We start from the raw sequence: 51821 nt of genomic DNA, 5'->3' as shown, positions 1-51821 counted from the left end.
GTAGAAATGGTAATGCCAGGCGACAACGTACAGATGACTGTAGAGCTAATCGCACCAATCGCAATGGACGAAGGTCTGCGTTTCGCGATCCGTGAAGGTGGCCGTACAGTAGGTGCTGGTGTTGTAGCTAAGATCTTCGACTAATTCATAACGAATTAAACGAAATCTTGCACTGTTCTTCTTTTTGAAGAAAGCGCATCGAAAAGGGAAGCTTAGGCTTCCCTTTTTCATTTCTAGATTACATTTAGTTATAAGTGTTGAAATAAAAGACGTCACTTTTTCGATTTAAAAACAGAGTTTTACCGGCTTTGTTTCTTAACGCTTTTACTCACCCCTCTTAACCCTTTGATCTTTTCCTGCAGCGGTAAAATCGTTATAACCAAATATTCTGAGCGGACACCATAATGCGACTGGTAACAAGAACTATTCTTGTTTATATTGTTTGTCACAGATTAGTTTTATAGGTTTTTTGAGTATGTACGTTTGTCTTTGCCATGGTGTCTCCGACAAAAAAATTAGGAAGTTGGCGATAGATGAAGGCGTAACAGATATTAAAGGAATCAAAAAGTGCACGGCATTGGGCAGCCAATGTGGTAAGTGCATCAGACAGGCCAAGGAAATTTTAGCGGAAACTAGTTACACGGAATTTAAACAAGCCAGCTAATTGCTGTAAGTATGCAGTAATTATTTGCCTTACATTTTGACACCTTCTCATTTGCTTCTACATTTAAATGAAGCCAAAGAGGAGGGTTTTGTCATGAAAGGCGATCCAATCATCATTCAACATCTCAATAAAGTGCTCGGTAACGAGCTCGTCGCTATTAATCAGTATTTTCTTCACGCCAGAATGTATAAAGACTGGGGCTTAAAGCACCTAGCAGACAAGGAATATCACGAATCTATTGATGAGATGAAGCATGCCGATCATCTAATTGAGCGTATTTTGTTCCTTGAAGGCCTACCGAACCTACAAGATTTAGGTAAGTTGATGATTGGTGAAGATACCAAGGAAATGCTCGAGTGTGACTTAAAGCTTGAAATGGCGGCTATTCCAGATTTAAAAGATGCGATTGCCTACGCTGAAGACATTCGAGATTATGTGTCTCGAGATCTCTTCCAAGATATTCTTGAAGATGAAGAAGAACATGTTGATTGGCTAGAGACGCAACTTGGCTTGATTGAAATGTCTGGTATTGAGAATTATCTCCAAGCGCAATACGTGGACGAAGAGTAACGATACTTTCTAAGTTTGCATACTCCAATAATAGTAAGAAGAAAGAGCACCTGACTCGAAAATCGGGTGCTTAACCCCGTTATCTGGTCTAATCTCTTTTATTATCGGCTTTTTAAGGATATTGCTCGCAATCTTGCCTATGAAGTTTGATTTCTATCCGATAGAATTTATGCCCCCTTACCTAAAAATAAAAAAGAGAAACGTCCATGTCTGAAGACAACCACCAAGCAGCCACTCCAGAAGAAGAACATCGCCAAAAAGCATTGGATTACCATGCTTATCCAACTCCAGGAAAGATTGCTGTCGAACTGACAAAGCCTGCGGAAACGGCGGGTGATCTTGCCCTTGCATATAGCCCTGGTGTTGCAGAGCCAGTGCGTGAAATCGCACAAAACCCGGATAACGTGTACAAGTACACTGCAAAAGGGAACATGGTTGCTGTTATTTCTAACGGTACCGCTATTCTAGGTCTAGGTAACCTAGGTCCACTTGCATCTAAGCCAGTGATGGAAGGTAAAGCGTTACTGTTTAAGCGTTTTGCAGGTCTTGACTCTATTGATATTGAAGTTAAGCACCGCACGATCGATGAATTTGTTGATACTGTTGCGAGCATTGCAGACACTTTTGGCGGTATCAACCTTGAAGATATTAAAGCACCAGACTGTTTTGAGATTGAAAAGCGTCTGATTGAACGTTGTGATGTACCAGTATTCCACGATGATCAACATGGTACTGCTATTGTAACGGCAGCGGGTATGCTGAATGCAATCGAACTTCAAGGTAAGAAACTTGAAGATTCAACAATTGTTTGCCTTGGCGCTGGCGCTGCCGCTGTAGCGTGTATGGAGCTTCTGATCAAATGCGGCGCAATGCGCGAAAAAATCTACATGCTAGATCGCAAAGGTGTGATTCACACTCGTCGTGATGATCTTAATGAATATAAGCAGCTATTTGCGAACAATACAGATAAGCGCACACTAGAAGACGTGATTGAAGGTGCAGATCTGTTCCTAGGTGTATCTGGTCCAAACCTATTGCCTGCGGAAGCGTTGAAGTTGATGGCAGATAAGCCAATCGTATTCGCATGTTCTAACCCGGATCCTGAAATCAAGCCGGAACTTGCTCACGCAGTTCGTGATGACTTGATCATGGGTACTGGCCGTAGTGATTATCCTAACCAAGTTAACAACGTATTGTGTTTCCCATTCATTTTCCGCGGTGCTCTTGATGTGCGTGCAAGTGAAATCAATGATGAAATGAAACTTGCAGCCGTTGAGGCGATTCGTGAGCTAGCAAAAGAGCCTGTACCTGAAGCCGTATTGAAGGCTGCAGGTGTTGATAAGCTAGAGTTTGGTGCGGACTATATTATTCCAAAACCAATGGATTCACGTTTGCTACCACGTGTTGCAAAAGCGGTTGCTCAGGCGGCGGTTAATTCAGGTGTAGCTCGTATCGAGATGCCTGAAAACTACATGGCAGAGTAATATATCTTTCAGATGTGATACACAAAAATGGGGCGCTATTGCGTCCCATTTTTTATGTCGTTCATTTGGCTCGAGGCAAGAGTTATTACCTGAAACCTCTTATCAGGCTTTTTTATTCTTCGTCGAATGACTCAAATTCGATGCCCATTTCCGTCATCAGCGCTTTTACTTCTGTTGGAATATCATCAGGACGGTCTTTACGAAGGTCTTCATCTGTCGGAAGTGGCTGACCTGTGTACGCGTGCAAAAATGCCTCGCATAGCAATTCACTATTGGTTGCATGGCGTAAGTTATTGATCTGACGGCGAGTACGCTCATCAGTTAGCACCTTTAAAACTTTTAGCGGGATAGAGACGGTAATTTTTTTTACTTGTTCGCTTTTTTTGCCGTGCTCTGCATATGGGCTAATGTATTCGCCATTCCAGTCAGCCATTGCACACCTTCATTTATGTAATCGGTTAAAAATAATTTAGGTGCTGATTTTAGCTGCATTTACCGCCATAAGCAAAGACATATAGACGTCTAGAAGTGTTGACGTCTCATTTTTTGACGAGTAAAGTGAACATAACAGCAAAGGAAGCGTGTTGATCACTTTATGTTACTCATTAGATATAGCGCATTCCTATTTAGAAGTCATTACCCGTGAAAGGATACACCCATGAGCACTCGCAAACCTGCGACCATTGCAGTACGCACTGGTATTGAATCAGACAGCCAATATCATGCTGTCGTTCCACCTATTTATCTTTCCACTAACTATGGTTTTCCTGCTTTTGGTGAAGTGCCCAAGTATGATTACACACGATCTGGTAATCCAAACCGCGGACTGTTGGAAAGTGCGCTATCTGAACTCGAGTCTGGAAAAGGAGCGGTTGTTACTAACTGCGGTACGTCGGCATTAAATTTATGGGTTTCCGCTTTTCTCGGCCCAGATGATCTCATTATTGCTCCTCACGATTGTTATGGTGGTACCTATCGTCTTTTTAATACCCGAGCTAACAAAGGCGATTTTAAGGTTCAGTTTGTCGATCAATCAGACGAACAGGCTTTAGATGCTGCATTGGCACAAAAACCAAAACTCATTTTGCTAGAAACTCCGTCAAACCCTCTGGTTCGCGTAATGGATATTGCAGCTACTTGTGAAAAAGCGAAACAAGTCGGCGCGTTAGTTGCGGTGGACAATACCTTTTTGACACCCGTGTACCAAAAACCTTTAGAGCTAGGTGCGGATTTTGTTATCCACTCCACAACAAAGTACATCAACGGTCATTCGGACGTAATTGGTGGGGTAATCATCACCAACACAGAAGCGCATGCAGAAGAGCTTGCATGGTGGGGCAATTGTATTGGTGCAACGGGCACACCTTTCGATAGTTACATGACACTGCGAGGTATTCGTACGCTTGGTGCTCGTATGAGAGTACATGAAGAGAGCTCACAGCAGGTACTAGCTTACCTACAGAAACAAGCGTTAGTTAAAACTATCTATCATCCAAGCCTGCCGGAACATCCAGGTCACGACATTGCTAAAAAGCAGCAAACGGGCTTTGGCTCTATGTTGAGTTTTGAGTTTGCTGGTTCGTTTGAGCAGTTAAAGGTGTTTGTGAAAGAGCTCCAACTGTTTTCATTAGCAGAGTCATTAGGTGGTGTAGAAAGTTTGATTTGCCACCCAGCATCCATGACGCACCGTGCAATGGGTGAGGAGGCGCTGGCGGAGGCTGGGGTCTCTCATCAACTATTGCGTTTGTCTGTCGGTTTGGAAGATGCACAAGACCTCATCACAGATTTAGAACAAGCGTTCGCTAAAGCTACCCAGTAATAGGAGACGATAACAATGACTGTACAACGTCAGCTGCATAAGTTTGGTGGCAGTAGCTTAGCAAACCCAGAATGCTACTTACGCGTTGTGGGTATTCTCAAGGAGTATTCGACAGAAAATGATCTGGTGGTCGTCTCTGCTGCAGGAAAAACCACTAACCGCTTGATTGAGTTTTTGGAAGGGTTAAATAAAGATGGCCGAATTGCGCATGAGGCGCTTCAAAGCTTAAGACAGTTTCAAACTGAGCTAATAGAAAGCTTGTTGGAGAGTGAAGCAAAAGAAGAGCTGTTAGCTTTATTACATGATGAGTTCAGTACTCTCTCGGAGCTGACTGCACCACTCACTAATGCGCAAAAAGCCACGGTACTGGGGCACGGAGAAGTATGGTCTGCTCGCCTATTGGCCGCGTTATTATCTCAACGTTCTATCCCTGCGGTTGCACAAGATGCACGAGCGTTTTTACGTGCAGAAGCGGGAACTCAACCAGAGGTTGATCGCGCTCGTTCATACCCTTTAATTAAAGAGATCCTCGCGCAGCATAACCATAAACGTGTGGTAATTACTGGCTTTATGGCTCAGAACGAGGCAGGAGAAACCATTCTACTTGGTCGTAACGGCTCTGACTATTCTGCAACGGTCATAGGCGCGCTTGCTGAAGTCAGTACTGTCACGATTTGGAGTGATGTTGCTGGTGTCTATAGTGCCGATCCACGTTTGGTGTCTGACGCTTGTTTATTACCGTTACTTCGATTGGATGAAGCCAGTGAACTTGCTCGCTTAGCTGCCCCAGTGCTACACAGTCGTACGCTTCAGCCTGTGGCGCAAAGTACCATGGACCTTAATCTCAAGTGTAGCTATCTGCCAGAGTCGGGTTCTACTCGTATTGAGCGTGTATTGGCATCTGGTCGTGGCGCTAAAATTATTACTTCACTGGATGATGTTTTATTGGTGCAGTTGTCTTTCATGCATGGGCACGACTTCGAAAAAACACAGAGTGATGTATTACAAGCGTTACAGCGCGCGCAATTAGAGCCATTGGCATTTGAAGCTCAATCCGATCAGCATACGCTACGCTTGGCTTACACCGCAGAAATCGCCGGTGGTGCATTGAAACACTTGCAAGAGCTTGCGGTAGAGGCAGAAATTAAGCTAAAAGAAGGTTACTCGCTCTTAGCTGCGGTAGGTGCAGGCGTTACGAAAAACGCCAATCATTGCTTTGGCTTTTATCAGAAGCTAAAGCACTCTCCGGTAGAATTTATCTCTGAAACAGACTCAGGGCTGAGCCTAGTCGCTGTTTTGCGCCGTACTGATACCGAGGCGTTGGTTCAAACGATTCATAGCCAGTTGTTCCAAGCGCAAAAACGCGTGGCAGTGGCTTTATGTGGCAAGGGTAATATTGGTTCTAGTTGGTTAAATTTATTTGCGACGCAAAAAAGTGAGCTCGAAAAACGTCATGGTATGAGCTTTGATCTTGTCGCGGTTGTGGATAGCCAAACCTATTGGTTCGATGAGCAAGGTATTGAGGCGGCGAGTGTTGCTGAACGATTTGATGATGAAAGCATAGCCAACAATGGGGATTGGCTGGCACGTTTGGGAGCGCTTAAAAGCTATGATGAAGCCGTCGTGCTTGATGTTACCGCGAGTAAAGAGTTAGCTCAGCGCTACGTAGAAATCGCACAGCAAGGCATTCATTTGATTTCCGCTAACAAAGTGGCCGGTTCCGCAGATAGCCAGTACTATCATCAGGTTCAAGATGCATTCGCTAAAATTGGTCGTCATTGGCTATACAACGCAACGGTTGGTGCTGGGTTACCGATAAACCATACCGTACGAGATCTTCGTGAAAGTGGGGATGAAATCGTCGCTCTATCGGGTATTTTCTCGGGGACGTTATCATGGCTGTTCCAACAGTTTGATGGTTCTGTGCCATTTAATGATTTAGTCGATCTTGCTTGGCAGCAAGGGTTAACCGAACCTGACCCTCGTTCTGATTTAGATGGCTCCGATGTAATGCGTAAGTTAGTCATCTTGGCTCGAGAGTCGGGCCTAGATATAGAACCAGACAGCGTTAAAGTTGAGTCTTTGGTGCCAGAAGAATTAAGAGAACTGAGCTTAGATGATTTCTTCGATAATGGAGCGTTGTTGAGTGAAATACTTCAAGAGCGTCTGACAAAAGCACAGAGAAACGATCAAGTGCTTCGCTATGTGGCGCGTTTAGAAAAAAATGGTAAAGCAACGGTGGGAGTCGAAGCGTTATCTCGTGAGCACGCGCTCGCCAACTTATTGCCATGCGATAACATTTTTGCCATAGAGAGCAAGTGGTACAAAGATAACCCTCTGGTCATTCGAGGACCAGGCGCAGGCAGAGAAGTGACAGCCGGCGCTATTCAATCCGACCTCAACCGATTGGCTGGTTTATTTTAAAGTTGCGATTGACCTAAAAACCCTGGAATTAATCCAGGGTTTTTTATTCCCCTATCAGTGCCATACTGAAGTCATAACCCGTGCAAAATGGCGAGATGATGCTCAAGTAGAAACTTGAACTATCTTCATTATTAACTTGAGAAAAATTCATAATTACAAGGTTGACATTAAATCGTATTCAATACATTCTGTAGACATATAGACGTCTAAACGTCGATTTTAAGGATTTGTTTTCGTGGCGGAGTGCCGCAGGGAGAGTAAGATGGGATATACGCACGCAGGCCATATCGACGCCTTGAACCAGAATATTGCTGAGTTATCAGATAACATCAATGTATCGTTTGAGTTTTTTCCGCCAAGCAGCGCTAAGATGGAAGAAACACTTTGGAATTCAGTGCACCGTCTTAAAACGCTTCAACCTAAATTTGTTTCTGTGACTTACGGTGCGAACTCCGGCGAGCGTGACAGAACACACTCCATCATTAAAGAAATTAAAGCAACAACCGGATTGGTTGCCGCTCCCCATCTCACTTGTATTGATGCGACTCGTGAAGAGTTGATTAATATTGCCGATGATTATTGGAACAATGGTATTGAAAATATCGTCGCTCTGCGTGGTGATATTCCTCCAGGTGGCGGTGCGCCTGATATGTATGCCTCGGATTTGGTTGAGCTGCTGAAATCACGCCACGATTTCGATATCTCCGTTGCTGCATTCCCTGAGGTTCACCCTGAAGCTAAAAGCGCTCAGTCTGACTTATTGAACCTAAAACGTAAGGTAGATGCAGGTGCAAACCGTGCTATTACTCAGTTCTTTTTTGACGTTGAGTCTTACCTGCGATTCCGTGACCGTTGTGTCGCAGCAGGAATTGACGTAGAAATTGTGCCAGGAATTTTGCCTGTATCGAACTTTAAGCAAGCGTCTCGCTTTGCGGCACAGAACAATGTGAAAGTACCAGGATGGATGAGCAAACAATTCGATGGCTTGGATGATGATCCGGTGACTCGCCAGCTTGTAGGAGCTAGCCAAGCTATTGATATGGTGCGTGTACTGAGTCGTGAAGGGGTTAAGGACTTTCACTTCTACACACTAAACCGTGCAGAGATGACTTACGCGTTATGTCATACGTTGGGTGTTCGTCCTCGCGCAGTAGTCGGTGCGTAAATCTGGTTTCAAAAGGATAAAAGGCTTGCCAAGTGGCAAGCCTTTTTCGTTTTATCAAAGCAAAAGGAGTTTAACCAATCACTTCAAGTTCAGTTAGAACTTCTTCTGCCCAAGTGATCCAAGTTTCACGTAACAGAAGGTTACGGCGAAGCGTTAGACGTTCTAGGCGAGCTTGTTTATCTAAAGTTGACGGCGTTGCGTAGTAAGCAGCTTCAATTTCTTTGTAGTGAGAAACCAGTTTGCGAGACTCTTCAACTAGCTCGGCGAGTTGGTCACGGAATGGAGCTGCAGGTTGAACGGCACATGCCATCAATTTCGCTGAAAACTCATCACGAACTGTTGGGTGTGCAGTTGGTTGATCAAACCACTCTCCTAAAGCGCTGCGACCAGCGTCTGTAATGGAGTAAACCTTGCGGTCTGGTTTGCCTTCTTGGGGTTCTAATACGCAAGTAACCAGTTCTTTCTCAGCCATTTTGTTGAGTTCACGGTACACCTGTTGGTGGCTTGCTTTCCAGAAGTAACCGATGCTAGCAGAGAATTCTTTAGTGATGTCGTAACCGGTTGCGTCGCGAGTGCTAAGAACAGTTAAGATTACGTGTGGTAATGACATGTCTTCAATCCAAATGGTCAATAAACTTGTAAACAAGCTACTTATACTTTCAGCTGCGCTCTTACTGGCACTTGAGTTTTTTAATGTATAAGTAGCACCAACAATGTTGGTCCTGTCACCTTAAAGCCGTTTATCACCTAGAGAGATGGGGAGTCCCATCAAGGCTGGAGCAGGTATGATTGGATTTATGAGCTCTCAGCAGGCAAGTAGTATATAAATAATAAGCATGAAGTGGAATAGTAGGACAAAATTACCCTAAAAAACTAACATAATAATCAATAGTGTTAACTTGTGGTTTTTTGTTCTTTTATTTTGGTATTTTTTGGGTCTCTAGTAGTTTATTAAACTGCTTTTGTTTTGGTGCGATTATCCTGTGATAAAAAAAGCTGAGCATTTGCCCAGCTTTTTATTAAAAATGAAACGATTAGCCTGTGTTGCGCATACCAGCAGCAATACCAGCAATCGTCACCATCAACGCTTCTTCCAAGTTTGCAGAGGCTTCTTCGGTTTGACGCGTGCGGTATAGCAGCTCTGCTTGTAGCATATTCAATGGCTCAACGTAGATATTGCGTAAGCGAATCGACTCGAGTCCCCAAGGGTCATGCTGCATCAAGTTTTCATTGTTCTCTACATTCAGTACCGCTTTGATGTCTTCTTGAAGCTGAGCACGAAGTTTTTCACCGAGTGGACGGAGCGACTCATCCACCAATCGCTCATCGTAGTAGCGAGAGATATCAATATTACACTTCGAGTACACCATCTCTAGCATGCCGAGACGAGTAGAGAAAAACGGCCATTCGCGGCACATCTCTTCGAGCAATGCTTGGTGGCCTTTATCGATCGAGTATTGAATCGCTTCACCTGCGCCTAGCCATGCAGGAAGTACCAAACGGTTTTGACTCCATGAGAAGATCCACGGGATTGCACGTAAGCTTTCTACTCCGCCCTTAGGGTTGCGTTTTGCAGGACGAGAACCAAGTGGCAACTTGCCGAGTTCGAGTTCTGGTGTTGCTTGGCGGAAGTAAGGCACGAAATCTGGCTCGCCACGAACCACATTTCGGTAAGACTCACAGCTTACTTCTGATAGCACTTCCATCAAGTCGCGCCATTCTTGTTTTGGCTCTGGTGGCGGTAACAAGTTGGCTTCCAGAATCGCACTTGCGTATAGGTTAAAGCTGTTTACTGCGACATCTGGGAGTCCCAGTTTAAAGCGGATCATCTCGCCTTGCTCTGTTACACGTAAACCGCCTTTCAAGCTTTTTGGTGGTTGCGACAAAAGCGCAGCATGCGCAGGTGCGCCACCGCGACCGACTGTGCCCCCACGACCATGGAATAAAGTTAGCTCAACGCCTTCTTCTTCAGCTACTTTAACTAACGATTCCATCGCATGATACTGAGCCCAACCTGCAGACATAACACCTGCATCTTTCGCTGAGTCAGAGTAACCAATCATGACCATCTGGTGGTTTTGGATAAAACCACGGTAAAGGTCAATCCCCATAAGCTGCTTGATGACCGATTCTGCGTTGTTCAAATCGTCTAGCGTTTCGAACAGAGGACACACATCCATGCGGTAAGGGCAACCAGCTTCTTGTAGCAGTAGATGAACGGCTAGTACGTCAGAGGCGGTACGTGCCATTGAAATAACGTAAGCGCCAAACGCTTCACGCGGTTGTGCTGCAACAATCTTACAGGTATCCAAAACCTCTTTGACGGGTTCAGACGGTTCCCAATCACGAGGGAGAAGCGGACGTTTAGATGCCAGCTCGTTAGTTAGAAAAGCAATCTTATCTTGCTCACTCCATTGTTCGTAATCTCCAATACCTAAGTAGCGAGTTAGTTCAGACAAGACGTCTGAGTGACGCGTGCTCTCTTGGCGGATATCAAGACGTACAAGATGGATACCAAATGCTTTTACGCGGCGTAGTGTATCCAGTAGTGAGCCGTTGGCTATTACACCCATGCCACATTCGTTTAGTGACTGGTAGCAGGCATACAGCGGTTCCCAAAGTTGCTCGACTTTTTGCAGTGGTGCTTTAACGGCCAGTTTTTGACCGTGGATCTTAGCATCGAGAATATCTTTGGTTTCATTGAGCAGAGTGCGTAATTGCTTCAGGATCGCACGGTATGGTTCGTGCTGATCTTCGCCAGCAAGTTCACGGACTTGATCGTTTGAAACTGTCATAGACAGCTCGCTGATCAACTCGTTGATGTCATTGAGATAAAGATCGGCGGCTTTCCAACGAGACAATAGTAAGACTTCACGCGTAACGTTGTGAGTAACAAACGGGTTACCGTCACGGTCACCGCCCATCCAAGAGGAGAAGTGCACTGGGCGAGCATCAATGGGTAAACCTTCTCCAAGGTAAGATTTTAGACGGTCATTCATCTCACGTAGGAAGTCCGGTACTGCTTCCCATAGCGAGTTTTCAACGACCGCAAAGCCCCACTTTGCTTCATCCAACGGAGTAGGGCGTTGTTGTCGAATCACGTCTGAATGCCAGCCTTGGGCAATCAGTTGCTCTAGGCGGCGTTCGGTTTTTCTGCGCTCTTTAGAAGAAAGATCGCTTAGCTCCAACTTTGATAAGCACTCGTTTATCTTGACCAGTTTGTTGATCATCGTACGGCGCGTAATTTCTGTTGGGTGAGCCGTCAATACCAATTCAATATTTAGATCACGAACCGCTTGGGCAGTGTCCAGTTTGCTCACATCGTTTTGTACCAGTTTAGAAAACAGCGAGTTAATCGCGTCTGGTTCACAAATGTGCTCTTCACAATGGCGTGAAATCGTGTGGTATTGCTCAGCGATATTGGTGAGGTTTAGAAATTGGTTAAACGCGCGAGTAACGGGCGTTAGCTGCTCATCAGGTAGATGTTTGATTTCTTCGATCAAGCTGTCCCTGTCTGCTTGATTCCCTGCTTGAGCTGATTTGGATAATTTACGAATGGTTTCCACTTTCTCGAAGATTTCTTCGCCATGGGCATCGCGAATGGTGTTACCCAATAAGTGGCCTAACATGCGCACATTACTTTTGAGTGCGGCGTATTTCTCGTTCATTGTCGTCCTGCCTCGTAAAAAAACTACTCCATTGTCCTTGTTAAGACTCCAATCTAGCGAAAAGCACCAGTTATAGTCAAATAAAGCAGACTAAGTTTGCAATTATTCCGCTGTCTCCTGATTTAGAGCAAATTTACGGCAGCCATAGAGTAAGAAGTGAAAATTAATTACAAAATAACAAGTTAAATAAGTGTTAAGACTAGCGCTAAATTGTGAAGATAAAAAGATGCAGCTCAATCGAGCTGCACAGACTTTCGAGCTTAAACGCGTATTAACAGCAGTACTTGACCATCGCCTTTGAAAGCACATCAATTGTGGGGTCGATAAAGTCGAAGGATAGAAACTCATCCGGTTGATGGGCTTGGTCGATTGACCCAGGGCCGAGCACCAAGGTTGGACACAACTGCTGTAGAAATGGTGCTTCAGTACAGTAGTTCACGGTTTCTGAACTGGTTTGGCAGATCTCTTCAACACCACCAATAAATGGGTGGTCATGTTGGCATTCGTAACCCGGAATAGGCTCATGCAATGGAATAATCTCCAGTCTCCCAGGCCATTTCGCTTCGACTTCTTTTAATGCTCCGCGCAACATGTTCTCTAAACCATCAAGGCTAATGCCGGGAAGAGGACGCACGTCGTAATGCAGTTCGCAGCAACCACAAATACGGTTAGCGCTGTCACCACCGTGAATGTGTCCAAGATTTAGGGTTGGGCTTGGAATGGCAAAACCCGGATGGTGATATTCTTTAATCAATTTGTCACGCAGTTGCATCATGGCGAACATGACTTCATGCATGATCTCAATAGCGTTAACGCCAAGCGCTGGGTCCGATGAGTGACCGGACTTGCCTGTTACGCGAATGGCATTTGCCACATGCCCTTTATGACCTCGAATTGGTACAAGGCTGGTGGGTTCACCAATGATGCAGTAATCCGGCTTAAATGGGGCGTTTGCTGTGAAATGTCGCGCGCCCAACATGGTGGTCTCTTCGTCACAAGTGGCTAATACGTAAAGTGGTTTGCTCTGCTTGCTCCAATCGACTTTCTTCACTGCTTCATAAATAAAGGCGAAAAAGCCTTTCATGTCTGCTGTGCCTAAACCGTAGAAGCGGTTGTCTTTTTCCGTCAGTTTATGCGGATCAAAATTCCATCGCCCTTGATCGAATGGCACGGTATCACTATGGCCAGCAAGTAAAAGGCCACCTTCTCCCTCTCCCATACGTGCGATCATATTGTGCTTGCCTGGCTCGACTTCGATCACTTCAACGCTAAAACCCAGATCTTTAAACCAAGATGCGAGTTTTTCGATGACTTTTGCATTGCCCTGATCCCAGCTCGGATCCGTGGAGCTGATAGAAGAGGTGCTGATGAGTCCTTCATAGACCTCTAGAAAAGTTGGTAATTGCATGGATTCTTCAAATCTCCTGTTGACAGACAGACCACAAAAATGTAAAACACATATTAAATCATATTTAATGAATAAAAAATCAAAATAAAGCAGAAATTAAATATGAATAGTCATTTGAGCCTTTAAGTATATGGATGTCACACAATGCTAAAAACCACGATTATTGGAGCCAGCGGTTACACCGGCGCAGAGTTAGCGTTAATGGTTAATAAACACCCACAACTCACGCTATCAGGTTTATACGTTTCCGCCAACAGTGTTGATGCGGGAAAGAGCATCGCGCAGCTGCACGGTAAGCTAGCGGGCATCATTGATATGCCAGTTTTACCACTAACGGATCCACTGCAAATCGCTCAAGAATCGGACGTGGTGTTTTTGGCAACGGCTCACGAAGTCAGCCATGATTTAGCCCCAACTTTCTTGGAGGCAGGCTGTCAGGTATTCGATTTATCGGGCGCATTCCGTGTGAAAAGTGAAGGCTTTTACGACACTTTTTATGGCTTCGCACATCAACATAACAACTGGCTAGATAAAGCAGCGTACGGCTTAGCAGAGTGGAACCAAGAATCAATAAAAACCACTCCTTTGATTGCAGTAGCAGGTTGCTACCCAACCGCTTCACAGCTTGCAATCAAACCTTTATTAGAACATGCGTTGCTCGATACCAACCAATGGCCAGTGATCAACGCAACCAGTGGTGTATCAGGTGCAGGGCGTAAAGCCTCCATGGTTAACAGCTTCTGTGAAGTGAGCTTGCAACCTTATGGTGTATTTAACCATCGTCACCAGCCAGAGATTGCTCAGCACTTGGGTTGCGATGTGATTTTTACTCCGCACCTCGGCAACTTTAAACGCGGCATTCTTGCCACTATCACCATGAAGCTTGCGCAAGGTGTGACAGAAGCACAAGTGGCACAGGCGTTTGAACAAGCTTATCAAGGCAAGCCTGCGGTGCGTCTTAAAGGCGACGGTATTCCACGTATTCAGGATGTCGAAAATACCCCTTTCTGCGATATCGGCTGGAAGGTACAAGGCGAACACATCATTGTGATTTCAGCTATCGACAACCTACTTAAAGGTGCATCGAGTCAAGCGATGCAATGTCTCAATATTCATTACGGTTACCCAGAACTGACAGCGTTGCTGTAGTCGTTGAAAGAGGGAAATGCGATGACGCAAACCAATCAAGCTCCTTTAGTCATTAAGCTAGGTGGTGCAGCTCTATCATGCACTCAAACCTTAAGCCAACTTTTTGGTGCCATTGCGGCTTACCAAAAATCGGCACAGCGACAAATCGCCATCGTTCATGGCGGTGGCTACCTAGTTGATGAGTTGATGGCAAAGCTTCAGCTTGAAACCGTAAAGAAAAACGGTTTACGCGTAACGCCATACGAGCAAATTCCTGTGATTGCAGGCGCGCTTGCGGGCACTGCGAATAAGTTACTTCAAGGTCAAGCGATTGCGGACGGTCTTAACGCTGTGGGCCTTAGCCTTGCGGATGGTGGTTTGTGTCTTGTTGAAGAACTTGACCCAGAACTCGGCGCGGTAGGCAAAGCATCACCGGGTGACTCAGCACTATTACAAGCGGTGCTAAACACAGGTGCACTGCCGATCATCAGTTCAATTGGTTTAACCAAAGATGGCCAGATGATGAATGTGAATGCTGATCAAGCAGCAGTCGCGGTTGCGGGCGCATTAGATGCGGAGTTAGTCCTGTTATCAGACGTGAGTGGTGTACTAGATGGAAAAGGCCATTTGATCAAAACCCTGTCAGAGCAGCAAGCTAACTCGTTGATCGATGGACATGTGATCACCGATGGCATGATCGTCAAAGTTAAAGCCGCTTTGGAGGCCGCCAATGATCTTGGCCGTCCAATTGAAGTCGCGACCTGGCGTTACCCAGAAAAATTAGCACAGTTATTCGCTGGTGAAAGTATTGGTACTCAATTCTTGCCTCAATAAGCATCAGCAAAAGAATTCAATATTAGGAAGTCGTAGTTGGCACTGACCGCCGAGCGCAGCGCCAGTTAAGTTTGGAGAAAAAACATGAGCAAAGTGAACGTAAATAAAGTGGTAGTCGCATACTCAGGCGGTCTAGATACTTCAGTAATCATCCCGTGGCTAAAAGAGAACTACGACTGTGAAGTAGTGGCTTTCGTTGCCGATGTTGGTCAAGGTGCCGAAGAGCTAGAAGGCATTGAAGCGAAAGCAAAAGCCTCTGGTGCTTCTGAGTGCTACATCGCTGACTTGAAAGAAGAAATGGTCGCAGACTACATTTACCCAACGCTAAAAACTGGCGCGTACTACGAAGGTAAGTACCTGCTAGGTACATCAATGGCGCGTCCAATCATTGCCAAAGCGCAGGTTGAAGTGGCACGTAAAGTGGGCGCGGACGCTCTGTGTCATGGCTGTACAGGTAAAGGTAACGACCAAGTACGTTTCGAAGGCGCATTCGCAGCACTAGCACCGGACTTACAAGTGATTGCACCTTGGCGTGAGTGGGACCTAGTGAGTCGTGAAGAGTGTTTGGATTACCTAGCTGAGCGTAATATTCCTTGCTCTGCGTCTCTTACTAAGATCTATTCACGTGATGCAAACGCATGGCACATTTCGACGGAAGGCGGCGTTTTAGAAGATACGTGGAACGCACCAAACGAAGACTGCTGGGTGTGGACTGTCGACCCAGAGCAAGCGCCAAATGAAGCGGAATACGTCACGCTGAAAGTAGAAAAAGGTGAAGTGGTCGAAGTTGATGGTGAAGCGATGACACCATACAACGCACTGGTTTACCTAAACGAGAAGGGCGCTAAGCACGGTGTTGGCCGTATCGATATCGTGGAAAACCGTCTTGTTGGGATGAAGTCTCGTGGTTGTTATGAAACACCGGGAGGCACCATCATGATGGAAGCGCTGCGTGCTGTAGAGCAGCTTGTGCTAGACAAATCATCATTCGAATTCCGTGAGGAGCTAGGTCTAAAAGCGTCTCACCTTGTATACGATGGCCGTTGGTTTACGCCACTATGTAAATCGATCCTTGCTGCTTCAGAAGAGCTAGCGCAAGACGTTAACGGTGAAGTGGTTGTTAAGCTTTACAAAGGTCAAGCGACAGTCACGCAAAAACGTTCTGACAACAGCTTGTATTCAGAAGAGTTCGCGACTTTTGGTGAAGATGAAGTTTACGACCAAAGCCATGCAGGTGGGTTCATCCGTCTTTACTCGCTATCAAGCCGTATTCGTGCATTGAACAGCCAGAAGAAATAATCCCTTAACATCCATCTTGGATTGAATAAAGACCCGCCATTTATAGGTGGGTCTTTTGGTTTCTAAAAGCGGGTACCTAAATTTGTCTTGAATATATATGTAAAAATATTGAATTTATACTTTATTTTTTATCGAAATTGCCGTAACGTTGACCCATAAGAAAAAGTGAGCAAATGACCATCAAATTGGTTACTACTCATTCGAGAACGTTAGAGTAAGCAATAGTCATCAGGAGAGACGCAATGGCATTATGGGGCGGAAGATTTACCCAAGCGGCAGACACCAGATTTAAAGAGTTCAATGATTCGTTGCGTTTTGACTACCGATTGGCTGAGCAAGACATCGTAGGTTCAATCGCATGGTCTAAAGCTCTGCTTTCTGTTGATGTGCTATCGGCAGAAGAACAGCAAAAACTGGAACTTGCTTTAAATGAGCTGAAGTTAGAAGTGATGGAAGACCCTCAGCAAATTCTTCGCTCTGATGCAGAAGATATCCACTCTTGGGTTGAGCAGCAGCTAATCAGTAAAGTGGGAGATTTAGGTAAAAAACTCCACACTGGGCGTTCTCGGAATGACCAAGTCGCCACAGACTTGAAACTTTGGTGTCGTCAGCAAGGTCAGCAATTGTTGATTGCTTTAGATCGCCTACAAGCACAAATGGTCCATGTTGCTAAACAGCACCAAGGCACCGTATTGCCAGGCTATACTCATCTTCAGCGTGCTCAACCTGTAACCTTTGCTCACTGGTGCTTGGCTTATGTTGAAATGTTCGAGCGTGACTACTCTCGTCTGAATGATGCCTTACAGCGTCTCGACACTTGTCCACTTGGCTCGGGTGCGTTAGCGGGAACGGCTTATCCGATTGATCGCGAACAATTAGCACATAACCTCGGTTTCCACCGTGCTACGCGTAATTCACTCGATTCGGTTTCAGATCGTGATCATGTGATGGAACTGATGTCGGTGGCGTCGATTTCTATGCTTCACCTTTCTCGTCTTGCAGAAGATATGATCTTCTACAATTCAGGCGAGTCAAACTTCATTGAGTTAGCGGATACGGTGACATCTGGTTCGTCATTAATGCCACAGAAGAAAAACCCAGATGCACTTGAGTTGATCCGTGGTAAGACAGGGCGTGTCTATGGCGCATTATCGAGCATGATGATGACAGTTAAAGCCTTGCCATTGGCGTACAACAAAGACATGCAGGAAGATAAAGAAGGGTTGTTTGACGCTCTAGATACATGGAACGACTGCATGGAAATGGCAGCTCTGTGTTTTGACGGTATTAAAGTGAATGGCGAGCGCACACTAGAAGCGGCGAAACAAGGTTACGCAAACTCGACTGAGTTGGCTGATTACCTAGTGGCGAAAGGCATCCCATTCCGTGAAGCTCACCACATCGTCGGTGTCGCGGTCGTTGGTGCTATTGCTAAAGGTTGTGCGCTAGAAGAACTGTCTATCGAAGAGTTAAAAGCCTTCTCAGAGGTCATTGAAGCGGATGTGTATGACATTCTGACTATCGATTCGTGTTTGGAAAAGCGTTGTGCTTTGGGTGGTGTTTCGCCTCACCAGGTCGCTTACGCGGTAGAACAAGCGGATAAGCGCCTGAGCCAACGTGACAGCTCGGCGGTGAAAGTGCGTCCTGCACGTTTGACGGACATTGAAACGTTGGAAGGTATGGTTGCTTACTGGGCGAACCTTGGTGAGAATCTTCCGCGCTCTCGTAATGAGCTCGTGAGAGATATTGGCTCTTTCGCGGTGGCTGAGCATCATGGTGAAGTGACGGGTTGCGCTTCTCTATATGTGTATGACTCAGGGTTGGCTGAAATACGCTCTCTTGGTATCGAAGCGGGCTGGCAAGGCCAAGGGCAGGGCAGTGCGATTGTGAACTATTTGGTTGAGAAAGCGCGCCAGATGGCGATCAAGAAAGTCTTTGTTCTAACGCGAACGCCTGAGTTCTTTATGAAGCAAAGCTTTTTACCGACATCGAAGTCATTACTGCCGGAGAAAGTTCTGAAAGATTGCGATCAGTGCCCACGTCAACATGCATGTGATGAGGTAGCGCTTGAGATCAATTTAATGGAGCAAGTGATCCAAAAAACGCATGTGGCATGAACTGAAGTTGTGGAGTGATTTTATTAGCATTCAATGACATAGTCATTTTCCTGTTTACTTACATCAGTATTCGCTAAAAAAATCGAAAAAATTTGGAACCTTTGAGAGGAAGCCTGGTCTATTAAAGTACCACTGCTTTTTCTTAGAAGAATCTAAGAGAGCCCCAGAACTGACATTGGTTTTGGGGCTTTTTTCTATCTGTCACTTTTCTCTTTTTTATTCGCCTTTTTTTGTCCCTTTCGACGCAGCCAAGGCAAGATGACAAAACGCATCCATAAGTGTAGAAACAACAAAACGTTGAAAGCGAAGCCGGCAAAGATCAAAGCGATCGACTCGATGCTTTGTGGATCATCTTTGAGCGTAAACCACCACACAATCCAACACAGTACAGAAAGCACCGTCAATTGATCCAAGCATCGTTGGCAACGTCCAAGTTTTTTCCAAAACCAATGTACCTCGCAGCGGCGACAAGTCATAGTGTTTTCCAAACCATTAGTGTTGCTTCAGATTATATATCTAACTAAATGGTGGAAAGCGTTTCTTACACGGGCTTAGAGCGCCATGACCCAACCAAAAATGGAAAGTTAGCTTTGTAAAAGCTTTGTGGCACGTAATTGATGTATGGTGCGCTGTCAGTCTTTAACAGGAAATATAATGATGTCGACAGAGTTGAAACTTGCGCTGGGTATCGCTAGTGGGTTCTTTATGATCGGTGTTGTCGCGATTTGTATGGTCAGCCGCTATGCAATGATGGCAGCGTAAGAGAGATTTCATTGCGCCGAAGTAGTAAAGCAAAGCCTCGTTGATGACGAGGCTTTGCTTTATATTTAGATAGAAGCCTGAAAGCGTTAGCAGCCAGGGCCGCAGTCAAGACAATGTTTCACCATTTCTGGCCCTAAGTGTAGTTTTGCATTCAAATCACGTAGAGCGGTGCGGACGCCTTCTTCAATCACTGGGTGATAGAAGGGCATATCTAACATCTCAGAAATCGTCATCCTATTTTGGTGCGCCCACGCTAAAAGGTGCGCAAGATGCTCTGCATTCGGGCCCATCATTTCTGCACCTAAAAAACGTCCAGTGCCTTGCTCTCCGTAGACATGCAGAATACCTTTATTACGAAGCATGACGCGCGAACGTCCTTGATTTTCAAACGAGACTTCACCGGTTGCGAAACATCCACATGTGCCTAGACGTGTTTCTAGTTGCTTATATGTTTCTCCAACCATAGCAATTTGAGGGTCGGAGAACACGGCTGAAATTGGTGAGCGACGCAGACCCGCACGAATATCTGGGAAACGGCCTGCGTTGTCTCCAGCAATACGGCCTTGGTCAGCGGCTTCGTGCAGCAGTGGAATTTGGTTACTTGCATCACCTGCGATGAAGATGCTCTCTACCGAAGTTTGCAATGTATAGTGATCCGCCGTTGGTACGCCACGTTCATCGAGCGCCACATTGGTGTTCTCGATCGCCAGCTTATCGACGTTTGGACGACGACCCGTTGCGGCCAATACGTAATCGACAACGAAAGTTTCTAATTCGCCATCATGGTTGATGAATTGGATTTCGACCTTGTCTTCGTCGTCATTGTCTGACGACGCAATGCGTTTCATGCTTTCGACTTTTACATTTGCATCAAGGTAGAACTCTTCCTTAAAGGCTTTATCTGCATACGCCATCACCTCTGGGTCTGTCAGTGGGCCCACTTGTCCTCCAAGGCCAAAGAGCTTCACGTTCACTCCTAGGCGGTGTAAAGCCTGACCCAATTCAAGGCCGATGACTCCTGGGCCAAATACTGCCACGGACTCTGGTAAGTCATCCCAGTCAAAGACATCATCGTTAATCACTAGGCGATCACCCAGTTCATTCCAAGCTGCCGGATATGCTGGACGAGATCCTGTCGCAATAACAATGCGCTGTGCGGTGACCTGAGTATGATCATCTATGATGAGAGTGTGGTCATCGGCAAACTTCGCGTAGCCCGACAGTTTGTCTTCAGCGGGAATATCATCGACACTTTCAAGTACAAAGCCAACAAAACGATCGCGTTCGCGCTTTACACGATCCATAACTTCTCGTCCGTTAATTCGTACTTCACCTTGCGGGTGTATCCCAAATCCAGGTGCTTTTTCGATTTGATGAACACTTTCTGCTGCCGCAATTAACAGCTTAGACGGCATGCATCCGACACGAGCACAGGTTGTTCCGTAGGGACCGCCCTCAATCATTACCACGCTGTTGGTATGAGCTTTTGCTGCTCGATAAGCACCAAGACCAGCCGTCCCGCCACCAATAATCGCTACGTCGACATTAACTTGTTTCATCGTGAACTCTCGCTTTTGTTTTAAGCCAAGCTAGCTACATTGAGCTTGGAGAGTGAATTGGATAGTTGAATCTGGATAAGTAGTCACCTTATTGGCAGATGACTACTTATCTAGACTAGTAGAAGAAGTGGTTTAGGGTTGGCCTCCGAGCCAAAGGCACCGGAGACCGAGGGTGTAGGCTTTGGACAGCTTAGCCTAGATACGCTTCTAGCTCTTCGCTACCGCCGATGTGCTTGCCACCGATAAAGACTTGTGGAACAGTCGTGCGACCAGATATAGCTCGTAGACTAACTGTTGTTGCGTCTTTACCCAGAATCACTTCTTCATATTGAAGACCGTGGTCAATCAGATTTTGTTTCGCTTTCATACAGAAAGGGCAGCCTGGTTTAGTGAACACCGTGATGGATTCTTGCGTTTTGTAGTCAGGCGCTATGTAGTTCAGCATCGTATCTGCGTCTGACACCTTGAATGGGTCGCCTGGTTCGTTTGGCTCAATGAACATTTTTTCCACTACACCATCTTTTACTAGCATGCTGTAACGCCATGAACGTTTGCCAAAGCCGATGTCGTTTTTATCCACTAACATACCCATGCCATCGGTGAATTCACCATTACCATCCGGGATGAAGGTAATGTTTTCTGCTTCTTGGTCTTGTTTCCATGCATTCATCACGAACGTATCATTGACCGAGACACAAATAATCTCATCCACTCCGTGCTCTTTAAATACAGGGAACAATTCGTTGTAACGAGGTAGATGGCTTGATGAACAGGTTGGAGTAAATGCACCCGGTAAGCTAAATACGATAACGGTCTTACCTTTAAATAGCTCATCGGTCGTTACATTCACCCAAGAGTCACCTTGACGAACTGGAAAAGTAATTTGAGGGACTTGTTGACCTTCTTTAGATACAAACATAATGATTTCCTTTAACTATTTTAAATTATGCGTATAGAGCTTAGCGTTTTTCGTCGCTCTGTTTCGTTTTGTTGAGCCCATTATTGTAAAAACCCTTTGATAGCTCTAATCGTTTGGTGTTATGGTTTTGATAGGTATTAGCTATTGTTAAAGAAGCGAAGCGTGAATTATGAATATTCGAGATTTTGAGTACTTAGTTGCACTTGCGGAACATAAGCACTTTCGCAAAGCGGCAGAGGCATGTTTTGTTAGCCAGCCAACATTGAGTGGGCAAATTCGTAAACTAGAGGATGAACTCGGTACCACGCTTTTAGAGCGAAGCAGCCGACGTGTTTTGTTTACCGATTCAGGGTTACAGCTGGTGGAGCAGGCTAAACGCATCTTAAGTGAAGTGAAAACCTTCAGAGATATGGCAAGCGGTCAAAGCGGAGCCATGACTGGACCGATGCATATTGGTTTCATCCCGACGGTTGGGCCTTATCTACTACCCAAAATTCTGCCGCAGATAAAAGAAGCATTTCCTGAGCTGGAGCTATTTCTGCACGAAGCTCAAACACATCAATTAGTGCGTCAATTGGAAGAAGGCAAACTAGATTGCTTAGTTTTAGCTTCGGTTGATGAAACTGCGCCATTTAAAGAGATCGAAGTGTATCAAGAGCCATTAAGTGTCGCAGTGCCATGTGACCACGAGTGGGCCTCTCTCGACCATGTTGATATGTTGGAGCTGAATGGTAAAACCGTTTTAGCGTTGGGAGACGGCCACTGTCTGCGAGATCAAGCGTTAGGTTTTTGTTTTGCCGCTGGTGCAAAAGACGATGAGCGTTTTAAAGCCACCAGCTTGGAGACGTTACGCAATATGGTTGCTGCCGGTGCGGGGATTACGTTATTGCCTCAGCTTTCTATCCCTAATGAGAAGCAAAAAGATGGCGTATGCTACGTACCAGCTGTTAACCCAACACCCTCGCGTAATATCGTTCTCGTATATCGTCCGGGCTCACCATTACGAGCTAGGTTTGAAGCTTTAGCAGCGAAGATTAAAGAGGTGTTGGCTTCTTATCCATCATTGAATGCTGCAGCATAAGAAGCAGACATAAAAAAGGGAGAGCTTGATGCTCTCCCTTGTGCTTTTGTGATTTAGAACAGTTCTTCTGCGCCAGAGCCTGAAGAGTAAATACTATCTTCTAAACGGTCGCCAGCGTATTCGGTAGGCTCCGTGCCTTTTTCAAAGTATTCGAACATTGATGTGCTATCTACCTTGTGCGTTAGCATACCGCTGTTGCGATCAATACGAACTCGAATAATATCCTCTGGAATATTTTTACCTTGCTCCGGCGTCCCTTCTAGCGCAACACGCATGAAGTCAATCCAAGCAGGCTCTGCGGTTTTCGCACCCGACTCGGCACCAGAAATTTGGCCTTGCCCTAGGTTGCTGTTAACAGTGGTGCGGCCAAGTGCACGTGAGTGATCATCAAAGCCAACCCAAGCTATCGCAACGACACCAGGTCCATAGCCATTGTACCAAGCATCCTTGGAATCATTCGTTGTACCCGTTTTACCCCCGATATCACGACGACCAAGTTTTTGCGCGCGCCAGCCTGTACCATTCCAACCTGTGCCTTCACGCCAGTTACCGCCACCCCAAATGTTGCTGTACATCATCTCACGCATTAAGAATGCATTCTGTTCGGAGATAACTTGCGGTGCATATTGAGGTTCATCATTTTCAAGGGCATTGTCTGTTGCTAGGCCATCAATCGCGACGTCTTGTTCGCCAAATTCATCAGCGTAGCGATTTTCTGGCTGCTCGCTCATTTGCGGACAATCCTTATGACAAACACTCTTTGGATTGGCTTTAAACAGTACTTCACCGAATGCATCTTCCACGCGTTCTACATAGAATGGTTCAACGTAATAACCACCGTTTGCAAACACAGAGTAACCTTGTGCCACTTTCATTGGTGTTAAGCTGCCAGCTCCGAGTGCGATGGTCTCAGAGCGTGGTACTTGGTTAATATCAAAACCGAAACGAGTAAGGTACTGACGTGTCTCCTCGAGGCCAACTTCACGGAGTGTACGCACTGCCATGACGTTTTTTGATTGAGCTAAGCCGAGGCGAAGACGCGTTGGACCACCATAAGTTGGTGGTGAGTTTTTTGGTCGCCAAGCTGAACCAGAACCTGCATCCCACTTGTTAATCGGCGCATCGTTAATCAGAGTGGCTAGAGTCAGCCCTTTGTCAATTGCTGCCGAGTAGATGAAAGGCTTGATACTTGAACCAACCTGACGTACTGACATGGTTGCACGGTTAAACTTGCTGTGAACAAAGTTGAAACCACCAACCAGCGACAATATCGCGCCATTTTCTGGGTTCATCGCAACAAACGCGGTGTTTGCTGTCGGCACTTGGCTCAGTTTCCAGCTCAGTGTTGTGTTGTCATCTTCATCGGTTTCACTTACTTCGCGAACCCAAACTTGTTGACCTGCCGCTAGCACATCATGCGCTGACTTTGGTGTTGAGCCTTGGCGGTTATCGGTAATGTACTTACGCGCCCAGTGCATTCCAGTCCAAGGGATGGTTTGCTCTTCATGGTTCTTAACCCATACTTGCGCCGTCTTATCATCGACTTTCGTCACAACCGCAGGGTAAAGGTCACCATAAGTTGGCTGTTTCTTCAGGTGCTTTTCTATTTGCTCATTGTCCCAGGCCGCTTCCCCTTCTTTCCAAAGCACACTTTCTGCACCACGGTAGCCATGACGTTCATCGTATGACAAGAGGTTATTTACCGCAGACGTATTTGCAGCATCTTGCAGTTTAGAATCCACAGTCATGTAGATATTCAAGCCAGAGGTGTAAGCTTCTTCTTCACCGTATTCTTTTACTGCCCATGCACGAGCCAACTCTGCTACGTAAGGTGCGGAAAGCTCAATCTCAGCGCTATGATAACGCGCCACAATAGGTTCATTGCGTGCTTCGTCATACTGCTCTTGTGTAATGTATTTCTCATCAAGCATTCGCATTAATACAACGTTACGGCGTTTTGTTGCGCGCTCAAGAGAGTAAATTGGGTTCATGGTTGATGGCGCTTTTGGCATACCAGCGAGTGTTGCAATCTCACTTAACGTCAATTCATCAAGGCTCTTGCCAAAATACACTTGAGCGGCAGCACCAAAGCCATATGAGCGGTAACCAAGGAAGATTTTATTGACATAAAGCTCCATGATTTCTTGCTTACTTAAAAGCTGCTCAATATGGATAGCAATAAAAATCTCTTTAATCTTACGCATGATCTTCTTCTCATTAGATAAGAAGAAGTTACGAGCTAGCTGTTGCGTAATCGTACTTGCACCCTGTTTAGCCGAGCCTGAAACCGCAACAACAACAGCTGCACGAGTGATGCCGATAGGGTCGATACCAGGATGCTCGTAGAAACGGCTATCTTCGGTTGCGATGAGCGCGTGAATTAAGTCTTGAGGAATTTCGTCATAAGTAACAGGAATACGACGCTTTTCACCGAACTGTGCGATCAGCTTCCCGTCTTGACTAAACACCTTCATAGGTGTTTGTAATTCAACGTCTTTTAGAGTTGCAACATCTGGCAATTCAGGCTTCACGTACTGATAGAAGCCAAATATTGTGGTGACTCCAAGAATTATGCAAATCAATGTTAAAAATAATAAACGCTTTATGAACTTCACCGGAGAATCCCTGATTGGTTGAGGCTGTGTAACGGCAAACCCTTGTACTCTTAGGTCAAAAATTTAGCACATAAGAGATATTAACTCTTATTTGGATGCTAATAACAACCTTTGCACGAAGAAATTTCGGAGCGAGAGTAAGAGATGGATAAGCTAATCGTTACCGGCATCGATATAGGCCATAACAGCCTCAAAGCCGTAGTACTTAAACCCACAGGCAACAATTACGCTCTGTTGGGTTACAAAGAAATATTACTAAAGGAAGGTATTGTCGCTGAAAATAACACCATAAATCATCAAGAAATTGTAAAGACCCTCAAGCAGATAAAAAAAGAACTGCCTTTTGGCGCTAAAAAAGTTGCGATTTCAGTTCCTGATAACTCGGTAATTAGCAAGAAACTGCAAATAGAACAAAATCTTGAAGAGAGTGAAGTTGAGTTTGCAGTGATACAAGCCTTTTCTCATCAATCGCCATTCCCTGTCGAAGAGCTGAGTTTAGACTTCGTTCGTCTTCGCGCGGAGGGCGGGCAGAGTGGCAGTGATAGCTATCAAGTGTTTGCGACAAGAAAAGATGTGGTAGAAGGCCGAGTTGATGCATTACAAAAGTCCGGACTAAAACCTGTTTTAGTGGACGTGTATTCGCAAAGCCTTGGTCATATCTGGAAGCTCACCGCCGATCGCTTTCCTGACAAAAACAAATACTGCTTACTCGATATTGGCACCTTATCGAGCTCCTTCACCATGTTTACCGAACAAGGTGAACTGTTTCACAAAGAGTTTGCTTACGGCACACGCGGAGCAAACAGCGCTTCTCCAGTCGATTTTCTGTCCGATGATGCTCAGGAGAAAACAGAGCTGTTTAACCGTCAAATCGTAGAGCGAGTAAAGCGCCAGATGCAGCTCTATACCTCAATCAATGGCTCACAAAACATCAAGGGTATCTGGTTATCAGGGGAAGGGGCCTCCACTCCCATGCTCGCAGAGGAGTTGTCTCAACAATTGTCGTTAGAGTGTGAATTGCTAAATCCGCTAGGGCTATTTGAGATGAAGGTGTCTAAGCGTAAGCGTCGTACTGTGGATTGGCAGCATTTCTCAACAGCAGCCGGACTGGCCGTTCGTGGCATTCATTGGCTAGGAGGCGCCCGTGCTTTATCGCATTAATTTACTTCCTTGGCGAGAGAATCAAAGAGAAGAGCACCGACGTCGTTTCATCAGTTTGGTCGCATTAGGCATGTTGGTCGCTGTTGGCATCCAGTGGGGTATTGGAAAGTTTTTTGAGTACCAACAAGATCAACAACAGGAGCGGCTCGATTACCTCACTCACTACATTGCCGAACTCGACCAGCGTATTGAAGCAATGAAAATTGCAGAGCAAGAGCACAGCAAAATCCTCGAACGTCTAAAGGTCGTTGAAGGTTTACAAAACGGACGAAACAAAACGACCGAGTTCATGAACTTAATGCCTGCCGTTATCCCTGAAGGTGTATATGTCGACAAGATCAAAATGAATGATCTGGAAATTGAGATCTCTGGGATCTCAGATAGCACTCCAAAACTTGCCACGATGCTAGACAACATGGAGCGCTCGGCCAAGTTGAACGACGTAGAAATGCATTCCATCGTTCACGGCAAAGCCCGTTTTGGGAAAGAGTTTCAAACATTCAAAGTGTCTTTCATGTTCAAAGTAACGGAGAAGAAATTGGAGGCTCAACGTGGTTGATTGGCAGGATCTCGAAATCGATGAAATGGCCGAGTGGCCATTGTTGCCCCAGATTATAGTAATCGCGCTTCTGATCATGGTGATTCAAGGCTTAGGTTATTGGTTTTACCTTAAACCGAAAGACGAACAGTTGAATCACTTGATCCAGCAGGAGCAGACACTCAAGGTGGCATTGAAGATCAAAGCGAACAAAGTGGCAGCGTTGCCTCAGCTTCAATCTCAATTGGATGAACTTACCACCCGTTACGAGTTATTACTGCAGCAACTGCCTGCGCAAAAAGAGCTGGCTACAATGCTCGCTTCAGTGAATGAACTTGGCATCGACAATAAGCTGACTTTCACCCGAATCGACTGGGGCGAAAAACAATCAGAGCACTTCCTTTATCGTCTCCCTTTAAACATTGAGTTAACGGGCGACTTTCATGACATCGGCCATTTTTCTCAGGCGATAGCGACGCTACCTCGAATCATCACGTTTAAAGATGTGACTTGGCAACGTGTCAGCCAAGAGAGCGAAACTCTGCACTTTCGGGTGCGCGCTAACACCTATCAGTTTAAGCCGGAGGAGACGAAAAATGACAAGTAAGTCTTTGTTGCTGGTACTGATGGGTTCTCTATTGATGGGCTGCCAGGCGAATGATGAATCATTGACGGATTTTATTCGAGGAGTGGAAACACAGGCGCGTCGAGAGGTCGAGAAGCTTAAGCCCGCAGACAAATATGTTGCAGTCACGTACGCACCGGAAGTACAGCGTACACCCTTTGAATTACCCAAAGAAGCCACCATCGCGACTCAGCCAGTTGCAAGAAAAGATTGTTGGCAACCGCCCTCAAGAAGGCGAACTGGCAAATTAGAAAAATTCCCACTAAGCCAATTACGTTTGAAAGGTGTCATGGGCATGGATAACACGGTTTCTGGCCTCGTTCAGGCTCCCAATGGCACCGTCTATAAAGTTAAGCCGGGTCAATACCTCGGACGCAATAATGGCAAAGTGACCCATGTCAGCCACTCCTATTTGTTGATTAATGAAACGTTGCCCGACGGCTTAGGATGTTGGCAAAAACGTAAAGTTAAGTTGGCTTTGAGATAGCCCCATTTATTTTTGATATTGAGTAATGAAAATGAGACAAGGATTAACACGTACACCAAGGATACTTACTGGGCTCTTCTCCTTATGGTTGTTTGTATTTTTAGCCCCTTTAGCGGCAGCTGAAGAAGTTTCGTCCAATGCCCTAAAAAGTATCGACTTTCGAACTAATAAAGATAAAGACGCCGTGATTGTCGTCGAATTGGCGTCACCGGCCGCGATTGTAGATATCAAGCGTGTACAGGAAGGGTTAAGTATCGATTTGCTTAACACTTCAGTAAAAGACGAGCAATTGTATCTCCTAGACGTGAAAGATTTTTCGACTGTGGTTGAGAGCGTAGAAGTGTTTCGCGACACCTCGACGACGCGCTTGGTTGCGCACATCAATGAAGAATACATGCATGATTACCGTTTAACGGGGCGTTTTTTGGAAATCAAAGTAGCGAAGATCAAACCCAATGAGAAAGCCCCAGATAAAAGCATTTTAGAAAGAGAAGGTAAGCTTATTTCGATTAACTTCCAAGATATTCCTGTGCGAAACGTCTTGCAGCTTATTGCTGATTACAACCAATTCAATTTGGTTGTCTCCGACTCTGTGGAAGGCAACCTCACGCTTCGTCTTGATGGTGTCCCTTGGCAGCAAGTGCTGGATATTATTTTGCAAGTTAAGGGGTTAGATAAGCGTGTTGATGGCAACGTGATTTTAGTTGCTCCGACTGATGAGCTGGACTTGCGTGAGAAGCAGCAGTTAGAAAAACAAAAACTGACGGAAGAAATGGGAGAGCTTTCATCTGAAATCATCAAAGTTAATTTTGCTAAAGCATCAGACATTGCGGAGATGATCAATGGAGAAGGAAATATCAGCATGCTGTCAGAGCGCGGCAGTATGACCATTGATGAGCGAACTAACTCGTTATTGATTAGAGAGTTACCTGTAAACATCGAGGTGATTCGAGAAATTATTGAGTCTTTGGATATTCCAGTTAAACAGGTTCAAATTGAGGCGCGTATTGTGACCATCAATGAAGGTAACATGGACGAGTTAGGGATTCGTTGGGGTTTTACGTCTATTAATGGCAGTAATACAGTGGGCGGTTCTATTGAGAACAACCTCGCCACGATCGGTCTCTATAATGGAGAAGGGGGTGATGACGGTGGTGACGGTGATGGAGTAGGGATCGATGACTTCCTAAATGTAAACTTAGCTGCAACCAGTCCGAATGCGACCAGCATTGCTTTTCAGGTCGCAAAGTTAGGTTCAGACACCTTGTTGGATCTTGAGCTTTCTGCTCTGCAACAAGAGTCTAAAGCTGAGATTATCTCGAGCCCACGTTTGATCACTACCAATAAGAAACCTGCCTATATCGAACAAGGTACAGAGATTCCTTACCTAGAGTCATCATCAAGTGGTGCAACGACGGTGACGTTCAAAAAGGCGGTATTAAGTTTGAAGGTAACCCCGCAAATCACACCGGATAACCGCTTAGTATTGGATTTAAGTGTCACGCAAGATAGACCAGGACAAGTCGTGAAGACAGGCACTGGTGAAGCGGTTGCGATTGATACTCAACGTATCGGGACGCAAGTGTTAGTGAATAACGGTGAAACGGTCGTTCTTGGTGGTATTTTTCAGCACAGCATTACTAACTCGGTGGACAAAGTGCCTTTGTTGGGCGACCTGCCGCTATTAGGTGCTCTTTTTCGTCGAAGTTATGAGAATGTTGGCAAAAGTGAGCTGTTAATTTTCGTCACGCCTAAGGTGGTGATTCAGTAGTTCTGTCTCGGGAAAAACTGATTAAATCAAAAATAAAGTTGCAATAGTGGCACCATGCTTGGATAATTTCGGGTCTTATCACGAATTATCTGTGAGGAACTGGTGCCACAAGCCTTGTAGAACAGCAGTTTAGCTGTGTTTTCTTGTGGCGATCTTATTGAATCAATGTTGTAAATTACTGCTAAACATGGCTGAGAAACGTAATATTTTCCTTGTTGGCCCAATGGGCGCCGGCAAAAGTACAATTGGTAGACATCTAGCACAGCAACTGCATATGGAGTTTGTTGACTCCGATACAGTGATCGAAGAACGCACTGGTGCAGACATCTCTTGGGTTTTTGATGTAGAAGGTGAAGAAGGCTTCCGCAAGCGTGAAGAAGCGGTACTTGAAGACCTAACACAAGAGCAAGGCATCGTGCTTGCGACTGGCGGTGGCTCTGTTAAGAGCAAAGAAAACCGCAATCGTCTTTCGGCACGTGGTGTTGTTGTTTACTTAGAAACGACGATTGAAAAGCAACTTGCGCGTACAAACCGCGACAAGAAGCGTCCTTTACTTCAAACGGATAACCCTCGCGAAGTATTGGAGCAATTAGCTGAAGAACGTAATCCTTTATATGAAGAAGTAGCGGATTACACTGTTCGCACTGACGATCAAAGTGCAAAAGTGGTAGCCAACCAGATCGTAAAAATGCTAGAAGAGAGATAAGTCTTTATCTTTTTTTTAATTGGAGCAAACCGATGGAACGGATTACGGTCAACCTAGCTGAGCGTAGCTACCCAATCTCTATTGGCGCCGGGTTATTTGAGGACCCGGCGTACCTCTCTCAAGTTCTCTCAAACAAAAATGCAAAACAAAAAGTTGTTGTGATCAGTAATGTCACAGTGGCGCCTTTGTATGCAGACAAAATTTTAAAGCAACTCGAGCAGCTCGGTTGTAGTGCATCCTTGTTAGAATTGCCTGACGGTGAACAGTACAAAAACTTGGATGTATTTAATCAAGTAATGAACTTCTTACTGGAAGGGAGTTATGCTCGTGATGTTGTGATCATCGCGTTAGGTGGTGGTGTTATTGGCGACCTTGTGGGTTTTGCGTCTGCCTGTTACCAGCGTGGGGTCGACTTTATTCAAATACCGACCACATTACTATCCCAAGTGGACTCTTCGGTTGGTGGAAAAACCGCGGTTAACCATCCGTTGGGTAAGAACATGATAGGTGCGTTTTACCAACCTAAAGCAGTGATCATTGATACCAACTGTCTGTCGACGTTGCCTGAACGTGAGTTCGCTGCGGGTATCGCCGAAGTCATTAAGTACGGCATTATTTACGATGCAGATTTTTTTGTATGGTTAGAAGACAATCTTGAGCGCTTGTATGCGTTGGATGAAGAAGCACTAACTTATGCGATCGCACGTTGCTGTGAAATAAAAGCGGAAGTGGTGGCTCAGGATGAGAAAGAGTCGGGCATCCGTGCTTTGCTTAACTTAGGTCACACCTTTGGTCATGCGATTGAAGCGGAACTTGGCTATGGCAATTGGCTGCATGGTGAAGCGGTATCTTCCGGCACTGTTATGGCGGCCAAAACGTCGCATCTACGTGGTCTGATCTCGGAAGAGCAATTTGAGCGTATTGTTGCGATTTTGCGTCGTGCAAAACTGCCTGTGCATACTCCAGACAGTATGAATTTCGATGACTTCATCAAGCACATGATGCGAGATAAGAAAGTCCTCTCTGGTCAATTACGATTGGTTTTGCCTACAGGCATTGGCACTGCCGAGGTAATTGCTGATACGACACAAGACGTACTCAAACAGGCAATAGACTTCGGTCGCGATATTTAACCTTGTAATGGCGCCTTTGGGCGTCATTCTTGTAGTGTATTAAGGTTATTAGATGAGTGTTGCTAACGTACTGGAATTAGATTCTCAAATCGAGTTGCTTGATAGATTAGGTCTACTGACTAACTTTGGTTCCAATCTCATTGCGATTAATGGTCATGATGGGTACGGGAAATCTTGGTTAGCGCAGCGATACCTTGAAGTGGGTGCCAGTAACAAGAATCAATGTTTGTTACTTTGTCATTCTAATCAAGACGATGTGCAGCATCGCGTCCTTATTTTGAGTCAACTGGTTTCAGACGCATTGTTTAATCAGCAAGAGCCTTTACTTGATAGCCTTGAAAGGCTTTTAGGTGATGAGCCGTGTGACATTGCAATTGTTGTAGATGATGCGCATTTATTGAGTGAGACACTTATCTCTGAGCTTTGGATGCTGGTCTTAGAGGCGCACCATAAGCCGAATTGGACCATCAATGTCTTACTGTTTACACAGTCTGGACGTTTAGACGGTTTGCTAGCATGTCTCAGTTATGGACAAGAGATAAAGCCTGTTGAGCTTGATATTGATATGTTGTCCGAAGTGGAAGCTCGTCGTTTCTTTGAGTCACTTGTTGCGCGCTACGTCGATGATGAGTCTGAGAAACGGGTTCGAGATGCATTTAAAAAAGTCGACCCAGTACCGGGTGACATCATGGCGTTAGGAGAGATGAAAGTGGAAAAAAGGATCATTATCCGCTCGATTGTCGGTTCACCCCTGAATATTGCGTTGGTGGTATTAGTCTTACTGTTGCTTGCTGCTGGTGGCTATTGGTGGATGCTTAGTCAACCAAGTCCTGATGATAAAGCGCAGCAAATTGCTGGCAGTTTAGAGCAAACGGCTATTCCAACTTTTGAAGAGTCAGGAGTCAGTGCAGCGCAGTCTTCACTGCAACCTGTAACCGATGGCTCTAGCAGTCTTGATAAGTCTGGTGTGGTTGATGATTCTGATTCATTACCGCCAGCAGTGACAGAAGAAGTAGCGAGCGTAGGCAGTGATGACAATCAACAAAGAGTGGTGATTGAGTCGAATGTGGTCGATGCATTGCTTGAAGGTAAAGCTGATTCAGCAGACACAAAAGCGATTGATGACGTCGTAGGTATTGAGAAGACAGAAACCGCCGATGAAACTAGCTCTCCTTTGATTAAAGTCGTAAAACCGAATCAAGATCTGGCGCAAGCACCTGCTCAGTCAGAAGAGGGTGAGGCAAACCAACCTGTTGTGAAGTTTTCATTTGCTCGTGAAGAACTAAAAGCGCTATCGCCAAGAGCTTATACTTTACAACTCGCAGCTATGACCTCAATGGAAGATGTACAATCCTTTCTCAATGAGCATCAACTGAATAATCAAGTGCGAATTTATCCTACCGTTCGTAATGATACCGAGTGGTATATCATCACATATCAAGATTATCCGACAATTCAAATGGCTCGTGATGCCGTCGCAAGCTTGCCAGATTCGGTTAAGTCGGTGAGTCCTTGGGCAAAATCACTCCGTCAGGTTCACCGTGAAATTGAACGAGTGAAATAAACCTGAGCTTCCCTGAAAAATATGTTACATTCCGCAGCCTTAATTTTTGGTCGATAGATAGAGCAGTAGATGAAAAAGCAACGAGCCTTTCTTAAATGGGCAGGAGGAAAATACGGACTGGTTGAAGACATCCAACGTCATTTGCCGCCGGCTCGAAAGCTAGTTGAACCTTTTGTTGGTGCGGGCTCAGTGTTTCTGAATACCGATTATGACCATTATCTACTTGCAGATATCAATCCAGATTTGATCAATCTGTACAACCTGCTGAAAGAACGCCCTGAAGAGTATATCTCTGAAGCGAAGCGTTGGTTTGTCGCTGAGAACAACCGCAAAGAAGCCTACCTACACATTCGCGCTGAGTTTAATAAAACCGATGACGTGATGTACCGCTCTTTAGCGTTTTTGTACATGAACCGCTTTGGTTTTAATGGCCTATGCCGTTACAACAAAAAAGGTGGCTTCAATGTACCGTTTGGCTCTTACAAAAAGCCGTATTTCCCTGAGGCGGAATTGGAGTTTTTTGCAGAAAAAGCCAAAAAAGCTACGTTTGTTTGTGAAGGTTATCCTGAAACATTTCGTCGTGCGCGCAAAGGGAGCGTCGTGTATTGCGATCCACCTTATGCGCCGCTTTCAAATACGGCAAATTTCACCTCATACGCAGGTAATGGTTTCACGTTGGACGACCAAGCTGCATTAGCCGACATTGCTGAAAGAACAGCGACTGAACGTGGCATTCCTGTGTTGATTTCTAACCACGACACTACCTTGACACGTCGGTTGTATCACGGTGCGGATCTTAATGTGGTTAAAGTAAAGCGTACCATTAGCCGTAATGGTAACGGTCGTAATAAAGTTGATGAGCTACTTGCGCTTTTTCATGCGCCAGACATGGATAAATCAAGCTCTTAATTCTCACACTATTATATCTAAATAGTGGATCTCCCCACTGGCTTCGGTAGAATTGCGCGCAGATTGTTTGCTCATTACTACTGAGGTCAGGTATGAAAGATTTTCTTATTGCTCCATCCATTTTATCGGCAGATTTTGCTCGTCTCGGTGAAGATGTAGAAAAAGTACTCGCAGCGGGTGCGGATGTGGTGCATTTCGACGTTATGGATAACCACTATGTACCAAACCTGACTTTTGGTGCGCCTGTGTGTAAAGCACTACGCGATTATGGCATCACAGCGCCAATCGATGTTCACCTAATGGTGAAACCCGTTGACCGTATTATTCCTGATTTCGCAAAAGCGGGTGCGTCGATGATTACGTTCCATGTAGAAGCTTCTGATCATGTAGACCGTACACTGCAGTTAATTAAAGAGCACGGCTGTCAGGCTGGTGTGGTACTAAACCCAGCAACGCCACTTGCAAGTCTTGAATTTATTATGGATAAAGTCGACATGATTCTACTGATGTCGGTAAACCCTGGTTTTGGTGGTCAATCATTCATTCCTCATACACTAGATAAACTGCGTGCCGTTCGTAAGATGATTGACGAGTCTGGTCGTGATATCCGCTTAGAAATCGATGGCGGTGTGAAGGTTGACAACATTCGTGAAATTGCAGAAGCGGGCGCAGACATGTTTGTTGCAGGCTCGGCGATTTTCGGTGAGCCAGATTACAAACAAGTGATCGATCAAATGCGCGCTGAACTGGCTGAAGTTAAATAAGCACCGATAAGCCAGCGCAATAACACGCTGATTTTAAAGGCTGCCAGCTTGTTGGCAGCCTTTGTGTTTTCTAGTATTAGAAGAAATTAAATATCCACTGCGCTGAGCAAATAATCACTTGCCTATTTTACGCCCTTTCTGTACTATTCGTGCTCCTTAAACTCAGTCAATTATCTTTAGTTCCTTGCTTCCTCTGGACGACTGAGCCATTTGTGGAAGCTGAATAATCCGTAAGGAGCAACCAATGCGTCATTACGAAATCGTATTCATGGTGCACCCAGATCAAAGCGAGCAAGTTGCTGGCATGATCGAGCGTTACACTGGTTCAATCACTGAAGCTGGCGGTAAAATCCACCGTCTAGAAGACTGGGGCCGTCGTCAACTGGCTTACCCAATCAACAAGCTTCACAAAGCTCACTACGTTCTTATGAACGTTGAAGCTGACCAAGCTGTAATTGATGAGCTAGAAACTGCTTTCCGTTTCAACGATGCAGTTCTACGTAACATGATCATGCGTACTAAAGCAGCGATCACTGAGCAATCTATCATGCTTAAGCAAAAAGAAGAGCGTGCTCCACGTCGTGAAGAGCGTTCTGAAGCTAAGCCTGAAGCTAAGTCAGAAGCTGCTGAGTAAGTTTTCTTATGGCCAATCGAATGGAGCTGAGCGGCACCATTGCCAAACCGCCCATTCGTAGTAAAAGCCCTGGTGGCATTGAACACTGTCGGTTTTGGCTGGAGCATCGCTCTACTATTATCGAAGCTGACTTACCTCGACAAGTTTATTGTCGTATGCCGGTAGTCGTCAGCGGGCTTGGGTCACAAGCACTAACTCAGAATTTAGTTCAAGGCAGTAACATTAAGGTAAGTGGTTTTGTCACTTATCAAACCGGCCGAAGTGGCGTGGGAAAATTAGTGTTACACGCCGACAACATTACTCAAATTTAAGATCAGGAGATAGCCCATGGCTCGTTTCTTCCGTCGTCGTAAATTCTGCCGTTTCACTGCAGAAGGCGTACAAGAGATTGATTACAAAGACGTAGCAACTCTTAAAAACTACATCACTGAAGCTGGTAAAATCGTACCTAGCCGTATCACTGGTACAAGCGCTAAGTACCAGCGTCAACTAGCACGTGCTATCAAGCGTTCACGCTACCTAGCTCTACTACCGTACACTGACAAGCATCAGTAATCGGTTCATTTTATTAAGAAAGAGGATTAAGCAATGCAAGTTATTCTACTTGATAAAATTGGTAACCTAGGTGGTCTTGGCGATACTGCAAACGTTAAATCTGGCTACGCTCGTAACTTCCTTATCCCACAAGGTAAAGCAGTTATGGCAACTAAAGCTAACGTTGAAATGTTTGAAGCTCGTCGTGCTGAACTAGAAGCTAAAGTTGCTGAGCAACTAGCTGCTGCAGAAGCTCGCGCAGAGAAAGTTAACGCTCTAGAAGCGGTAGTTATCGCTTCTAAAGCTGGTGACGAAGGCAAACTATTCGGTTCTATCGGTACTCGTGACATCGCTGACGCTATCACAGCTGCAGGCGTTGAAGTTGCTAAGAGCGAAGTTCGCCTTCCTGAAGGTGCTCTACGTAACACTGGTGAGTTCGAGATCAGCGTTCAACTTCACTCTGAAGTTTTCGCGACAGTTAACCTACAAGTTGTTGCTGCTGAGTAATTCAGTATCAAGACGAAATACTAAAAAGCACCTCCTTGGAGGTGCTTTTTTTATTTCTAAAACTGAGAGAAAAAGGGTTAAAAAGCGAAAAGTAAATTAACGGAAAATACGCTGTCCGCTTTGCTTAAGCCTTCAGGCACTTTATCGTGATACTGACGAGAGTGCGCCAGTTTCAGTGCAATATCTTCAGTAATATCATTGGTTACACTGAGTTCACTATCAGTACGTGTGTTACTTCTACCTGTTACCAACGTAATATCAGCTGCGAAACTTAAATTATCCAACGCATGCCAAGTTGTGTTGATATTTCCTCGAAAAATGCCTTCTCTAACGATATCGGGAAAGACAATATCGTCATCATCTATTTCGTCTAAGTTTGGCTCTTGATAGCGAAAACCAGGGCCTACCTCTACCTCTAAAATGAAGTTCTCAGTGTAGGAGAACTGGTAACCCAAACCACCTGACAACGTATAGTCTTTAAAATAAGCACTGTAGCGAGAATCCACCCCTTTAAAGCTGCCATACAAATATGTCTTAGGGCCTAACTTGTAGTCACTCTGTAGGGAGTAGGTGGATGAGCGTTTGTCTTCTTCACCGTCTTTGTACAAGTTGTAGTACTTCCATTCACCATTAGAACGGTGTCGACCTGACGTATATTCAGCACTCAAACGAGCATTCAGGGAACGAGAGTCCGTGTTACCTGTGTGAGCTTGATAGCCGAACTCCACCTCGGTTTTTAGTGGGTCGGGTACATCAATATTTTGCTCTGGCTGTACTGATTCGTCAGCATACGATGCACTAGCGCACAGTAGGCTAAAGCTAAGTAACCAGTATCGGGACACATCAACCTCGAACGTAATCAAAAAGGAGGGGCATGATACTGATACAGATATTTGGTTGGGTCAATGGTAGGTTAATTTTTATTAGAGCTAGACGGAAGAACCAGGCTATTACCCGGGTGGTTCACATGATGATTTCTTAACAAGTAATTGTCGCTTCGGGGAAGCATCTCAGTTAGGTTAAGGTTATAATCGTGGGTCAATAGTAGTTATCGAGCAAAGTCATGGCGGAAAACAGAAATCGCAAACCTTCAGACAGTCAGGTCGACGCAATCAAAGTGCCACCTCACTCACTAGAAGCCGAGCAATCAGTAATTGGTGGTCTTTTACTGGATAATGAACGTTGGGACACCGTTGCCGAACGTGTTGTGAGCAGCGATTTCTATAGTCGTCCACACCGCCTGATTTTTGAAGGTGTAAAAACCATTCTTGAAGCGGGTAAACCTCTCGATCTTATTACTTTATCGGAATATCTAGAGCGTCACGAGTTGTTAGAAGATGTAGGCGGTTTTGCTTACCTCGCTGACTTGGCGAAGAATACGCCAAGTGCAGCTAACATCAATGCGTATGCTGATATTGTCGCTGAGCGTGCGATTGTTCGTGGCCTTATTGGTGTCGCGAATGAAATTGCGGACGCGGGCTATGACCCTCAAGGTCGCAGTTCTGAAGATTTAATAGACATGGCGGAGAGTAAAGTTTTTGCTATCGCCGAGTCTCGAACTAGTGAAAACGAAGGACCACAAAACGTCGACAACATCCTCGAAAAGACGTTAGAACGTATCGAGTTGTTGTATAAAACGCCACAAGATGGTGTTACGGGGGTCGATACCGGTTTCACCGATCTCAATAAGAAAACCGCAGGTTTGCAAGGCTCTGATTTGGTGATTGTCGCAGCGCGTCCATCGATGGGTAAAACGACCTTTGCGATGAACTTGTGTGAAAATGCGGCCATGCAACAAGAAAAGCCCGTACTTATTTTCTCGTTAGAGATGCCAGCTGAACAGTTGATGATGCGTATGTTGGCCTCTTTGTCTCGTGTTGACCAAACCAAGATCCGTACGGGTCAGCTAGATGACGAAGATTGGGCGCGTATTTCTTCTACTATGGGTATCCTGATGCAGAAGAAAAATATGTACATTGATGATAGCTCTGGCCTAACTCCGACCGAAGTGCGTTCGCGCGCTCGCCGTATTGCTCGTGAACATGGCGGTCTATCGATGATCATGGTCGACTACCTTCAGTTGATGCGCGTGCCTTCGTTAACCGACAACCGTACTCTTGAGATTGCTGAGATCTCTCGCTCTCTTAAGGCGCTGGCAAAAGAGCTAAATGTGCCTGTTGTGGCACTGTCGCAGCTAAACCGTTCCCTAGAGCAACGTGCGGATAAACGACCAGTAAACTCGGACTTGCGTGAATCCGGTTCCATCGAGCAGGATGCCGACTTGATCATGTTCATCTACCGTGATGAGGTTTATCACCCAGATAGTCCGTACAAAGGTACGGCCGAAATCATTATTGGTAAACAGCGTAACGGTCCTATAGGCTCTGTTCGCCTCACTTTCCAAGGTCAACATTCGCGTTTCGACAACTACGCGGGCCCTGCATTCGATATTGATGATGAGTAATTCCATGAGCTATATGAAAGCGGCCAAGGCGTGCATTGATTTGTCTGCGTTGCAGCACAACTTACAGCGCGTAAAAGCTCAAGCGCCACAAAGTAAAGTGATGGCTGTCGTCAAGGCCAATGGTTATGGTCACGGATTACGTCATGTCGCAAAACATGCTAACCATGCGGATGCGTTTGGCGTGGCTCGCATTGAAGAAGCATTGCAACTGCGCGCTTGTGGAGTAGTAAAGCCGATTCTATTGCTAGAAGGTTTTTACTCTCCTGGTGATTTACCTGTTCTTGTGACGAACAACATCCAAACCGTGGTGCACTGTGAAGAGCAGCTTATCGCCTTGGAGCAAGCAGACCTTGAAACTCCGGTTGTCGTGTGGCTGAAGATTGACAGTGGCATGCACCGCCTTGGGGTTCGTCCTGAACAATATGACGAGTTTGTAACGCGGCTGAAGGAGTGTCCAAATGTAGCGAAACCGTTGCGTTACATGAGCCACTTTGGCTGTGCAGATGAGCTGGATAGCGATATTACCCCACAACAGATTGAGCTGTTTAAATCGTTGACTTCTGGTTGCCAAGGGGAACGTTCACTGGCGGCATCTGCGGGGTTATTGGCATGGCCTCAAAGCCATTTAGATTGGGTTCGTCCGGGTATTATCATGTATGGTGTGTCGCCATTCGATGACAAAACGGCGCAAGATCTTGGGTATCAACCTGTTATGACACTTAAATCCCACCTTATTGCGGTACGTGAAGTGAAGAAGGGCGAAAGTGTTGGCTACGGTGGTATTTGGACCAGTGAGCGAGATACAAAAGTTGGGGTCATCGCTGTAGGGTATGGCGACGGTTACCCAAGAAGTGCTCCAAACGGTACGCCGGTGTGGGTTAATGGCCGTAAAGTACCTATTGCAGGTCGAGTTTCCATGGATATGCTGACGGTCGATTTGGGACCAGACGCAACGGATAAAGTCAGCGACGAAGCGATTCTTTGGGGGAAAGAGCTCCCAGTAGAAGAAGTGGCGGGTCACATTGGTACGATTGCGTATGAACTCGTGACTAAGCTAACGCCTCGCGTCGAGATGGAATACTCAAAATAAACAACGAAAGGCTAACCCAAGGTTAGCCTTTGTTTTATCTACTCACCGTTAATCGTAGCAATAACGCGGCGGCCGCCACCAAAGTCTCGATGCTCACCCAAGTAAATACCTTGCCATGTTCCTAAAGCTAATCGACCATTTTGGATTGGTACCGTCACACTACTGCCAAGCAGTGATGCTTTAATATGTGCCGGCATGTCGTCGTCACCTTCATAGGTGTGCTGATAATAAGGAGCACGCTCTGGCACAAACTTATTGAAGTGCGCTTCCATGTCCATACGCACGGTTGGATCAGCATTCTCATTTAAGGTCAAACTGGCGGAGGTGTGCTGAATAAATAAGTGTAATAAACCTACTGAAAGTTCGTTTATTTGTGGTAATTGTTGTTCAATTTCATCAGTTATCAGGTGAAAACCGCGGCATCTCGCTTTTAATTGCAGTGTTTTTTGTGCCCACATACGTGTTCCTTTGGAAATTTATAAATTGGCGTCTATCCTATTCCAATTAGAGCCTGTCATTAGTAAATGATATGATTCTTGTCATCGTAAATGAATTGTTCAATTTCAGGGCAGGGAACGTGACCTAACTCAATGTGAGTGTAAAAGCTCTCGTTCATAATTGTCGCCTGAAAAAAAATTACAAAGACTTGTTTTGTGGCCATTTGCCCAAACATCTAATTTATATTCTATTTGCTAAATCGGGGATTCCACAGTTTTCGCTAGACTGTAAGGAATGGAACCTACTGTAACATCGGGATAAAGACCATGTTGAAAAATATCAATCCAACGCAAACACAAGCTTGGAAAGCGCTAACGGCGCATTTCGAATCTGCACAAGATATGGATCTTAAAGAGCTGTTTGCTCAAGACGCAGCGCGTTTCGACAAATACTCTGCACGTTTCGGCTCAGACATCCTAGTCGATTACTCAAAGAACCTCATCAATGAGGAAACTCTGAAGCACCTGTTTGCTCTTGCGAAAGAGACCGAGCTGAAATCTGCAATTGAAGCGATGTTCAGTGGTGAAGCGATCAACCAAACAGAAGGTCGCGCTGTTCTTCACACTGCACTACGTAACCGCGCTAATACTCCAGTTATGGTAGACGGCGAAGACGTAATGCCAGCAGTGAACGCGGTTCTAGAAAAAATGAAATCATTCACTGAGCGCGTTATCGGCGGTGAATGGAAAGGTTACACAGGCAAAGCAATTACTGATATTGTGAACATCGGTATCGGCGGTTCTGACCTTGGCCCTTACATGGTGACGGAAGCTCTAGCGCCATACAAAAATCATCTAAACCTTCACTTCGTATCTAACGTTGATGGTACACACATCGTTGAAACGTTGAAGAAAGTTAACCCAGAAACGACGTTATTCTTGATCGCGTCTAAGACGTTTACAACGCAAGAAACCATGACTAACGCGCACACTGCTCGTGATTGGTTCCTAGAATCTGCGGGTGATCAGGCTCATGTGGCTAAACACTTTGCTGCGCTTTCAACAAACGCGACAGCCGTGTCTGAATTTGGTATCGATACAGCGAACATGTTTGAATTCTGGGACTGGGTTGGTGGCCGTTACTCACTATGGTCTGCGATCGGTCTATCAATTGCACTAGCAGTAGGTTTCGACAACTTTGTTGAGTTGCTTGATGGTGCTCACGAGATGGACAAGCACTTCGTATCAACAGATCTAGAAAGCAATATTCCAGTGATTCTTGCTTTGATTGGTATTTGGTACAACAACTTCCACGGTGCGGAGTCAGAAGCTATCCTACCTTACGATCAATACATGCACCGTTTTGCAGCATATTTCCAGCAAGGCAACATGGAATCAAACGGTAAATACGTTGACCGTGACGGCAATGCTGTAACTTACCAAACAGGCCCAATCATTTGGGGTGAACCAGGTACCAACGGTCAGCACGCGTTCTACCAGCTAATTCACCAAGGTACTAAGCTTATCCCATGTGACTTCATTGCACCTGCAATTAGCCACAACCCAGCTAGCGATCATCACCAAAAACTGATGTCTAACTTCTTCGCGCAAACTGAAGCTCTAGCGTTTGGTAAAAATGAAGAAACCGTGAAAGAAGAGTTGGTGAAAGTAGGTAAGAATGCTGAAGAAGTGGCAGCGATTGCGCCATTCAAAGTGTTTGAAGGTAACCGTCCAACAAACTCTATTCTAGTGAAGCAAATCACGCCTCGTACGCTAGGTAACTTGATCGCAATGTACGAACACAAAATTTTCGTACAAGGTGTTATCTGGAATATCTTCAGCTTTGACCAGTGGGGCGTGGAGCTAGGTAAACAACTGGCTAACCAAATCCTACCTGAGCTTGCAGACGAGTCTCAAATCAGCTCGCATGACAGCTCAACAAACGGTCTAATCAACGCATTTAAAGCGTTCAAAGCTTAATGTTTGAATAGATAAAGAAAAGGTCAGCAAATGCTGACCTTTTTATTGCCTGAGGCAAAAACAAAATAGGTTGGCCAGTGCCAACCTATTTTTTCTCTTTTATTCGAAGCAAATTTCGATAAAGGCATTTCCCCATTGGGAAGAGAAAGGCATGATAATAATTGAGCCTTCACACTTGTGGCGAATCGTATGACCTCGGCCCGAAACCACAACCGGTGTTGCCATATCAAAGTCAAAACCACTTTCCGCCAGAATGCGTTTCGCACCACCAGTAACCATGTTGGTGATCTCACCCACCATATCGGTCACTTCTTCATTGAGCCCATTTGGACGTTCACCAAGCATGTTCTGCATGATTTCTAGGGCGAGTGCTTCATCAAAGGTGATCGACATTGAACCACGAGTTTGTGGGCCTACCATACCAATCAGACCAGAAACGTCACCTCGTGCGATCTCATCTTTTTTGATTCGCGGTTTTTGTGGCTTCAGCTCAAGAGAAGCCATAGTTTTTAGCACGTTCATTAAAGAAGCTAAAAACGGGTTTACAAATTCAGCGCGCATAACGTTCTTCTATACTTTTTCTTTCGTCTCGGAGGAACAGGCCTGGCATTCACCATGAGTTTCAATAACTTGGTTGGTCAGTTTGAATCCATGCTTCTCGGCGTTTTCGGCTAACAAGGATATCAGCGTCTCATCTTCGAGTTCAACGACATCACCACATTTATCGCAAATTAGTAATTGGAAAAAGTGCTGCTGAGTATTGAAAGAACAACAAGTAATAAAGCTATTTGTCGATTCCACTCGGTGGATGAAGCCTTGCTCTAGGAGAAAATCTAATGCTCGATAAACAGTGGGCGGCTTAGCCTGAGGCTCACTCTCTTTTAGTTGCTCCAATAGCTCATACGCACTTGAGGCGCGGCGATTAGAACAAATGAGTTCAAATACGCGTCGGCGTTGCGGAGTCAGTCGTACTCCACGCTCTGCGCAGATACTTTCAATTTGTTCAATGATTGTTGGGTTCAAACCTTTCACCATAACTATCGGACGTGCTCTATGATAAATCATTTCTATACGAAGTTCGTTTAGAAATGCTTCATTTTACCCACTATCAGAACGAAAATCATGAATTAAAGCAAGTCGGTGGTGGTGTGAAGGCGGAATAATCATCACAGAATGAATCAACGAGTGACAGATTCGTATTACTTCTGCGTATTCCTAAGCATTTGGCTAGCCAGCCAACCAAATCATTCTCGCTGAAACTAGCACCCAGAGGTGCTTGGGTATACAATACCCGACTTATTTTTTGAGCGTACTGCTGCGCTCGACCTTGGCAACATAAAAACGGGTGTTTATATCATGACTCATTCTTGCAGGCTCTCCGTAGCACCAATGTTAGATTGGACTGATCGTCATTGTCGCTACTTCCATCGCTTAATGACCAAAGAAACCCTGCTGTACACTGAAATGGTGACGACAGGTGCGATCATTCATGGAAAAGGAGATTTCCTGGCTTATAACGAAGAAGAGCATCCGTTAGCCCTTCAACTTGGTGGTTCAAACCCAGCAGATTTGGCTACGTGTGCCAAGCTAGCGCAAGAGCGTGGCTACGATGAGATTAACCTAAATGTGGGGTGTCCATCTGACCGCGTACAAAACGGTCGCTTCGGTGCTTGCCTGATGGCTGAACCGCAGTTAGTTGCGGATTGTGTCGCAGCAATGAAAGACGTGGTCGATATCCCTGTAACAGTCAAGACTCGCATTGGTATTGATGATCAAGATTCTTACGAGTTCCTAACGGATTTCGTTTCTATTGTTTCAGAAAAGGGTGGCTGTGAGCAGTTCACTATCCATGCTCGTAAAGCTTGGTTAAGTGGTTTAAGCCCAAAAGAAAACCGCGAGATCCCACCATTGGATTACCCACGCGCTTACCAATTGAAGCAAGACTTCTCACACCTAACGATTGCGATTAACGGTGGCGTGAAGTCATTAGAAGAAGCAAAAGCACATCTTCAGCATCTTGACGGTGTGATGATTGGTCGTGAAGCATACCAAAGCCCATATCTACTGGCATCGGTAGACCAAGAGTTGTTTGGCTCTAACGCTCCAGTGAAGAAACGCAGCGAAATTGTTGAAGAGATGTACCCATACATTGAAGCGCAATTAGCGAAAGGTGCGTACCTTGGTCACATTACCCGTCACATGTTAGGTTTGTTCCAAAGCATGCCCGGTGCTCGTCAATGGCGTCGTCATATCAGTGAAAATGCGCACAAACCAGGTTCTGGTCTAGAAGTATTGCAAGACGCGCTAGCTAAGATTCCAAAAGAATTGAATGTGTAAAATTCGCCAGTGAATGGCTAAAATTACCAACTAAAGAATGATAAAGCCAGGGTGCAGAAATGCCTCTGGCTTTATTTTTTATTAAAAATCATTGACTTATCTCCGCATCTGTAAGTTGGTATGGAAACTGCTCTGTTTATTGAAAACAAATGGAGAAGTGATTATGTTGGAGCTAATCTTTATTTTAGTCTTTGCGGCGACCTTGTTGGTTACGGGTATCACAATGATGACCGTATTCGCAGCAACTGGTATTGCGTTAGTTGTGATGTTTTTACTGGGAATGGTTGGAGCGGTACTCAAACTATTACCATGGTTAATCGTGATTGCATTGGGTATTTGGTTCTTCAAGAATTACGTCGCTCAGCCCCGCTATAAATAATGAGTAACATCATTTAGTTGATGGAGAGGCGTGAGAATATGGTATATTTCCTCTCACGTCCTCTACGTGAATATCAGCTATCTCGGAGTAAATACTACATGACAAATAAAGCGAACATCGCTTTAACGGCATTATCGTTGGCAGTATCTTTTCCTGTTTTTGCAGAGTACTCTGTATCGACAAAAGTCGGCGCAGAGGTATGGGCTGCCGACACTAAAGTTAATGAAGTGAGACGAGATAGCAGTACCGCAGGCACTTTTTACGCGGCGATTGAACATGATGTTAAATATGTCCCTAATGCGCGCCTTCGTTACTCAAGTGTTGATGCGGATTACATGGGGTTCGATAAGCTCGATTTAACCTTGTATTACCACGTTCTAGAGCATGATTTATTGCACTTTGATGCGGGTCTCACGTTCAGTAATTTAAGTGACACTAAATACATTGATGCTGGCTCAAGCAGGCGTGTAGAAGAATTTGATGAGCTGATTTGGGCTTGGTATGGTTACGCAGAAATTCAAGTTCCGGATACAAACTTTGATGTGATTGGTGAGATAAACTTTGGTGACAACAAAGGTATCAAAAGCACCGATTTCATGGCAGGTGTTCAATACAATGTACCGCTCGAAAAAGCTCGACTGGCTTTTCGTGGAGGTTACCGTGTGATTGATTTAGAGTCCGATAAATTCATGTCGGATCTAGGGAAAGAGTTTATTTTTGCTAACGGCTTCTTTGTGAGTGCGGAATACGCGTTCTAAATTCAGCCATGTTAGATATTCGATTTACTTAAAACGTCGCTTTATAAGCGGCGTTTTTTTATATCACTTCATTATATCTAATCGAAATTTCTCCCTATTTGGCTGACTTAGACCATGCTTACCGAGGAGCAATGTGAAAGTTAAAGCAGGGATAGCGATGACAATAAATGAACTAAGACATCTATTCCGTGAAAATCAGCTTATCGAAGCGATTATTGAGCCTGCAATCCAAGAGGGTGGTTGGGTTGTAGAGTTCAGACATGCGCGCGGTGGTTTTGTTTTTCTAACGGACAGTCACGGCGAAGAATGTCTTTATGAAGATTTGGATACTGCGTCAAAATCGGCAATGGCAGTAGGCTTTCAACAAGTCCGCATTGAAGATCGATGAGCAAAAAGTAAGCCGTTCTTACTTCCAAAAAGTTATAAAACATTCACTTCTATTCTTTCTTGTTATTAAGGAGAGTGGGTACTCTATCGTCACGCAATGAATAGGGATGTCGTGATAATGTCTTTTCAAAAGAATGAGTATTCTCACAAGAATGTGTCTGAAGATAATAATGGGCAAGGAGGAAATCCTCCAATCGCAAGCCCTCTGAATGACCAACAAATTGGCTCACTCCAACAAACTGTCTCTGAGTTGTCTTCACAGCAACTTGCTTGGGTCAGTGGGTATTTTTGGGGATTAGCTCAAAATCAATCAAACACAGCGGTAACGCCAATTGCACAAGCAACGGCAGCCGTATCAGCGAAGCCAGCAGGTAAGTTGAGTATTATTTTTGCTTCCCAAACGGGCAATGCTAAAGGTGTTGCTGAAGCTCTGGAACAGGAAGCAAAAGCAGAAGGAATTGCAGTCGAACTTTTTGATGCAAGCGATTACAAAGGTAAAAACTTAGCCAAAGAAACGCATGTCATTATTGTGGCATCGACTAACGGCGAAGGCGAAGCGCCAGACAATGCCATTGAGCTACATGAGTTTTTGCAATCGAAGAAGGCTCCTAAGCTGCCAAACCTGCAATATGGTGTTATTGCATTGGGAGATTCTAGCTACGAGTTCTTCTGTCAGACCGGTAAAGACTTCGACACTTACCTATCAAAGCTAGGCGCGACTCCATTTATCGAGCGTCTTGATTGCGATGTGGATTATGAAGCCCCTGCAACTGAATGGCGTAAGAATGCGTTAGACAAGGTAAAAGATACACTGTCTTCTGGCTCTGAAGCGGATGTGGTTCAACTTCCTGTGGGTCAAGCTGCGACTGCGCACTCTCCTTACAATAAACAAAATCCGTACACTGCGACGTTACTGACCTGTCAAAAAATCACGGGCCGTGACTCTGGAAAAGACGTTCGTCATATAGAAATCGACTTAGAAGGCTCGGGCTTAACGTATCAGCCAGGTGATGCACTAGGTGTGTGGTTTGAAAATAGCTCGGAACTTGCAAATGCCATTCTTGGTAAGGTCGGTTTGTCTGGGGTTGAGACTGTTGACGTTGATGGTGAAAGCTTGTCAATCCACAGTGCTCTTGTGAGTAAATATGAAATCACAACATCTAACCCACAGCTCATCACAAAGTTTGCCGAGTTATCCGGTAGCAAGAAACTACAAAAGTTAGTTGAAGATAAAGATAAGCTTCGCGAGTACTCTGCAAATACTCAAATCGTTGATGTACTGGCAGAAAAGAAAACCAAGTTAACCGCAGATGAATTGATTGGTTTGCTTCGTCGTCTTACTCCACGCCTTTACTCTATTGCATCAAGCCAAGAAGAGGTCGATGAAGAAGTACACCTAACGGTTGCTTTGGTTGAGTACGAACAAAACGACGAAAAACGATATGGTGGAGCGTCTAGTTTCTTAGCACAGCGTCTCGAAGAGGGAGATGAAGTTAAAGTATTTGTTGAGCATAACAACAACTTTAAACTGCCGGAAGATGATAGCACTCCAATTATCATGGTTGGTCCTGGCACAGGGATCGCACCATTCCGAAGCTTTATTCAGGAACGTGAAAACCGTGATGCTGAAGGCAAAAACTGGTTGTTCTTTGGTGATCGCACGTTCACTCAAGACTTCTTATACCAAGTGGAATGGCAAAAGTATCTCAAGTCAGGAGTACTAAGCCGATTGGATGTTGCCTTTAGTCGTGACCAAGTAGAAAAGGTTTACGTACAACATCGCATCTTAGAAAACGCAGCTCAAGTGTGGCAGTGGATCCAAGAAGGCGCTTATATCTATGTCTGCGGTGATGCAACGCGTATGGCAAAAGATGTGCACGACGCATTGGTTATCGTTGCTGAACAAGAAGGCAAGATGCCGCGTGACGATGCAGAACAATTTATTAATGACCTACGTAAAGCGAAACGTTATCAGAGGGATGTGTACTAATGACTTTTTCTACGGACAATAATAAGCAGGTTGTATTAGGTGAAGAGTTAGGGCCGCTATCTGATAACGAGCGCCTGAAGCGAGAAAGCAACTTATTACGTGGCACCATTGAGCAAGATTTACAGGACCGTATTACTGGTGGCTTTACTGCCGACAACTTCCAGTTAATTCGTTTCCACGGTATGTATCAACAAGACGATCGTGATATCCGTAATGAACGCACAAAGCAAAAACTGGAACCATTACATAATGTGATGCTTCGTGCTCGTATGCCTGGAGGCATCATCACGCCAACGCAATGGTTAGCGATCGACAAGTTCGCAACGGAGCACTCTTTATATGGAAGTATTCGTCTGACGACTCGCCAAACGTTCCAGTTTCATGGGGTATTAAAACCGAATATTAAGTTGATGCATCAAACGCTCAACAGTATTGGCATTGATTCGATTGCAACCGCGGGTGATGTAAACCGTAACGTGTTGTGTACCACTAATCCAGTGGAGTCAGAGTTACACCAAGAAGCTTACGAATGGGCGAAGAGAATCAGTGAACACCTGCTTCCGAAAACACGCGCTTATGCAGAGATTTGGCTAGACGGTGAAAAAGTAGAAAGCACGGAAGAAGACGAACCGATTCTAGGCAAGAACTACTTACCACGTAAGTTTAAAACCACAGTGGTTATCCCACCGCAAAATGACGTAGATGTACACGCTAACGATCTCAACTTCGTAGCGATTGCAGATAACGGCAAGCTGGTTGGTTTTAACGTCCTGGTCGGCGGCGGCTTAGCGATGACGCATGGCGATACATCAACTTATCCGCGCCGCGCTGACGACTTTGGCTTTATTCCGCTGGACAAGACACTTGATGTTGCCGCAGCTGTAGTAACAACTCAGCGCGACTGGGGTAACCGTTCAAACCGTAAGAACGCAAAAACCAAATACACATTGGATCGTGTAGGTAGCGATGTCTTTAAAGCGGAAGTCGAGAAACGTGCTGGTGTTAAGTTTGAGCAAAGCCGTCCATATGAATTCACAGAACGTGGTGACCGTATTGGCTGGGTAGAAGGAATTGATGGTAAATATCATTTAGCGCTTTTCATCGAAAATGGTCGCTTATTAGACTTTCCAGGTAAACCACTTAAGACGGGTGTTGCTGAAATTGCCAAAATCCACAAAGGCGATTTCCGCATGACAGCAAACCAAAACCTAATTGTTGCGGGTGTACCTAAAAACGAAAAAGCGAAGATTGAAAAGATCGCTCGTGAACATGGCTTAATGGACGACGGCGTAAGTGAACAGCGTAAGAACTCAATGGCTTGTGTTGCTTTTCCAACTTGTCCGCTAGCGATGGCAGAAGCTGAACGTTTCCTTCCTCAGTTTGTTACTGATGTTGAGGGGATTCTGGAGAAGCACAACCTACCAGAAAATGACAACATCATTTTGCGTGTAACTGGGTGTCCAAATGGTTGTGGTCGCGCAATGTTGGCTGAAATTGGTCTAGTTGGCAAAGCGCCGGGTCGTTACAACTTGCACCTAGGTGGTAACCGTGCCGGTACTCGAGTACCAAAAATGTATAAAGAGAACATCACGGATAAGCAAATCTTAGAAGAGATTGATCTGCTGGTGGCTCGATGGTCGAAAGAGCGTGAAGAAGGCGAAGCCTTTGGCGATTTCACTATTCGTGCTGGCATTATCCAAGAAGTGCTCGTATCAAAGAGGGACTTTCATGCTTGATTCTGTAGCATCCAAGCTGGAGCTCACAGAGTTACTGACATTAACAAAGACGGAGCAAATCCTCCGTCTTGCTCAAATTAATGTCGAGCTCGAAAAGCTTTCAGCACAAGAGAGAGTAGCGTGGGCTTTAGATAATCTAGAAGGCGAGTTCGCGGTTTCTTCTAGTTTTGGTATTCAAGCCGCGGTTATGCTTCATTTAGTTACTCGCGCCAAAGCGGACATCCCCGTCATTCTAACCGATACTGGTTACCTGTTTGCTGAGACGTACCGATTTATCGATGAGCTGACAGGTGCTCTCAACCTAAATTTAAAAGTTTATCGAGCCAAAGAAAGTGCGAATTGGCAAGAAGCCCGATATGGAAAATTATGGGATCAGGGTGTAGAGGGAATTGAAAAATACAACAAGCTCAATAAAGTTGAGCCGATGCGTCGAGCGTTAAAAGAGCTTAATGTTGGAACGTGGTTCTCTGGACTGCGTCGAGAGCAAAGTAAATCTCGTGCAGGTTTACCGATTCTATCAATTCAGAACGGTGTGTTTAAATTTCTACCAGTAATTGATTGGACTAATAAAGACGTTCATTACTACTTAGAACAACACGGCCTTAAATACCACCCGTTGTGGGATGAAGGTTACCTTTCAGTTGGTGATACACATACCACTCGTAAATGGGAGCCGGGAATGTCAGAGGAAGAAACTCGATTCTTTGGCTTAAAGCGAGAATGTGGCCTACACGAAGATGATGGCTCCGAACAAGATGGGTCTGGCATATAGCCATAATACTCTTTAAATAGAGTTTAGGTTAAGTTTAATAAAGATAGCTGCAATAAAGCAGCTTTCTTTATTTATGGTACTTGAAAAATACGTCTCAAAGAACAACTCTGTGGATAAGTTGTGTGAGAGTTTGGGGTAAAGTTGAATAAATAAAGGTTTGATCGAAAACTCATCGTTTAACCATTATTTTTGCAATTTTTGAAAAATAACACTTGCCAATGTGAGCGCGATCTCTATAATGCCTCCTCGTCGACAGGGCAAGGGCTCACAAGGGTTTAAGCGAAGTTGATAAGGCTGAAAAGAAAAACGAAATAATTTGAAGAAAGTGTTTGACACAATAAATTATCTCGCTAGAATGGCCGCCTCTTCCGAAGTGATGTCAATCACAAAGAAGAGTTGCTCTTTAACAATATAGACCTATCAATCTGTGTGGGCACTCGTTGATGATAATCCAATTAGAAGCTTAGGCTTCAAATTAGGTTTCAATGAAACGAAGTGACCATTCGAATTGGGAAGCAGCCTTGAGCTGTTTTGTTTTACTTTTTAAAAAGTAAAAACCAATAAGAGCACAGTCAATTCAAACATTACTTTATGTAATGTTCAGTATTCATTGAGCCGAACAAAATCTTAAATTGAAGAGTT

At 45.1% G+C, this 51821-nt stretch carries 47 protein-coding genes and 1 pseudogene; 36 read left to right on the top strand and 12 right to left on the bottom strand.

Going from position 1 to position 51821, the window contains the following annotated elements; translation table 11 throughout:
* From tuf to R7O03_RS20190, 4 genes and pseudogenes are all read left to right on the top strand, one after another.
* A pseudogene (gene tuf, locus R7O03_RS20205) lies at positions 1 to 144 on the top strand (elongation factor Tu); the annotation flags it as partial.
* Between the two features lie 331 nt (positions 145 to 475).
* Positions 476 to 664 carry a (2Fe-2S)-binding protein gene (locus R7O03_RS20200; RefSeq protein ID WP_005381360.1) on the top strand — a complete coding sequence of 63 codons (189 nt, stop codon included), beginning with the start codon at positions 476 to 478 and terminating at the stop codon, positions 662 to 664.
* Positions 665 to 757: 93 nt separating this feature from the next.
* The gene (bfr, locus tag R7O03_RS20195) at positions 758 to 1234 is read left to right on the top strand and encodes a bacterioferritin (RefSeq protein ID WP_005381359.1); all 477 of its coding nucleotides are present in this window, start codon (positions 758 to 760) and stop codon (positions 1232 to 1234) included.
* A 206-nt stretch (positions 1235 to 1440) separates the two neighbouring features.
* Entirely contained in the window at positions 1441 to 2718 is a 1278-nt protein-coding gene (locus R7O03_RS20190; RefSeq protein WP_005381358.1) for a malic enzyme-like NAD(P)-binding protein, read from the top strand.
* A gap of 112 nt (positions 2719 to 2830) precedes the next feature.
* Here the strand turns inward: R7O03_RS20190 and metJ are convergent, their stop codons facing one another.
* A complete protein-coding gene (gene metJ / locus R7O03_RS20185) occupies positions 2831 to 3151 on the bottom strand; it encodes a met regulon transcriptional regulator MetJ (RefSeq protein ID WP_005381353.1) in 321 nt (106 codons plus the stop codon).
* Positions 3152 to 3376: 225 nt separating this feature from the next.
* Here metJ and R7O03_RS20180 point away from each other — a divergent pair, with 225 nt between their 5' ends.
* From R7O03_RS20180 to metF, 3 genes are all read left to right on the top strand, one after another.
* Positions 3377 to 4537 (top strand): O-succinylhomoserine (thiol)-lyase, encoded by a 1161-nt coding sequence (locus R7O03_RS20180; RefSeq protein WP_262598202.1) that lies wholly within the window; start codon positions 3377 to 3379, stop codon positions 4535 to 4537.
* A 15-nt stretch (positions 4538 to 4552) separates the two neighbouring features.
* On the top strand, positions 4553 to 6961 hold the full coding sequence (locus R7O03_RS20175; RefSeq protein WP_262598204.1) for a bifunctional aspartate kinase/homoserine dehydrogenase II: 2409 nt from the start codon (positions 4553 to 4555) through the stop codon (positions 6959 to 6961).
* A 262-nt stretch (positions 6962 to 7223) separates the two neighbouring features.
* The gene (metF, locus tag R7O03_RS20170; RefSeq protein ID WP_005381345.1) at positions 7224 to 8126 is read left to right on the top strand and encodes a methylenetetrahydrofolate reductase; all 903 of its coding nucleotides are present in this window, start codon (positions 7224 to 7226) and stop codon (positions 8124 to 8126) included.
* A gap of 70 nt (positions 8127 to 8196) precedes the next feature.
* Here metF and R7O03_RS20165 read toward each other — a convergent pair whose 3' ends face one another.
* The 3 genes from R7O03_RS20165 to argE all read right to left on the bottom strand — a co-directional run bounded on the left by R7O03_RS20165 (position 8197) and on the right by argE (position 13202).
* Positions 8197 to 8736 (bottom strand): PadR family transcriptional regulator, encoded by a 540-nt coding sequence (locus R7O03_RS20165; RefSeq protein WP_005382791.1) that lies wholly within the window; start codon positions 8734 to 8736, stop codon positions 8197 to 8199.
* A gap of 424 nt (positions 8737 to 9160) precedes the next feature.
* Entirely contained in the window at positions 9161 to 11794 is a 2634-nt protein-coding gene (ppc, locus tag R7O03_RS20160; protein ID WP_005381336.1) for a phosphoenolpyruvate carboxylase, read from the bottom strand.
* Positions 11795 to 12065: 271 nt separating this feature from the next.
* Positions 12066 to 13202, bottom strand: coding sequence for an acetylornithine deacetylase (gene argE, locus R7O03_RS20155; protein WP_005381335.1), 1137 nt, complete (start codon positions 13200 to 13202; stop codon positions 12066 to 12068).
* Between the two features lie 144 nt (positions 13203 to 13346).
* On the opposite strand from argE, the gene argC reads away from it, so the two are divergent.
* From argC to argH, 4 genes are all read left to right on the top strand, one after another.
* Positions 13347 to 14351 carry an N-acetyl-gamma-glutamyl-phosphate reductase gene (gene argC / locus R7O03_RS20150; RefSeq protein WP_017633525.1) on the top strand — a complete coding sequence of 335 codons (1005 nt, stop codon included), beginning with the start codon at positions 13347 to 13349 and terminating at the stop codon, positions 14349 to 14351.
* 21 nt (positions 14352 to 14372) lie between these two features.
* Positions 14373 to 15164: an acetylglutamate kinase gene (gene argB / locus R7O03_RS20145; protein ID WP_137282407.1), complete on the top strand. Its 792-nt coding sequence runs from the start codon at positions 14373 to 14375 to the stop codon at positions 15162 to 15164.
* 84 nt (positions 15165 to 15248) lie between these two features.
* Positions 15249 to 16463, top strand: a complete 1215-nt coding sequence (locus tag R7O03_RS20140) for an argininosuccinate synthase (protein WP_017821738.1) — start codon at positions 15249 to 15251, stop codon at positions 16461 to 16463.
* A 242-nt stretch (positions 16464 to 16705) separates the two neighbouring features.
* Positions 16706 to 18580: an argininosuccinate lyase gene (gene argH, locus R7O03_RS20135; RefSeq protein WP_318131976.1), complete on the top strand. Its 1875-nt coding sequence runs from the start codon at positions 16706 to 16708 to the stop codon at positions 18578 to 18580.
* A gap of 194 nt (positions 18581 to 18774) precedes the next feature.
* Here argH and R7O03_RS20130 read toward each other — a convergent pair whose 3' ends face one another.
* The 3 genes from R7O03_RS20130 to R7O03_RS20120 all read right to left on the bottom strand — a co-directional run bounded on the left by R7O03_RS20130 (position 18775) and on the right by R7O03_RS20120 (position 21820).
* Complete coding sequence (locus R7O03_RS20130; protein ID WP_213969079.1) at positions 18775 to 19056, bottom strand: DUF3624 domain-containing protein; 282 nt, start codon at positions 19054 to 19056, stop codon at positions 18775 to 18777.
* 372 nt (positions 19057 to 19428) lie between these two features.
* The gene (locus R7O03_RS20125) at positions 19429 to 20901 is read right to left on the bottom strand and encodes a dihydrolipoyl dehydrogenase (protein WP_318131975.1); all 1473 of its coding nucleotides are present in this window, start codon (positions 20899 to 20901) and stop codon (positions 19429 to 19431) included.
* A 190-nt stretch (positions 20902 to 21091) separates the two neighbouring features.
* Entirely contained in the window at positions 21092 to 21820 is a 729-nt protein-coding gene (locus R7O03_RS20120) for a redoxin family protein (RefSeq protein WP_318131974.1), read from the bottom strand.
* A 169-nt stretch (positions 21821 to 21989) separates the two neighbouring features.
* Here R7O03_RS20120 and oxyR point away from each other — a divergent pair, with 169 nt between their 5' ends.
* Positions 21990 to 22901 (top strand): DNA-binding transcriptional regulator OxyR, encoded by a 912-nt coding sequence (gene oxyR / locus R7O03_RS20115; protein WP_005381326.1) that lies wholly within the window; start codon positions 21990 to 21992, stop codon positions 22899 to 22901.
* Positions 22902 to 22954: 53 nt separating this feature from the next.
* Here oxyR and R7O03_RS20110 read toward each other — a convergent pair whose 3' ends face one another.
* Positions 22955 to 25516 carry a PBP1A family penicillin-binding protein gene (locus tag R7O03_RS20110; RefSeq protein WP_318131973.1) on the bottom strand — a complete coding sequence of 854 codons (2562 nt, stop codon included), beginning with the start codon at positions 25514 to 25516 and terminating at the stop codon, positions 22955 to 22957.
* A 144-nt stretch (positions 25517 to 25660) separates the two neighbouring features.
* Here R7O03_RS20110 and pilM point away from each other — a divergent pair, with 144 nt between their 5' ends.
* The 14 genes from pilM (at position 25661) to rplI (ending at position 36849) form a co-directional block, all read left to right on the top strand.
* Positions 25661 to 26677 (top strand): type IV pilus assembly protein PilM, encoded by a 1017-nt coding sequence (gene pilM / locus R7O03_RS20105; RefSeq protein WP_318131972.1) that lies wholly within the window; start codon positions 25661 to 25663, stop codon positions 26675 to 26677.
* A complete protein-coding gene (locus R7O03_RS20100) occupies positions 26661 to 27236 on the top strand; it encodes a PilN domain-containing protein (protein ID WP_005381323.1) in 576 nt (191 codons plus the stop codon). The genes pilM and R7O03_RS20100 overlap by 17 nt, the downstream gene beginning before the upstream one ends.
* Positions 27229 to 27822 carry a type 4a pilus biogenesis protein PilO gene (locus R7O03_RS20095; protein WP_064354357.1) on the top strand — a complete coding sequence of 198 codons (594 nt, stop codon included), beginning with the start codon at positions 27229 to 27231 and terminating at the stop codon, positions 27820 to 27822. The genes R7O03_RS20100 and R7O03_RS20095 overlap by 8 nt, the downstream gene beginning before the upstream one ends.
* On the top strand, positions 27812 to 28327 hold the full coding sequence (locus R7O03_RS20090; protein WP_064368814.1) for a pilus assembly protein PilP: 516 nt from the start codon (positions 27812 to 27814) through the stop codon (positions 28325 to 28327). The genes R7O03_RS20095 and R7O03_RS20090 overlap by 11 nt, the downstream gene beginning before the upstream one ends.
* Before the next feature lie 25 nt (positions 28328 to 28352).
* Positions 28353 to 30098, top strand: coding sequence for a type IV pilus secretin PilQ (locus R7O03_RS20085; RefSeq protein ID WP_206949731.1), 1746 nt, complete (start codon positions 28353 to 28355; stop codon positions 30096 to 30098).
* 187 nt (positions 30099 to 30285) lie between these two features.
* Positions 30286 to 30804 (top strand): shikimate kinase AroK, encoded by a 519-nt coding sequence (gene aroK, locus R7O03_RS20080; protein ID WP_005381319.1) that lies wholly within the window; start codon positions 30286 to 30288, stop codon positions 30802 to 30804.
* 32 nt (positions 30805 to 30836) lie between these two features.
* Positions 30837 to 31937, top strand: coding sequence for a 3-dehydroquinate synthase (gene aroB, locus R7O03_RS20075; protein WP_005381318.1), 1101 nt, complete (start codon positions 30837 to 30839; stop codon positions 31935 to 31937).
* 52 nt (positions 31938 to 31989) lie between these two features.
* Positions 31990 to 33501: an SPOR domain-containing protein gene (locus tag R7O03_RS20070; RefSeq protein WP_064368813.1), complete on the top strand. Its 1512-nt coding sequence runs from the start codon at positions 31990 to 31992 to the stop codon at positions 33499 to 33501.
* A 69-nt stretch (positions 33502 to 33570) separates the two neighbouring features.
* Positions 33571 to 34410 (top strand): Dam family site-specific DNA-(adenine-N6)-methyltransferase, encoded by an 840-nt coding sequence (locus R7O03_RS20065; protein ID WP_005382762.1) that lies wholly within the window; start codon positions 33571 to 33573, stop codon positions 34408 to 34410.
* A 92-nt stretch (positions 34411 to 34502) separates the two neighbouring features.
* Complete coding sequence (gene rpe, locus R7O03_RS20060) at positions 34503 to 35174, top strand: ribulose-phosphate 3-epimerase (RefSeq protein WP_005381300.1); 672 nt, start codon at positions 34503 to 34505, stop codon at positions 35172 to 35174.
* Positions 35175 to 35418: 244 nt separating this feature from the next.
* The gene (gene rpsF, locus R7O03_RS20055) at positions 35419 to 35808 is read left to right on the top strand and encodes a 30S ribosomal protein S6 (protein ID WP_005381299.1); all 390 of its coding nucleotides are present in this window, start codon (positions 35419 to 35421) and stop codon (positions 35806 to 35808) included.
* A gap of 8 nt (positions 35809 to 35816) precedes the next feature.
* Positions 35817 to 36119 (top strand): primosomal replication protein N, encoded by a 303-nt coding sequence (gene priB / locus R7O03_RS20050; RefSeq protein ID WP_064368812.1) that lies wholly within the window; start codon positions 35817 to 35819, stop codon positions 36117 to 36119.
* A 16-nt stretch (positions 36120 to 36135) separates the two neighbouring features.
* Positions 36136 to 36363: a 30S ribosomal protein S18 gene (gene rpsR, locus R7O03_RS20045; RefSeq protein WP_000090472.1), complete on the top strand. Its 228-nt coding sequence runs from the start codon at positions 36136 to 36138 to the stop codon at positions 36361 to 36363.
* 33 nt (positions 36364 to 36396) lie between these two features.
* Positions 36397 to 36849 (top strand): 50S ribosomal protein L9, encoded by a 453-nt coding sequence (gene rplI, locus R7O03_RS20040; RefSeq protein WP_005382760.1) that lies wholly within the window; start codon positions 36397 to 36399, stop codon positions 36847 to 36849.
* Positions 36850 to 36926: 77 nt separating this feature from the next.
* Here the strand turns inward: rplI and R7O03_RS20035 are convergent, their stop codons facing one another.
* Complete coding sequence (locus R7O03_RS20035; protein WP_005381276.1) at positions 36927 to 37691, bottom strand: DUF481 domain-containing protein; 765 nt, start codon at positions 37689 to 37691, stop codon at positions 36927 to 36929.
* A gap of 221 nt (positions 37692 to 37912) precedes the next feature.
* Between R7O03_RS20035 and R7O03_RS20030 the strand changes: the two genes are divergently transcribed.
* Both R7O03_RS20030 and alr read left to right on the top strand, forming a co-directional pair.
* Complete coding sequence (locus tag R7O03_RS20030; protein ID WP_005382759.1) at positions 37913 to 39313, top strand: replicative DNA helicase; 1401 nt, start codon at positions 37913 to 37915, stop codon at positions 39311 to 39313.
* Positions 39314 to 39326: 13 nt separating this feature from the next.
* Positions 39327 to 40403, top strand: a complete 1077-nt coding sequence (gene alr / locus R7O03_RS20025) for an alanine racemase (RefSeq protein WP_031777284.1) — start codon at positions 39327 to 39329, stop codon at positions 40401 to 40403.
* A gap of 38 nt (positions 40404 to 40441) precedes the next feature.
* On the opposite strand, the gene R7O03_RS20020 is transcribed toward alr, so the two are convergent.
* The gene (locus tag R7O03_RS20020) at positions 40442 to 40861 is read right to left on the bottom strand and encodes a secondary thiamine-phosphate synthase enzyme YjbQ (RefSeq protein ID WP_042523680.1); all 420 of its coding nucleotides are present in this window, start codon (positions 40859 to 40861) and stop codon (positions 40442 to 40444) included.
* A 306-nt stretch (positions 40862 to 41167) separates the two neighbouring features.
* On the opposite strand from R7O03_RS20020, the gene pgi reads away from it, so the two are divergent.
* A complete protein-coding gene (gene pgi / locus R7O03_RS20015; protein WP_005381270.1) occupies positions 41168 to 42820 on the top strand; it encodes a glucose-6-phosphate isomerase in 1653 nt (550 codons plus the stop codon).
* 99 nt (positions 42821 to 42919) lie between these two features.
* Here pgi and R7O03_RS20010 read toward each other — a convergent pair whose 3' ends face one another.
* Positions 42920 to 43381 carry a chemotaxis protein CheX gene (locus R7O03_RS20010; RefSeq protein WP_005381269.1) on the bottom strand — a complete coding sequence of 154 codons (462 nt, stop codon included), beginning with the start codon at positions 43379 to 43381 and terminating at the stop codon, positions 42920 to 42922.
* A 9-nt stretch (positions 43382 to 43390) separates the two neighbouring features.
* Positions 43391 to 43855, bottom strand: coding sequence for a zinc uptake transcriptional repressor Zur (gene zur, locus R7O03_RS20005; protein ID WP_005381268.1), 465 nt, complete (start codon positions 43853 to 43855; stop codon positions 43391 to 43393).
* A 321-nt stretch (positions 43856 to 44176) separates the two neighbouring features.
* Here zur and dusA point away from each other — a divergent pair, with 321 nt between their 5' ends.
* The 7 genes from dusA to R7O03_RS19970 all read left to right on the top strand — a co-directional run bounded on the left by dusA (position 44177) and on the right by R7O03_RS19970 (position 51179).
* Complete coding sequence (gene dusA, locus R7O03_RS20000) at positions 44177 to 45157, top strand: tRNA dihydrouridine(20/20a) synthase DusA (RefSeq protein WP_017821727.1); 981 nt, start codon at positions 44177 to 44179, stop codon at positions 45155 to 45157.
* A gap of 163 nt (positions 45158 to 45320) precedes the next feature.
* Positions 45321 to 45536, top strand: a complete 216-nt coding sequence (pspG, locus tag R7O03_RS19995) for an envelope stress response protein PspG (protein WP_005381266.1) — start codon at positions 45321 to 45323, stop codon at positions 45534 to 45536.
* A 98-nt stretch (positions 45537 to 45634) separates the two neighbouring features.
* Complete coding sequence (locus tag R7O03_RS19990; RefSeq protein ID WP_005381265.1) at positions 45635 to 46294, top strand: TIGR04219 family outer membrane beta-barrel protein; 660 nt, start codon at positions 45635 to 45637, stop codon at positions 46292 to 46294.
* Positions 46295 to 46451: 157 nt separating this feature from the next.
* Positions 46452 to 46682 carry a hypothetical protein gene (locus tag R7O03_RS19985; RefSeq protein WP_005381264.1) on the top strand — a complete coding sequence of 77 codons (231 nt, stop codon included), beginning with the start codon at positions 46452 to 46454 and terminating at the stop codon, positions 46680 to 46682.
* 117 nt (positions 46683 to 46799) lie between these two features.
* The gene (locus R7O03_RS19980; protein ID WP_318131971.1) at positions 46800 to 48671 is read left to right on the top strand and encodes an assimilatory sulfite reductase (NADPH) flavoprotein subunit; all 1872 of its coding nucleotides are present in this window, start codon (positions 46800 to 46802) and stop codon (positions 48669 to 48671) included.
* Positions 48671 to 50407 (top strand): assimilatory sulfite reductase (NADPH) hemoprotein subunit, encoded by a 1737-nt coding sequence (gene cysI, locus R7O03_RS19975; protein ID WP_017821724.1) that lies wholly within the window; start codon positions 48671 to 48673, stop codon positions 50405 to 50407. Before R7O03_RS19980 ends, cysI begins: the two co-directional genes overlap by 1 nt.
* Positions 50400 to 51179 (top strand): phosphoadenylyl-sulfate reductase, encoded by a 780-nt coding sequence (locus R7O03_RS19970; RefSeq protein WP_213970117.1) that lies wholly within the window; start codon positions 50400 to 50402, stop codon positions 51177 to 51179. The genes cysI and R7O03_RS19970 overlap by 8 nt, the downstream gene beginning before the upstream one ends.
* The last annotated feature ends 642 nt before the right edge of the window (positions 51180 to 51821 follow it).

Origin of the sequence: Vibrio sp. Vb2960, from assembly GCF_033337665.1 — a bacterium.
In the GTDB taxonomy this organism is placed as follows: domain Bacteria; phylum Pseudomonadota; class Gammaproteobacteria; order Enterobacterales; family Vibrionaceae; genus Vibrio; species Vibrio alginolyticus.
This window is presented reverse-complemented; position numbering and strand designations above follow the sequence as displayed.

Bases quoted from the DNA above. Each gene is read 5' to 3' on its own strand.
- R7O03_RS20200 (WP_005381360.1), top strand. From the start codon at position 476: ATGTACGTTTGTCTTTGCCATGGTGTCTCCGACAAAAAAATTAGGAAG.
- bfr (WP_005381359.1), top strand. From the start codon at position 758: ATGAAAGGCGATCCAATCATCATTCAACATCTCAATAAAGTGCTCGGT.
- R7O03_RS20190 (WP_005381358.1), top strand. From the start codon at position 1,441: ATGTCTGAAGACAACCACCAAGCAGCCACTCCAGAAGAAGAACATCGC.
- metJ (WP_005381353.1), bottom strand. From the start codon at position 3,151: ATGGCTGACTGGAATGGCGAATACATTAGCCCATATGCAGAGCACGGC.
- R7O03_RS20180 (WP_262598202.1), top strand. From the start codon at position 3,377: ATGAGCACTCGCAAACCTGCGACCATTGCAGTACGCACTGGTATTGAA.
- R7O03_RS20175 (WP_262598204.1), top strand. From the start codon at position 4,553: ATGACTGTACAACGTCAGCTGCATAAGTTTGGTGGCAGTAGCTTAGCA.
- metF (WP_005381345.1), top strand. From the start codon at position 7,224: ATGGGATATACGCACGCAGGCCATATCGACGCCTTGAACCAGAATATT.
- R7O03_RS20165 (WP_005382791.1), bottom strand. From the start codon at position 8,736: ATGTCATTACCACACGTAATCTTAACTGTTCTTAGCACTCGCGACGCA.
- ppc (WP_005381336.1), bottom strand. From the start codon at position 11,794: ATGAACGAGAAATACGCCGCACTCAAAAGTAATGTGCGCATGTTAGGC.
- argE (WP_005381335.1), bottom strand. From the start codon at position 13,202: ATGCAATTACCAACTTTTCTAGAGGTCTATGAAGGACTCATCAGCACC.
- argC (WP_017633525.1), top strand. From the start codon at position 13,347: ATGCTAAAAACCACGATTATTGGAGCCAGCGGTTACACCGGCGCAGAG.
- argB (WP_137282407.1), top strand. From the start codon at position 14,373: ATGACGCAAACCAATCAAGCTCCTTTAGTCATTAAGCTAGGTGGTGCA.
- R7O03_RS20140 (WP_017821738.1), top strand. From the start codon at position 15,249: ATGAGCAAAGTGAACGTAAATAAAGTGGTAGTCGCATACTCAGGCGGT.
- argH (WP_318131976.1), top strand. From the start codon at position 16,706: ATGGCATTATGGGGCGGAAGATTTACCCAAGCGGCAGACACCAGATTT.
- R7O03_RS20130 (WP_213969079.1), bottom strand. From the start codon at position 19,056: ATGACTTGTCGCCGCTGCGAGGTACATTGGTTTTGGAAAAAACTTGGA.
- R7O03_RS20125 (WP_318131975.1), bottom strand. From the start codon at position 20,901: ATGAAACAAGTTAATGTCGACGTAGCGATTATTGGTGGCGGGACGGCT.
- R7O03_RS20120 (WP_318131974.1), bottom strand. From the start codon at position 21,820: ATGTTTGTATCTAAAGAAGGTCAACAAGTCCCTCAAATTACTTTTCCA.
- oxyR (WP_005381326.1), top strand. From the start codon at position 21,990: ATGAATATTCGAGATTTTGAGTACTTAGTTGCACTTGCGGAACATAAG.
- pilM (WP_318131972.1), top strand. From the start codon at position 25,661: ATGGATAAGCTAATCGTTACCGGCATCGATATAGGCCATAACAGCCTC.
- R7O03_RS20090 (WP_064368814.1), top strand. From the start codon at position 27,812: ATGACAAGTAAGTCTTTGTTGCTGGTACTGATGGGTTCTCTATTGATG.
- R7O03_RS20085 (WP_206949731.1), top strand. From the start codon at position 28,353: ATGAAAATGAGACAAGGATTAACACGTACACCAAGGATACTTACTGGG.
- aroK (WP_005381319.1), top strand. From the start codon at position 30,286: ATGGCTGAGAAACGTAATATTTTCCTTGTTGGCCCAATGGGCGCCGGC.
- aroB (WP_005381318.1), top strand. From the start codon at position 30,837: ATGGAACGGATTACGGTCAACCTAGCTGAGCGTAGCTACCCAATCTCT.
- R7O03_RS20070 (WP_064368813.1), top strand. From the start codon at position 31,990: ATGAGTGTTGCTAACGTACTGGAATTAGATTCTCAAATCGAGTTGCTT.
- R7O03_RS20065 (WP_005382762.1), top strand. From the start codon at position 33,571: ATGAAAAAGCAACGAGCCTTTCTTAAATGGGCAGGAGGAAAATACGGA.
- rpe (WP_005381300.1), top strand. From the start codon at position 34,503: ATGAAAGATTTTCTTATTGCTCCATCCATTTTATCGGCAGATTTTGCT.
- rpsF (WP_005381299.1), top strand. From the start codon at position 35,419: ATGCGTCATTACGAAATCGTATTCATGGTGCACCCAGATCAAAGCGAG.
- priB (WP_064368812.1), top strand. From the start codon at position 35,817: ATGGCCAATCGAATGGAGCTGAGCGGCACCATTGCCAAACCGCCCATT.
- rpsR (WP_000090472.1), top strand. From the start codon at position 36,136: ATGGCTCGTTTCTTCCGTCGTCGTAAATTCTGCCGTTTCACTGCAGAA.
- rplI (WP_005382760.1), top strand. From the start codon at position 36,397: ATGCAAGTTATTCTACTTGATAAAATTGGTAACCTAGGTGGTCTTGGC.
- R7O03_RS20030 (WP_005382759.1), top strand. From the start codon at position 37,913: ATGGCGGAAAACAGAAATCGCAAACCTTCAGACAGTCAGGTCGACGCA.
- alr (WP_031777284.1), top strand. From the start codon at position 39,327: ATGAAAGCGGCCAAGGCGTGCATTGATTTGTCTGCGTTGCAGCACAAC.
- R7O03_RS20020 (WP_042523680.1), bottom strand. From the start codon at position 40,861: ATGTGGGCACAAAAAACACTGCAATTAAAAGCGAGATGCCGCGGTTTT.
- pgi (WP_005381270.1), top strand. From the start codon at position 41,168: ATGTTGAAAAATATCAATCCAACGCAAACACAAGCTTGGAAAGCGCTA.
- R7O03_RS20010 (WP_005381269.1), bottom strand. From the start codon at position 43,381: ATGCGCGCTGAATTTGTAAACCCGTTTTTAGCTTCTTTAATGAACGTG.
- zur (WP_005381268.1), bottom strand. From the start codon at position 43,855: ATGGTGAAAGGTTTGAACCCAACAATCATTGAACAAATTGAAAGTATC.
- dusA (WP_017821727.1), top strand. From the start codon at position 44,177: ATGACTCATTCTTGCAGGCTCTCCGTAGCACCAATGTTAGATTGGACT.
- pspG (WP_005381266.1), top strand. From the start codon at position 45,321: ATGTTGGAGCTAATCTTTATTTTAGTCTTTGCGGCGACCTTGTTGGTT.
- R7O03_RS19990 (WP_005381265.1), top strand. From the start codon at position 45,635: ATGACAAATAAAGCGAACATCGCTTTAACGGCATTATCGTTGGCAGTA.
- R7O03_RS19985 (WP_005381264.1), top strand. From the start codon at position 46,452: ATGACAATAAATGAACTAAGACATCTATTCCGTGAAAATCAGCTTATC.
- R7O03_RS19980 (WP_318131971.1), top strand. From the start codon at position 46,800: ATGTCTTTTCAAAAGAATGAGTATTCTCACAAGAATGTGTCTGAAGAT.
- cysI (WP_017821724.1), top strand. From the start codon at position 48,671: ATGACTTTTTCTACGGACAATAATAAGCAGGTTGTATTAGGTGAAGAG.
- R7O03_RS19970 (WP_213970117.1), top strand. From the start codon at position 50,400: ATGCTTGATTCTGTAGCATCCAAGCTGGAGCTCACAGAGTTACTGACA.